Raw genomic sequence first — 57,671 nt, 5'->3', positions numbered from 1 at the left:
GGTCCGCTCACAGGGCCGTGGCGAGCAGGGCCTCGTCGGACGCGGCGCCGCGGCGGGCCAGCAGGTCGGTCACGATGTCCTTGGAGCGCATGGCGAGCACGCTCAGCAGGGAGTCGGCGATGCCGTGCGTGGCCTCGTTGACGCCCTGGAGGTAGCAGTTGGCGGTGAACGACTCCGGCAGCCGCATCCGGTAGTTGCGGTCGACGGTGGCCTCGCCGGCGCCAGCCGCCGCGGCCAGCTCCCGCACCATCGCGGGCATGTCCCGCACGAAGCCGGTGCCGAGCAGGACGAGGTCGCAGCGCAGCTCCGCGCGGTCGCCGGACTTGCGGTCGACGGTCTCCAGGACGACCTCGTCGCCGTCCATGCGGGCGCCCGCCACGTCGGTCAGGGTGAGCATCCGCATGCGCTCGGTGCCGCGCAGCCGCTCCTGGTACATCTCGCGGTAGAGCGTCTCCAGCATGGCCGGAGCGAGCCCGGCGTAGTTGGTGACGTGCATCTCGCGCAGCACCTGGCGGCGGGTCTCGGACCGGGTCGCGTAGAAGTCGTCGATGAAGGACGGGTAGAACAGCTCGTTGGTGAACTTGCTGGTCTGGTAGGCGTTCAGCCCGATCGAGCGCATCAGCATCGTGCACTGCGCCTCGGGGAAGCGCTGGTAGGCGGCCCACAGCAGCTCGGCGGCGCTCTGCGCGCCCCCGATCACCACGATCCTGCGCACCTCGCCCGGGTCGACCTGCTCGATCCGCTCGGAGTAGCGGGTGCTGTGGATGACGCGGTGCTCCGGCAGCCCGGTGAGCTCGGCGGGCACGTACGCGTCCCGGCCCGCGCCGATCACCAGGTTCCGGCTGGTGATGACCGAGCCGTCGGCGGTCCGCGCCAGCCAGTGGGAGACCTCGCCGCCTTGGACCGGACCGGGCTCGATCGACACGCACCGGCGGCCGTACTCGACCTGCACCTCGCGCAGCGAGGAGGCCACCCACTGCAGGTATCCGGAGATCTCCGAGCGGTACGGCGTGAACGTGCCGAGGTTGATGAACTCGTCGAGCCGGCCGATCGAGTACAGGTAGTTGACGAAGGAGAACTCACTGCGCGGGTTGCGCAGCGTCACCAGGTCCTTGAGGAAGGAGACCTGGCTCTGGGTCCAGGGCAGCATCATGCCGCGCTGCCAGACCGTGTCGTCGTGCTGCTCGATGATCAGGGTGCCGGCGGCCAGCTCCTTGGGCGCCAGCTCCTCCAGCGCGATGCCGAGCGCGAGATTCGCCGGACCGGCGCCTATGGCGAGGACTTCGACTTCTTGGTGCCGCAATTGGTACCTCCCGGAGTTCCTGGTGGAGTTCCTTGCTGCGAATGGGGGCGTCGTCTCACGGACGGGACGACTCACCGGCCCGGACCTTCTCGATCAGCGCGACCATCTCGGTGACGGTGTAAGCGGCGTGGAAGGACCGCAGGTCGAGGCTGACGGCGCACTCCTTTTCCAGGCGCACCAGGGCTTCCATCGAATTCATGCTGTCCCACCCGAGTGCCGCGAGTGCCGCGTCGGCGGGGATGTCCGCGGGGTCGGCGCCCAGCACGTCGGCGATGATTTCGGTCACCGACTCCTCGATCGAATCCGATTCACTCATGCGGGGATCCATTCCTTTCGTTCAGTGCGATCCATTCGGGTGCGATCCCCGCCGCGGTGGCCGCGTCGAGGGTGAAGACCTGGGCGTCGGCGGCGGCCGTCTCCTCCGCGGAAGCGGCCGGGGCGAATCCGGCGCCGGTCCAGAAGTCCGCGGCCACGCCGTTGCGGTCGGAGCGCCGGAAGTGGCCCTCGACCGTGCGGGCACCGGCCTTCGCGGCCTCGCCGGCGAGCCAGCCGACGGCGGCCCGTTCCACGCCCCGGCTCAGCACCCGGCAGCTCAGGACGAGGTTGAGGACCCGCCACACGTCCGGGGTGCGCTCCACCCACAGGGCGCCGACGATGCCCTCGTCGCCGAAGCGGTCGGTGACCGACACGGACAGCACCAGGTGGCCGTCGTCCTCGCTCATCCGCCGGGTGGCCGCCTCGTCGTAGCGGATCCCGGTCAGGTTGAACTGGTTGGTGCGGGCGGCGAGCTGGGAGATCCGGCTGATCGTGTACTCCGTGGCGGGCGCCACCTCGACACCGAGGTCCAGCGCCTTGAGGAAGTCCTCCGAGGAGTCGAACCCGGACGAGAAGTCCCCGCGCAGCGCACGGTTGCGGTACAGCTCGGGGCGCTTGCGGTCGGTGTCGGTGAGTGCCACGACGTCGAACCAGCCGTCCCGCAGCAGCGAGTCCACCAGGTACGCGGGGTCGCCGGCCGCGGAGACCACCGCGACCTCCGGCAGTTCGTCGCCGACCTGCGCGCGCTCGAAGTCGGAGTCGTCCATGAAGACGAACGACTCCGTCGACAGGGACAGCGACTCGGCCGCCCGGCGCAGATTGCCCGCCTTGGCCGACCAGTCGACCATCCGCACGGAGAACGTGTCGGGCCGCAGCACCACGTCCGGGTGCTCGGCGAGGACCCGGTCCACCTGGTCCTGGTCGTTCTTGCTGGCCAGGACGAGGATGACGCCCTGCTCACGGAGCCGTGCCACGGTGCGCTGCAGCTCGGTGTAGCAGTTGCCCGGGTACAGGCCGCCCAGCTGGACGCCCTGGGCACCGACCTCCCCGAGCACGCCGCCCCACAGGGTGTTGTCCAGGTCGAGGGCCAGCACCTTGCGGGACAGTCCCGCCCGGGCCTGGGCGACCCGGCGCACGAGCCGGGCCAGCAGCAGCAGGGCGTCGTCGCCGTAGGGCAGGTCGCCGTACCGGTACAGCCGTACGTCGCCCGCCTGGACCGGTGTCTCGGCCAGTTCGCCGACGAGGTCGACGGCGACCACCTGGGCGTGCTCCTCGCCGAGGGCGAGCAGGGCCGCGTTGAGCTGGTACCAGGCGCGGACCACCTGGGACCGGGCGCGCACGCTGATGATGCCGTGGCGCACCTGCGCGGGCAGCGGGACGGTGTGCACGACGACGGTGGCGGCGGTGTGCTGCAGGGCGCCGGCCAGCAGGGTGCGGAACTCCTCCAGCCGCCCCTCGACGTGCTTCTCCAGCACGTCCGGCTCGGCGGCGCTCCAGTCCCCCGGCAGGAAGTATCCGGCGTCCAGCAGCACCGGGACCAGCCCGGGGTCGCCGTCGCGGGTGAACGACCCGGTGGCCAGGGACATGTCGAAGGTGCCGTAGTCCGCGGCGCGCACGGTGGGCAGCAGTCCGGCGCCCACCAGCTGGGCGCGCAGCAGGGGTTCGAACGGTCCGATGGTGCAGGTGGCCAGCACGGCCACCTCGACCTCGCGGGGCCGGTCCCCGTCCACGGTCAGGTTCTTCAGGATCCGGCCGGCCTGCCGGGCCAGGGTTGGATCGTCGCTCTGGAGCAGTGCCCGGCGGGTGCGGGGGCCGGGCATGCGCCGTTCCCGTACGGCCGCGCGCAGGGCGCCCGCCGGGTTCTCGCTCTCGCTCTCGCTCACGATGACGGTGCCTTCCTGTCGGCCGCGGGTCAGACCCGGACGAGGGAGCAGTACCAGCGCATCCCGATGGAGATCCCGGTCAGCGCGACCAGGTCGCCGGGGGCCACCACGCCCTGCTCGATCAGCTCGCCGAGCGCGGTGAGCTGGTCGGCGGAGCCCATGTGCCCGTGCGCCTTGGCCAGTTCGGAGCTGGTGCGCTCCAGGGGGAGGCCGAGCGGCTCGGCGATGTCGGCGATGCCGTCCGGGTCGTTGATGTAGATCAGGTGCGTCACCTCGTCGCGGCCGACCCCGGCCCGCTTGCACGCCCCGTCGATGACGTCGAGGGTGCGGGTGATGGCCGCCTGGCCGAAGGCGCGGAGCCCCGCGGGGTCGCGCCGGAAGTGCTCCTGCACGCGCACGTGACCGGCCGGCGCCGTCTTGCTCGACCAGCCCTCCGGGGGCAGGGGCGCCACCGCGCCGCCGTAGTCGGTACGGAACCAGTCGCACAGCTCCGGGACGGTGAACTGCTCGGTGGACAGCCAGGTGTTGCGCTCGTGCCCGCGCCGCAGGACCGCGGCCACGGCGCCGTCGCTGTGCACCGCGTTGTTGACCGTCATGCGGTTGCGGTGGAACTCGCTGACGCGGTTCACCGCGACGAACAGCACGGTGTTGATCTCCGGCTGCACGGCGAGGACGCCGGCCACGATGCCCAGTCCGGTGACACCCGAGGCACAGCCCTCGTTCAGCAGCAGGGTCTGCCGGCTCTCCATCTTCAGGGCCCGGCCCAGCGCCGCCGACCCGTCCCAGTGGGGGTATTCGGGGTGCTCGGAGGTGGCCAGCACCAGGAGGTCCACGTCGTCGGCGTCGAGCCCGGTGCGGGCGAGGGCGTCGCGCGCGGCCTCGGCGGCCAGGTCGGTCGTGGTGACGTCGTCGGGGGCCCGGTGGAAGGTGTGGTAACCCCACCGGAGAATGCGTTCCGGATCGGGGACATAGGTTGCCGCTACTTCTTCGACATTCTGGTCCTCGCCGAACGAGTAACCGAAACCGGTAATTCCGAAGCCATGCGAAAGCTGTGCCATAGATATCTCTCTCTCGCTGCGGTTCCTGGGGCCGCATGGAATCTTCGCCGGTCTCCAAGACCGAATCAACAGTCGGGCGCGGGGCCCGAGTTGAACGGAAACCCCAAGTTGAACGCGCATAGAACGGCCAGGTTGAACACGTGCGAAAAAACAAGTGCGGGCCGGGAGATATCCCGGCCCGCACTCATTGCGAACGTCTGCCGAATGGCGTACGGCGGTCAGCCCAATAGGGCGGCGGCCGCCTTCCTGCTCGCGGAGACCACGGTCTTGGCGGCGCCTCCGCTGCCGCCGGTGAAGGTGTGCAGTCCCGGTCCCAGGGACCGCAGTTCCAGACCTGCCGGATCGTGGTAGCAGTCGCTGGAGGCGACCGTCCGGCCCACGGTGACGTCGACGCCGAAGACCCGCCGGGCGCTCTCCGCCAGCCGGGCCGCCAGCGCCGTGTCGGCCGTGACCGCGCCGGGATCGACGTCCCACCGGTCGGTCGGGACACCCAGCAGGAAGGAGCCGTCCTCGTAGGGCCGGCCGTAGAGCCCGGAGTTCTCGTCGACGAACGGTCCGAGTCCCCGCAGCGGTGCCGTACACAGGCTGTACTGGATCTGCTTGGTGCGCAGCCCCGCCACCGGCAGCCCGCTGCGGGCCAGCAGCCCGGGTGTCCAGGCGCCCGCCGCGACGACGACCCGGTCGTAGCGCCGGGTGCGGCCGTCCGCCGTCCGCACGGCCGGGTCCCGGGTCACCGCGTCGACCGCCGTCCCGTGGACGGTGGCCCCCGCCTCCGCCGCCGCCCCCAGGGCCGCGGTGCGCAGCCGGTGCGGCGAGATGTGCCCGGCGTACCGCTCCACCACGGCGACGGCGCCGGCCGGCAGGTCCCGGAAGGGGAAGTCACCCACCACCCGGTCCCGGCCGACCACCTCGGCCGAGCCCGGCAGACAGGACTGGAGGACGTCGGCCGGCTCCCGTGCGTCGGCACCGGCGGGCAGGACGTACAGCGCCCCGGTCTCCCGGTACCCGGACCATTCGCGCAGGACGTCGCTGCCCCTGATCTCGGCGAGGCTCTCCGCCGCCGGCACCGCCGCCGCCACGGTGGGTTCGAAGCCCCGGACCAGCCCGCCGGAGACCCTGGAGGCGTCCACCGGCCCCCCGGCGCCCTCGGTGAACAGGTCCACCGAGGCCCCGCCCGGCGCCCGGACGGTCCGCCAGGCGAGCAGGGCGCCCGCGACCCCGCCCCCGACGATCGCGACCCGCGGGGAGCGCCCGGCCGGCCGCGTCACTCCTGCTCCGCCCACGCCGCCCGGGCCGCGACCACCCGGCGCAGATCATGCGTGTGGTCCGCCGCCCGGCGGCGCAGGGTCACCGGAAGCCCGTCGATGGCGAGCATCCGCTTTGCCGCCGCGAGCGTCGCGGGGGTGGCGGCGTAACGCGGGTAGAGGAAGCGCAGCAGCAGATCCAGCACCAGGTCGCCGCGCTTGCGGGCGGCGGCGGGTATGTCCTTGAAGAACCGTTCGACGTACGGCTCCGTCAGCGCCGTCTGCTCGGGCTGCCAGAACCCCTCGGCCAGGGACCACAGTTCGTAGTTGGACAGGTCCGAGCCGTGCATGATCGCGTTCCACGCCGCCTCCTTGGCCCCCGCCTCGGGCAGTGCCGCCCGGCACTTCGTCGCGAACTGCTCGGCGACGGCGCCCGGTCCGGCCTCCAGGGCCACGGCGATGTCGGCGGTGTCCATCCCGCCGAGCACGGCGAGCCGGTAGCGGATGCGCCAGCTCACGTCGGTGTCGAGGACCAGCCCCGGGGGCAGCCCGTCACCGGCCAGCCAGCCGGACAGCTCCATGGTGTCGGCAGTGAAGTCGACCAGGCCCCGGAAGAGCGTGATCATCCGCTCGTCCCGGGCGTCGGTGCGGGCGAGCCTGCCGCGCAGCGCCTCGGCGATCCGGGCCATCGCCGCGGGCCGCTCCTCCGGCGCGAGGAACCGGTCGGCGACGTCGTTGCGGGCCTGTTCGAGGACCTCGGCCAGGATCGACAGCTCGGTCTCCTCCCGCACCATCCCGCTCACCAGGGCCAGGTGCGAGGCGGCCGGGAACGTCCCGTCCTGGACGCCCAGCAGCAGGGCGCACCAGACCATCGCCCGGTTCAGCGGGGAGAGCCTCGGGAGCATGTCCGGCAGCGCGGCCAGCGAACCGGGGTCGAACCCGATCTTGGCGTAGGTGAGGTCCCCGTCGTTCAGGAGGAGGAACGCGGGCGCCGGACGGCCCACGAGCTCGGGCAGTTCGGTGCGCTCGCCGTCGATCCGGACCCGGACGGTGGTGCTGTCGTCCGGGTAGTAGAGGCCCACGTCCATGGTGTGCGGGCGCAGCACCGGATGGCTGTCGGGGGCGCCCTGCCGGACGGCGGCGGCGGTGATGCGCCCGTCGGCGACGGTGAACTCGGGGGTGAGCGTGTTCACGTTGGCCGAGTGCAGCCACTTGTCGGCCCAGTCGGTCAGGTCGGTGCCGGCCGCCTCGCTCATCGCGGCGAGGAAGTCCGCGAAGGTCGCCGCGGAGTAGGCGTGCCGGTCGAAGTAGGTGCGCAGTCCGGCGCGCAGCGCGTCGTCGCCCACGTGCGCGGCGAGCTGGCGCAGCGCCGAGTGGCCCTTGAAGTACGAGATCCGGTCCAGCTCCAGCTGCACCGTGCGCACGTCCGGGCCCTCGATGCTGACCGGGTGGGTGGAGGGCCGCTGGTCGGGCACGTACGCCTGGCCCTTGCGGCGGGCGGCGAACGTCGTGGGCGGTCCGGGGAACCGGGTCGCCTCGCTGGTGACGCGGTGTGCCATGTAGTCGGCGAGCGACTGGCCCAGCCACAGGTCGTTCCACCAGGTGTTGGTCACCAGTCCGGCCAGCCACAGCAGGGAGATGCCGTGGGCGAGGACGACGGCCCGGGTCTCGCGCTCGCTGTCGGTGGCGGCCGAGCTGAAGAGGTACTGCTCGCGCAGCAGCACGCAGCCGGGGTGGTCGAGCGAGAGCACGCTGAACTCGGGCACGAAGACCTGGTCGAGCTTGGCGAACGGGTGCCCCACACCGAAGAGTTCGGTGTAGGCGTCCAGACACTGGGCGGTGATCTCGAAGATCTCCTCCACGTCGGTCTTCAGGGAGTCCGCGAGCGAGGCCCGGCAGTGCAGCCCGAGGGGTGTGCCGTGGTGCTCGGACCGGAAGGAGGCGTACGGCCCGGCGACCAGCGCGGTCAGATAGGTGGCCAGGGCCGGCGACTCGGTGAGCCTCCAGCGGCCGGGCCCGGTGCGCACGGCCTCGCTGTTGCCGAGCACCTGCCAGGTCTCGGGCACCGTCAGGTCGAACTCGTACGGGGCCTTCAGGTCGGGCTGGTCGAAACAGGCGAAGACGCGGGGCGCATTGTCGACGTAGACGAAGGAATACACATAAGTCTCGCCGTCGGCGGGGTCGACATAGCGGTGGAGTCCTTCGCACTCGTGCGAGTAACCCATGTCGGCCACGACGACGACTTCGTTCTCGGTGGCGAGTCCGGTGAGCGGGAACCGGCCGTCCCGCAATTCACCGGCATCCAGCTCCCGGCCGTTCAGCGTGATCGAGCGGAGTTCCTTCGGCTGGATGTCCAGGAAGGTTTCCGCCCCGGACTCACGGGCGTCGAACCGGATTTTCGTCGTCGAGCGGAAAGTGTCCGATCCGGTGGTCAGATCGAGGTCGACACAATAGGAGCGGACCAGAAGCAGGGCACCGCGTTCCCCTGCTTCCTCACGGGTCAGACTTGGCATACGAACTTCCTTTCGCGAGAGGCCAAAGAATCGTCGTACGACTCGGTTTGAGCGTCAAGGAGAGCATAGGAATGCCGGTGACCGGGAACCTATTCGGTCCCGGCCACCGGCATTGCCCCCGTATGCGGTCAGACCTCTTGCCGTTGACCTTCGAGCTCTCTCGCGATATTCAGCCAGGTTTCCCCGCAGGAACGCGCCACGGCCGCGATCTCCTTGATCCAGTGCGGCGGCACCCCGTCGACCCCCGCCGTCACGTCCTGCGTGCTGATCGTGTGCGTGTCGTACCAGCGGAACAGGGTCCGGCCCGACTCCGAGTACCGCAGCAGCGGGTCCTGGAGGAGCTTGGCGCGCAGGGCCGACCAGTCGGCGGCCTCGCAGGGAGCCGGCCGCGGGCGGACGGACGGCTGCTCACCGGCCGCCCGGTCGGCGGGCGGGTCCGGCGTCTCCTCCCTGTTCGGACCGGCGTCCTGCCCGGCCAGGCGCAGTTTCGGCGGCAGGGGGTCGACCCCCCGCTGGATCCGCTGCCGGACATCTCGCGCCGTAGCGACCGAAACCCCCGCTTGACGTGCCACTTCGCGCAGCGGCATCTCCGGGTAGGCCGTCACCACCTCGCTGGCGCGCAGCCGCCCCTGGCTGTAGTTGACCGGCCGGTACCGGCCGTCCCTGCCCAAACGCACGTTCAACTGCGTCGGGTCCGCAGTCGAACACTCCGTGATGGTCCTGCGGAGAGCGGCCACGGTCCGCGCCGAGAGCCCGGTCACCGCGGCCACGGCCCGGTCCGACCAGAGGGGCTGCGCCGCCAGCACCCGGCGCGCCGCCGCCTCGCGGTCCGCCCGGGTGAGCGGCAGGCCATGCGTGACGTTCTCCTGGACCGCGATGAGGAAGGTCAGCTGCTCGGGACCGTCGAAGAACCGGACATCAATGGTTTCCTGCCCTTTTATCGACGCCGCCATGAGCCGGTGCGATCCATCGATCACCCGCATCGAACGGCGGTGCACGATGATCGGCGGCAACGGGTGTTCGACATTCGCCAGGATCTGGGCATGCGAATGATCCTCCCCATCGAGACGAGGAGAGTCGCCAGGCATTATCGACGAGACCGGAACAGACTCGACCGGGCTCAACTCCGCTATTAATCCGTGGTGCACCCCGAGCTGCTCACCGGAAATCTCGTCACCAATCTCCCGTACCACTCCGGCGGCAAGCACATCCCCCGTGTAATCCACCCACAATCCTTTCCCGAGAATTCACCAACGCTCCCACCTGCGCTGTTCCTAGGAATACGGATCCCACTCGCTGCGCCGTTTCCCATTTCCGTGAAAGCAACGCATCAAGAATTCCGCTGGACTGTTCAGGAGGTTACTACCTCGTCTGCTTGCTGTCACGTGTGGTGTCATTGATTTGTTCGGGTGACGGGGACATGCCGCATGTGATAAAGGGAACGGCCGTTCGCGGATGCAGCAGTAGGGGGCGGATCCACCTATCCCGGCCGAGCGCCGATTCGCTCGGGGAAGCGTGAGACGCGGGGCCGCAATGAGGGGCGAACGCCACCGGATGCACTTTGCAGGTGCGAGCACTCGGAGCGGTCCTGGGACCGCACGGCGCCCCCGGTGGCAGCGGGCGTGCCGCCGTGCCTGTCCAGGAGCGGCGGCATACGCTGATGCCGGGGGTGCGTTCGGGTGAACCGCACACCGGAAGGGGCGCCCCGATGGACGGCTACCCACTCATCGAGAACCACGGGCTGATCGGCGACCTGCAGACCGCGGCGCTGGTGACCACGGAGGGGACGGTTGACTGGTTCTGCTCCCCGCGGTTCGACTCGCCGAGTGTGTTCGGGGCGCTCCTGGACAAGGAGAACGGCGGGCACTGCACGATCCGGCCCGCGCACCCGACCCATGCGACCAAGCAGCTGTACCTGCCCGACACCGCGATCCTGGTGACCCGGTTCATGACGGAGGCCGGCGCCGGTGAGGTGCTCGACTTCATGCCCGTGACCGGTACGACGGCCACGCCCCGTCACCGGCTGGTCCGCCTGGTCCGCTGTGTGCGCGGCAGCATGACGTTCGATGTGGAGATCGCCCCGCGGTTCGACTACGGGCGCAGCGAGCACCAGTTGCACATCACCCCGCACGGTGCGGTCTTCGCGGCGGAGGACGGCACGCGGCTCACCGTGCATCCCGTCCGGGAACCGGACGACGAGCGGCTCACGGAGGTGCTCGCCGACCGGGGCGCCGACCTCCAGCTCTCGCTGACCCTGGAGGCCGGCCAGCAGCGCGGGCTGGTGCTGGAGACGGGCGCCGACGGACCGCCCAGGGAGATCCGCCGCGACGAACACGAGCGGCTCTTCGCCGAGGCGACGGGGTTCTGGCGCTGCTGGCTGGCCCAGTCGCGCTACACCGGACGCTGGCGGGAGGTGGTGGAGCGGTCCGCGATCACGCTGAAGCTCATGACCTTCGCCCCCAGCGGCGCCGTGGTGGCCGCCCCTACGGCGGCCCTCCCGGAGCAACTGGGCGGTGAGCGCAACTGGGACTACCGCTTCACCTGGATCCGGGACGCCTCCTTCTCCGTGTACGCCCTGCTGGGGCTGGGTTTCACGGAGGAGGCCAGGGCGTTCATCCTCTGGCTGAGCGACCGGGTCAAGGAGCGGGCCGGCGGCGCCGGGAGCACGGGCCCGCTCAACATCATGTACACGGTCGACGGCGCCTCGGACCTGAGCGAGCAGATCCTCGGCCACTGGGAGGGCTACGCGGGATCCGCCCCGGTCCGGATCGGCAACGGCGCCGCCACCCAGCTCCAACTGGACATCTACGGCGAGGCGCTGGACAGCATCTACTTCGCGCACCAGCACGGGTTCCAGGTGGGGCACGGGGGCTGGACCTCGCTGCGGACCGATCTGGAATGGCTGGCCGACCACTGGGACCAGGCGGAGGAGGGCATCTGGGAGACCCGTGGCGGCCGTCAGGACTTCACGTACGGCCGGGTGATGTCGTGGGTGGCGTTCGACCGCGCCCTGCGACTGGCCGAGGCGAACGGGTGGCCGTCCGCGGCCGACCGCTGGCGGGCCGAGCGGGACGCCGTCTACGAGCAGGTCATGGCCAAGGGGTGGAGCGAGAACCGGCGGGCCTTCGTCCAGCACTACGGCAGTGAGGTCCTGGACTCCTCGCTGCTGCGCATGGCGACGGTCGGGTTCCTCACCGCCGGGGATCCGCTGTGGACGGCGACCCTGGACGCCATGGAGCAGGAACTGGTCAGCGACAGCCTGGTCTACCGGTACGACCCCGATGCCTCGCCCGACGGTCTGCGCGGCTCGGAGGGCACGTTCTCCCTGTGCACGTTCATGTACGTCGACGCCCTGGCGCGCGCGGGACGGACCGACCGGGCCCGGCTCGTGTTCGAGAAGATGATGGGGTACGCCAACCACCTGGGCCTGTACTCCGAGGAGATCGATCCGACGGGCCGTCAGCTCGGCAACTTCCCGCAGGCGTTCACCCACCTCGCCCTCATCGACTCGGCCATCACCCTGAACGCAGCCCTCGACCGGCGGTAGTGCGGCCGCACCGGCCGGCCCCGGCCACCGGCCGCCGCCGCGCCGACGGCCGGGTGAGGGGGGTCAGCCGCCGGTGGCGAACCCCGGGAAGAGCGTCATCCCGCCGTCGACGTACAGGGTGGTGCCCACGACGTAGTCCATGAGGTCGGAGGCGAGACCGACGACCGCGTGGCCGATGTCCTCGGGGTCGCCGATGCGGTCGTAGGGGATCAGCCGCAGCAGGTCCTCCCGGGCCTGGGGCGTCTCCCAGGCGCCGCGGTTGATGGGGGTCTTGATGGCCCCGGGGGCGATCGCGTTCACACGGATCTTCTTCGGGGCGAGCTCCTGGGCCAGTGTCTCCATCATCATCTGCACCCCGCCCTTGGAGGAGGCGTAGTTGACGTGCCCGGCCCACGGGATGATCTGGTGCACCGAGCTCATGCAGATGATCTTGCCGGCCGCGCGGGAGACCTCGGGGACCACTCCGCGGCGCAGGAACTCCTTCGTCGCCTCCCGGGCGCACAGGAACTGCCCGGTGAGATTGACGTCCAGGACCTTCTGCCACTGGGCCAGGGACATCTCGATGAACGGGGCGTCCCGCTGGAGCCCCGCGTTCGCGACCAGGATGTCGATCGTGCCGAACTCCTGGACCATCCGGTCCATCATGGCGACGACCTGCTGCTCGTCGGAGACGTCCGCCTCGTAGGCGGCCGCCCGGACCCCGAAGCCGGTGATCTCCTCGACCACCTTCTCGGCCTCCTCGCCGCCGGCCACGTAGTTGACGACGACGTCGGCCCCCGCCCGGCCGAGGGCGACGGCCGTCGCCCGGCCGATGCCGGAGTTCGCGCCGGTCACCAGCGCCTTCTGCCCGCGCAGCAGATGGGCGGGGATCAGGCCCTGGGATGTCCCCTCGGTGGAACTCACGATGTCCTGCTCCTCCACTGCGTGCCCGCTCCCGCCGGGCCCGTCGCCCGGAGGTCCGGGCATCAGACAAACACCGGGGTGGGACGCCCGCACACCCCGGCGGAGCGCGTTGCGCTGCCCGGCGGAGGAACTTCGCCCGGTCGGCCCCGGACGGTCCGGCGCCGTCGCACCGTCCGTGGTCACGGCGCCCGCCGGGACGCCGCCGTACGGCTCGGACCGCTCGCGGGCGGCCGACCGGCCGCCCGCGGCGCATGGGCCGTTCGGCTGCGAGGTGGTGTACGGAGCGCGGGCATCCGGAACGCTGTACGGCTGGCCGCCGGCGAAGCCGGCCGCGTGCAGGGGCGGTCGGGCGCGCCGTGCTCAGACGGGTTCGGCGCGCACCACCGCGGCATACGAGCCGAGGCCCATCAGGCGGGTGCCGGCGATCTCGCCGAGGGCCGTGTAGAGCGTGAGGACGCGGCCGGAGACGGGGTCGAAGGCGACGTCCCTGACCGTTCCGTGCTCGACGCCGTGCTCGGTCAGGACCCGGCTCCCGAGTACCCGGTGATGGGCCGGGAGACGGTCCTGCCCCTGCTCTGCCGTGACACGCGAGCGGACGATCACCGCGTCCGGGCCCACGCTCTCCACGGCGCTCCATGCCAGCGCCTCGGCGCGGCCGGCCGCCCCGGACAACCGCACCGCGGCCACCGTGGCGTCCTGGGCGTCGACGGTCAGGTCGGCCACCTTGCCCATGCTGGTCGCGTCGTCGGCGGTGATCACCGGCAGGCCGAAGGCCTGGGAGAAGAGCATCGCGGGTCCTCCTTCGTCGGCGGGGCGGCGCCGGATCAGCGGTGCCGCATGTGGGTGAGGAAGGCTTCGACCTGGGGGGCGAAGCTGGGCAGGTCGTCGGCGACGAAGCGCTGGGCCTGCGCGGGCACGACCAGGGCCTGGCCGGAGACGGCCAGCGACTGGCCGCGCGGCACGAACACCTTGCGGTGCTGCGCGTCGAGGTTGTCGTTGGCGGCGACCTCGAAGCCGACCACCTGGCCGCTCGCCCCCGTCTCGATCACCACGTCCGCCACGGTGCCGATGTCGGTGCCCTCCTCGGTGAGGACCGGGGCACCCAGGACCCGGCCACGACCGGCTTCGCCGCGCCCGACGACCGCGTCCCGGTCCTCGAAGAGGGCCTGGCTGACGATCATCACCGCCGACGGCCCGACCGCGTGCACATGGGAGAAGCGGAGACTCTGCTTGAGCGGCCCGGCCAGCAGGCCGCGCCCGCTCAGGGTGAAACCCGTGATCCGGCCCGCCGGCCCGTCGAAGACGACGTCCTTGATCTGCGCCACCGCCTCCCCGCCGAGGGTCACCACCACGCGTCCGGACAGTTCGGAGGCGAGTACGAGGGAATTCACCGTCGGCCTCCCCGGCCGGCGCGCCCGCGGTCGACCGCGATCACCGTGCCCGATCGGCGCCGTGCCTGAACGAGGACCACCGCCCCGGCGACCACTGCCACCGCCGCGACGAGGGCGACCAGCCAGACCCACCACATCGTCATCCACCTCCCTGCCGTCGGTCACCCGTCGTGACCGGAGATGCGCCCAACGACTTCTCCGTGGCTTCCGGTTGCCCCCTGTACCGGCGCACACGCCTGCCGTACGGCACCGGTGCCGGCGCGGCGGCGGCCGGCGGTCAGCCGTACGGCTGAGCGGGCTCCCGCCGTGCCGTCACCACTGGACGGCGTCGTCCATCGACTGCTGCCAGTAGGTGACCTTGAGCGAGTCGTCGACGTAGACGCCCTTCGCGGGCAGCGCGGGGTGCGCGCCCGTGCCGACGCTCTCGTTGCCGGAGCGGCCGTGGAAGTAGACGGTCAGAGAGTTCACGGTGTGGCCGTGCGAGCCGCTGCCGTCCGTGGCGGACAGGTTCACGGAGGCGTAGCCGGACTCGCCGGGCGCCAGCGTGACGACCGCTTGCGGCTGCGAGTCCTCGATGACCGGGGGCACCGACTGGGCCTCGCCGAAGCGGACGGCCGGGTAGCCGTACAGGTAGCAGGTCGCGCGGCCGGTGTTGGTCACCGTGAGCAGCATGTGGTTCACCGGGCGGTTCAGCGGGGCCGCGACCGTCCTGGTGTTGCCGCCCTCGCAGGTGACCGGCCTGTCCGGCCTGCCGGAGGGGACACGCGCCGTCGAGGCGGAGGCGGGCGTGGACGTGCCCGCGGCGGGCCGTGCCGTGCCGGTGGCGGCCCCGGCCCGCGGGGCGGAGGAGCCGGTGCCGGCGGAAGACGTGTCCGGGGAGGGAGCGGCGGGAGCGGAGTGCGCGGTGGTGGTGGCCGCCGCCGGGGTGCCCGCGACATGGACACCGGTGCCGTCCTGGCAGGCGGTCAGGGAGAGCGTGGCGAGAACGGCGGTCGCGGCGGCGCCGGCGAGACGGGTGCGGGAGGTGCGGAGGCTGGACATGCGGCTTGCCCCTTCGGTGTTCGGGTGGGGGTGGTGATTGGATGACCGAAGCTTGTGAGGTGATCCGTCCCAGCCGCCACGCACGGCGGGCAGTTGGGGACGCGGGAACGCCGAAACGTACGCTGACCAGGGGAAATACAGGGGCCCTGGAACGCTCGGCTGGAACACGAGGGGACGGGGAACGGGTGTCGGGGACGACGGAGGCCGGCGGGACGGAGGCGTTCGCCCGGCTGCTGCGGGAGCTCAAGGACCGCTCGGGACTCAGCTACGGGACGCTCGCCAAGCGGCTGCACATGAGCACGTCGACGCTGCACCGCTACTGCAACGGCACGGCGGTGCCCGTCGAGTACGCACCGGTGGAGCGCCTCGCCAGGGTCTGCCGGGCGACGCCGGAGGAGCTGGTGGAGCTGCACCGGCGCTGGATCCTGGCCGACGCGGCACGCGGGAGCCGGGCGGAGCGGGCCGCGGCGACGGCTCCGGCTCCGGAGGCCGGCGGTGCTGCCGGCCCCGGCGGGACGAGTGCGGCGGACGGCGGCGCCGGCCCGGCGGCATCACCCGGGCGGGAGCAGGGCGAGCGCGGCGAGCCGGTCGTCGTCGACGTACCGCGCGCACCCGCGCCGCCTGCTGGACCCCGCCCCCGTCCCTCCCGTCGCCGTACCGTGCTGATCGCCTGCGCCGCCGCGGCCGTCGTGCTGGGAGCCGTGGTGCTCACCGTGCGCCCGCACGGCGGCGGGTCCGGCACGGGGGACCGGCGGGCGGCCGGGGCCACCGCCGCGACCACCGGTGGTGCGGACACCGGGAAGCCGTCCGCCCGGCCGTCCCCGAGCACGAAGGGGCACGAGCCGTCCGCGTCGGCCTCCGTCTCCCCCACCGGGTCCGCAGCGTCCGGACCGGCGGCCGGACCGGAGGCGTCCGGTTCCGGCGCGTCCCGGGGCGGCAAGCAGGGCGGGGCGCAGCACACCGACGGCGGCGCCACCGGCGCCGTACCGCTCACCGTCGGCGTCCGTCCCTACGTGTACGAAGACCCGTGCAGCCAGCACTTCCTCGTCGACAGCGAACCCGGGCAGGTCGGCCCGCCGGCCAACGAGGAGACCGCCCCGCGCTGGGCGGCCGCGTACGGGGCGGTGTCCTCGGGCGAACAGCGGGTCGCCCTCACCGTCCAGGGGACCGGCGAGGACACCGTGGTGCTGGAGGCGCTGCACGTCCGTGTCCTCTCCAGGGGCGCGCCGCTCGCCTGGAACGACTACTCGATGGGCGTCGGCTGCGGCGGCGGTGTCGGGACGAAGTCGTTCGACGTCGACCTCGACAACGGCAGTCCCACGGTGACCGCCAAGAACGGCCAGCGCGGTTTCCCGTACAAGGTCAGCGAGTCCGACCCGGAGGTCTTCTACGTCACCGCCCACACCGGGGCGCACGACGTGCGGTGGGACCTCACCCTGGACTGGTCCGCCGGCGGCCGGCGCGGCACCCTCCACGTCGACGGCGACGGCAGGCCGTTCCGCACCAGCGCGGACGCGGACCGCCCGGGCTACGACTACCCGCTGGGCGGCAACGAGTGGATCAGGCGGGACGGCTGACGGGATCCGGGCCTCGGTGCCGCGCACCGCCGGCGAGCCGGCGAGTCGTCAGGAGACGCCGAGGAAGCGGAGGACGGCGAGGACGCGGCGGTGGTCCGCGTCGGCCCTCGGCAGGTCCAGCTTGGTGAGGATGCTGTTGATGTGCTTGGCCACCGCACTCTCGCTGACCACGAGCCGGGCGGCTATGCCGGCGTTGGAACGGCCGCCCGCCATCAGTTCCAGGACCTCGCGCTCCCGGGGGGTGAGCCGGTCCAGGGGGTCGCTGTGGCGGCGCACCAGAAGCTGGGAGACCACTTGCGGGTCCAGGACGGTGCCGCCGGCCGCCACCCGGCGCAGTGCGTCGATGAACTCCTCGACGTCGGCGACCCGTTGCTTGAGGAGGTAACCGATGCCCGAGGTGTGGGCGGACAGCAGATCGGCCGCGTACCGCTCCTCCACGTACTGCGACAGGAGCAGGACCGCCGTCCGCGGCGACTGCCGTTTGATGACGAGTGCCGCCCGTACGCCCTCGTCGGTGAAACCGGGCGGCATGCGGACGTCCACGACCGCGATGTCCGGCCGGTGCTCCTCGACCGCCGACAGGAGCGCCTCGGCGTCACCGGTCTCGGCGACCACCTCGAACCCGGCCGTCTCCAGGACCTTGACCACACCGATCCGGAGCAGCACGGAATCCTCGGCGATCACGGCACGCACGGCAGCTCCACGGTCATCACGGTCGGCCCCCCGACGGGGCTGTCGACCGACAGCGTGCCATCCACCGCGGCGACCCGTTTGGCCAGCCCCGCCAGCCCGGTGCCGCCGGCGGGATCGGCGCCGCCCACACCGTCGTCGCTGACGACGACCAGCAGCGTCGGCCCGAAACGCTCCACGATGACCTCGGCCCCGGACGCCTCGGCGTGCTTGACCACGTTCGTCAGCGCCTCGGAGACGACGAAGTAGGCGACGGCCTCGATCGTGGGCGACGGCCGCGCCGGCAGGTCGACCCTCACCCGTACCGGGAGAGGGGCCCTGGCCGCGACGCCCGAGATCGCGGCGTCGAGGCCGCGGTCCTCCAGCACGGCCGGGTGCAGCCCGCGCACCAGACCGCTCAGCTCCTCGATCGCCTCCTTCGCCTCCCGGTGCGCCTCGTCGATCACGCGACGGGCGTCCTCGGGCAGGTCGCCGAGCGTCGCCCGGGCCAGTCCCAGGTTGACCGCCAGGGAGACCAGCCGCTGCTGGGCGCCGTCGTGCAGGTCCCGCTCGATGCGCCGCCGTTCGGCGTCCACGGCGTCCACCAGGCCCGCCCTGCTCTCGGTCAGGTCGTCGACCCGGCGCGCCAGCTGCTCCTCGCGGCTCGGCCCGAGCAGGACGGTCCCGACGCGGGTGTCGAGCCGGGACAGGGCACCGGACAGCCACGCCGCCAGGTACAGCAGGCCCGCGCCGCCCGCGGTGACGTAGGCCGCCCAGGTGCTGTACCCGGGGTGGCCGGCGCGCCAGTCCAGGGGAACCAGCCACAGCCACGCGTACACCGAGACGGCCGCGCCGGCGGCGGTCCACATCAGCAGCACGAAGGCCGCAGCGAGGGCCAGGAGCGGCCCGTCCAGCAGGTGGTACATCAGCTGCCGCCGCCCCGCCGGGCCGCGGAACCACTCGGGCAGCCCGGGCCGCAGTCCCGCGTACGGCGAGGGGATGTCCACGCCCAGCCGGGTACGGAAACGGCCGTGCTGCGCCGCGGTCAGCAGCGGCCCGGCCAGCGCGACGGCGGCCGTCGGGGCCAGGACCGCGAGGAGGACGGCCCACATCGCGACCGGTACGAAGAGCATCCAGGGCAGTGCCAGGACGAGCAGGACACCGAGCTGGATCAGGACCCCGGTGGCGAGGAACGCGACCGGGCGTCCGACTCCTCGGAACGGCCGCGTGAGCGCGCGCCGCGGGCGGGCAGTCGTATGCATGGGAAGACGGTATGCGCCGCGGCCGGCGGTGATCCATGGCGCAGGTGCCCGCCCCGGGGGTGCAACTGGTACCACCCCGGAACGGGCATCGGCGTTACTGACGGTGATCGCCGCGTGGCGGAGGCTGGAGGCCGTGAGGAAGAGCCGGGAACGCGAGGGGACCGATCCGATGAGCGCGCCGAGTATCCGCCGACCGCACGCCACCGCGCCCCGGCCGGCCGGCGGCAGGACCCGCCACCGGTGCCGCGTGGAACACGTCCTGGTCGGCTGCGGCCTGGCACTGCTGCCCTGGCTGGTCGTCCTGGCCGCCGGCCTGCCCCAGGCGGCGGGCACCGGGCACGGGCGGACCGTCTGGATCGGCCTGGACGCCCTGGAGTCCCTCGGTCTGATCGGCACGGGGCTGCTGGCCGGGCGCGGTCACCGCCTGCACCCGCTCACGGCGACCGCCACCGCGACGCTGCTGGTGGCCGACGCCTGGTTCGACACCATGACGGCGGCCCCGGGCACGGACCTGGTCTCCGCGGTGGCGATGGCGTTCGGTGCGGAGCTGCCGCTGGCGGTGCTGTGCGCCGTCCTTGCGGTGCGGGGCGCACGCATACCCCGGGTGGCCGGCCCGGACGGCCGCCCCGTGGCCCTCGTGTCCCCCGCGGGGTCCGGCACCCGGCGGCAGTACTGCACCGCCGGGAGCCGATGACCGGCCGCCCGGAGCGCCGTCAGTGGTCGAAGTAGCTGAGATCGCCTACGGTCCAGGCGCTGATGTCCTTGATCGCGACCCGGTACATGCCACCCGTCTCCGGGATGCCGAGGCTGCCCTGCAGGATGCGGGCGAGATGGAAGTGCAGATGCGTGGGCGGCTCGCCGCGGCCCGCCCCGCCGCCTCGTGGGCCGCCGGCGAAGATCTCGGAGAACGGGCCGAGGCGGTCCGAGTCCTTCAGGACCTCCGCCACCCGCTCCCGCCACACCGCCTCGGGAGCGAGCCGGCCGGTGATGACGGCACCGCCGACGACCACGGTCAGCGACATCTGATTGCTCCGCTCGGACTCCACAGCGGCGGAGATGGCGACGAGCAGCTCATCAGGGTTCGACATGACAGCAGAGCTTATGCGGCCCGGCCGCGAGGTGACATGGCACCCGGCGATCCGCCGATCTCCGGGCGCGTTCGTCTACAGTTCGGTAGACCGTCTACTTCGGTGTAGTCACTCGCCCCCCGGGTGCTCGCCTCCAGCCGAACAGCAGGGAAGGCCCCCATGACCAGTCCGCCGTACGTGGCCGCGCAGCTGGCTGTCAACGTGCTCGACGCCCACTCGCTGCTGGCCGCCTTCGGCGTGCTGGGGGTCGGAGTGGTGCTGTTCGCCGAGACGGGGCTGCTGATCGGGTTCTTCCTGCCCGGCGACTCCCTGCTGTTCACGGCGGGGCTGCTGTGCACGGGTACGGCGGACCGGGCCGTACGGCTCTCCCTGGCGCCGCTGCTGGTCGCGGCGGCCGTCGGCGCGCTCGCGGGGGCGCAGTGCGGGTACCTGATCGGCCGCAAGGCGGGCGGTGCGCTGATCGGCCGCAGCCGGTCCCGGCGGCTGCACGAGGGCGTGCGGCGCGCCGAGGAGCTGCTGGAGCGGTACGGCCACGCCAAGGCCGTCGTCCTGGCCCGGTTCATCCCGGTGGTGCGGACGGTGCTGAACCCGATGGCGGGCGCGCTGGAGGTGCCGGTGCGGACCTTCACGCTGTGGCAGGTGGCCGGCGGACTCGTCTGGAGCGTCGGCCTCACCCTCGCGGGGTACGCGCTGGGGTCCTCGGTCCCGGACGTCGACCGCTATCTGCTGCCGCTGGTCGCGCTGATCGTCGTCGTGTCGCTGCTCCCCCTGCTCGCCGAAGTGCTGCGCGCCCGCCGGGGTGCCGGTGCGAAGGGAGGCAGCAGGTGAGCGCCGCTTCCGGCGGGCCCCCCTCCGTGGACGGCTCCGCCTGGGCGGACGTCATACGCCTCGCGCGGCACTCGCCCGGCCGGCTGGACGACAGGGCCCCGGCCTGGTCGTCGTACGGGCTCGCGGTATTCGCGTGCCGGCCGTCGCCGGCGCCCTGGTGGCCGGTGCGGTGACGACCGCGGTACGACGGCGCTCGGCGCCCCTGGCCCGCCGGCGCACCGCCGGGCTGCGCGGGAGCCCTGCTGCCGGCCGGGGCCGGGTCAGGCCGTGGTCGTAGGCGAAGATCACCGCCTGGACGCGGTCGCGTCTTCTCCCCGTATCTCTTGCTGAGTTGTCGCCTCGATCACGCGCGTCCTCTCCCTCGGACCCCGGCGCCCGCCACGCCCGGCGCCTCCCGGTCCACGCTAGGCCCGTGACCTCGGCGATCCGGGTGGCACCAGGGGCCTGAACCCGGTCTCGCGGGTGGTACCGCGGTACTACGGCGGGGAGCCCGGCGCGGCGGGTTCAGGGCGTCCCGAGGAGGGCGTCCACGGTGCGGCGGACCTTGGCGACGGCGTCCTCGTCCCCCAGGCGGAGCGCCGTGTTGGCCGCGCAGAGCACGGCGTCGAGCTGGAAGAGGGCGAGGTCGACGTCGAGTGCGGCGATCTGGTGGGAGGCGACGGCGTGCCGCAGTTCCCCGCCGAGGGTGTCGAGCCATTCCCGCTGGTCGCGCAGGAGGGCGTCGCGGACCGGTCCCGGCCTGCTGTCGAAGCGGGCGATGTTGGCGACGCGGAAGCAACCGCCTTCGAACAGCGGGGCCTCGGCGTAGTCGATCCAGTGCTCGACCAGGGAGCGCAGCCGGTCGGCTCCGGGAGCCGCTTCCCGCGCCGGGCGGACGACCGCGTCGACGAACATGCCGCGCGCGAAGTCGACGGTCGCGAGCTGGAGCAGCTCCTTGGACCGGAACAGGGTCTGGATGCCCGCCTTGCTCATGCCCGTGTCGGTGGCGAGGCGGCCGAAGCTGACGTCGTCCAGTCCGTCGAGGGAGGCGATGTCGACTGCGCGCCGCAGTGCGGTCTCGCGCGTGCGCGCCCCCTTGAGCAGGCGCTTGTCGGTGATCGACACCGTGTCCGCCCCCGTGGCGGCCGTGCGCGCCCCCGTGTCCATACGGTCGATCGTACCCGTGGTGAACGCGGGGCGGCCGGCGCCGGATCTCAGGGCGTGCGGCGGGCCAGGGCGGCGGCCAGTGCCCTGGTCATCTCGCTCGCCATGACGGCCTGGCCCGACGTGGCGAAGTGGATGCGGTCCGCGCTCAGCAGGTCCTGCCGGGAGTTGACGGGGTGGTCCCACATGTCGACGACCACGGCGCCGTAGGCGTCGGCGAGGGTGCGCGTGAGGCCGTTCAGGGTACGCACGCGGTCCGTCCAGTCGGGGAAGACCGGCACGGTGTAGGCGCGCCCCAGGGTGAACGTCGTGAGCTGCGCGCCCGTGCCGGCCGCCACCTCGTACAGCGTGCGCAGGTTCCGCTCGATCTCCCCGAAGTCCGGTGAGCGGCGCAGCAGGTCGTTGGCCCCGCACGGCAGGTGCAGCAGGTCCGGGGCGAAGTCCCGCATCGCGGCGGTCTGGTGGGCGAGGGTGTCGAGCGTCGTGGCGCCGTCCACCGCCGTGTTCAGGTAGGCCAGGCCGGGCCTCACCCACCGCAGGACGTCCGCGAACCGGTCGGACCAGCCCTGCTCGCCGTACCCGGGGCTGGTGTCCCCCGTCCCTGCGGAGAGGCTGTCGCCGATGACGGCGTAGCGCTGCCAGGGGGCGTGGGACAGGAGCGCCGCGGCGTCGGCCGCGGGGAGGCAGAAAGGGTCGGTCTCCTCGGTGAGAGTCGTCATGGATCAGAGTGTGCGGTCGACCGTATGTATTGTCAACGCTGGGATGGGCGCCCGTCCGCCCCCGACCCGGTGCGACAACCGCACGTTGTCGGCCGTGCCGCGTCGTTGTTGGCCGGGGCGCCGCGCCACGCGGTCGGATGGCCGTACGCCGCACCGCCGGAGACGCCCGGAGGGCGGCCCGACGACGCCGGGGAGCCGGCCGAATGGACCTCCCGGGCCCAGACCGTGCACGGCGGCACCTACGACAACCGCTGCGGCGGCGTCTTCACGGTGCGCGACGGCAGGATCGTCTCCGTCGTCGAGTACACCGACACCCGGCACGTCGCGGCGACGCTCTTCCCGAGGGCGTAGTCGCCCGTCCGGAGGACGCCGGGATGCGGCGCGGAGCCGGGTCCGTACGGTCGGTTACAGGCCGGGACGTGCCCGGCCGCACGTCAGGAGGGTCCATGCGCCGCATCGGCTCGACACTCGCCACCCTCGGCGCCGCCGGGGTGCTGGCGCTCGCCGTCCCCTCGTCGGCGCTCGCCGCGAACGGGTTCCTGGTGATCGACGGAGTGCGTCACGACAGCCCGAAGGGCTGCTTCGAGATACCGCACCTCTCGGTCGTCTTCAACGTCACGGACATACCCGCCCTGGTGCACGACGTCCCGGGCTGCGCCGGCACCTTCGTCCACGTCATCCCTCCCGGACTGGCGGAGCAGGTGCCCGGGACGCACAGCGTCTTCATGGGCGAACCGGCGGCGGACCTGCTGCCTCCCGCGTGACGGGCCGGCCGCCCGGCCACGGCACGCGGGCCGGTGCCGCTCAGCCGGTGAAGTACCGCCTGTCGCGGGCGATCGTCAGCAGCTCGTCCATGCCCAGCGCCGGCCGCGGACGGGTCACCGGGGCGCTCTCGGCGTAGGAGTTGACCTCCCGCGCCGTGACCCGGCGGCCGTCCGGGTACAGGATGTCGGCCAGCCACACGACGGCCGGACCGCCCTTCTCCGAGGGGCCCTTGACCTTCTTGACCTTGGTGCCGTCGGCCAGGGTCGTGGCCTCGCAGTCGCCTTCGACGCCGGCGCAGCCCATGTGCCCGGCCAGGGCGGCGGTCATGTCGTACTGCGCGTCGACCTCCACCATGTTCCTGCCCCGGCCGTCGTCGTACACCAGCTGGACCAGACCGTCGCCGGCGTTGAGGTCGGAGACGGTCCCGCCGTGCGGCAGGTGGGACCGCAGCACCTCGGCCACCCGGGCGCCCGGCACCCGGTGCCCCGCCGTCGAAGGGGCCGGGGACGAGGACTTCTCGCAGGCGGTCCGCAGCAGCGGCCCGCTGCGGGCGGCTGCGAACTCCGGGTAGTCCGCGGGTGCTTCCCCCACCGTGTGTCCCTTCGTGGTCGGACGTCACCTCTTACACGCGGTGGGGGTGCCGCCGCGTTACACCCCTGCCGGGATCCGCGGCACGAAGCCGGCCCGGGGGGTGGCTCACCGCGGAGCGCGTCGATCCGGGTGAGCGCCGGTGCGGGGGTGACACAGGAGGCGGTCCCGCCGGAAATCTGTCACGGCGGGACCAGATCTGTGCGCCCGGCGGCGATAGGGTTGCGGGAGGAGGCAGAGGGTGCCCGGTCCGCCGGGCGCAGGTGCCCCGCACGCCTGGGCCTCCCGCCGCGTCCCCCGAAACGAAGGTGCCATGCCCGCCGAGAACGCCCCTGCCGCCGGCAACCTCGACGACGACGACTACCCCGCCTACACCATGGGCCGGGCCGCGGACGCTCTCGGCATCACCCCCGCATTCCTGCGGGCCGTCGGCCAGGCGGGACTGATCACGCCCCTGCGCTCGGACGGCGGCCACCGCCGCTACTCCCGGCGCCAGCTGCGGGTGGCCGCCCGCGCCCGGGAACTGGTCGACCAGGGCACGCCCGTCGAGGCCGCGTGCCGCATCGTCTCCCTGGAGGACCAGCTGGAGGACGCCCTGCGCCAGAACCGGGACATGCGTCGGCGGCTGGGCGAGCGCGACGCGAATACCTAGTCCCGCCGGTACAGAATTTCAGCCTACGACGGCACGAGAATTGCCGGACGCCTCGCATAACATCCGGGCGATGCCAACCGACGTGTGTTAGCGTGATAGCAGTTGCAGTTTTGGTTGCCAGAGATTTTTTTCTTTGCAGAGCTTTCCGGATCTTTCCGGAGGGGTGATCATGGCGGCGACTCGGCTCCGCAAAGTGCGGAGTCCGCACTGCCCTCCGAGGGAGATTCAATATGGCATCTGGCACCGTGAAGTGGTTCAACGCGGAAAAGGGCTTCGGCTTCATCGAGCAGGACGGCGGCGGCGCCGACGTGTTCGCGCACTACTCGAACATCGCCACCTCCGGCTTCCGCGAGCTTCAGGAAGGCCAGAAGGTGACCTTCGACGTCACGCAGGGCCAGAAGGGCCCGCAGGCCGAGAACATCGTTCCCGCCTGACGCTGACGCGAAATCGTCGCGAACCAGTGGTTCGCGCATCATGTGGCTGGGGCCCGCGCTCTCGGGGTGCGGGCCCCCGGTCATGTCTGAGCCCCTTTCCGGATTCCCGGACCACGGAGGCCTCCGGTCACCGCACCGAGAGCTCCGTTCTTCACTTTTTCTTCGGCTCATTCTTGCGAATCCTCGTGCGGTCGTCACCGCTGGACGGAATTCCTCGATACGCCGCATCGAGGAAGGGTTCCCTGATGAACCGCACCCCCCGTCGCTCCGGCGGCACGTCCGGCGGCTTCCGCGCGGACCGCAGGTCCGCGCGCTCGGCAGGAGCCGCGCGCGGCGGCCGCGTCCGCGCCCAGGAGTCCGGCCGCCAGGGCCCCCGTACGGGCTCCGCACGCAAGGGCGGCCCGGCGGCGCACTCCGCCCCGCGCCCGCAGGAGTTCGCCCTGCCGGTCACCCTCACCGAACCGCTGCCGGCGGTCGCGACGTTCGCCGAACTGGACATGCCCGCACGGCTGCTGGCCGCACTGGGCACCGAGGGCGTCACCGCGCCCTTCCCGATCCAGGCGGCCACCCTGCCGAACGCACTGGCCGGCCGGGACGTCCTGGGCCGGGGCCGTACCGGCTCGGGCAAGACCCTCGCCTTCGGCCTGCCGCTGCTGGCCCGGCTGGACGGACAGCGGGCCCAGCCCGGGCAGCCGCTGGCCCTCGTCCTCGTCCCCACCCGGGAACTGGCCCAGCAGGTCACCGACGCGCTCACGCCCTACGCCCGCGCGCTGCGGCTCAGGCTCGCCACCGTGGTCGGCGGCATGTCGGTCGGCCGGCAGGCGAGCGCGCTGCGCGCCGGTGCCGAGGTCGTCGTCGCGACCCCCGGCCGCCTGAAGGACCTCATCGAGCGGCGCGACTGCCGGCTCGACCAGGTCTGCGTCACCGTCCTGGACGAAGCCGACCAGATGGCCGACATGGGATTCATGCCCCAGGTGACCGCGCTGCTCGACCAAGTGCCCGCGAGCGGCCAGCGGTTGCTGTTCTCGGCCACCCTGGACCGCAACATCGACCTGCTGGTGCGCCGCTACCTGCACGACCCCGTGGTGCACTCGGTCGACCCGTCCGCGGGTGCCGTCACCACCATGGACCACCACCTGCTGCACGTGCACGACGACGACAAGCAGGGCGCCGCGACGGAGATCGCCGCGCGCGACGGACGCGTGATCATGTTCCTGGACACCAAGCACGCGGTGGACCGGCTCACCAAGCACCTGCTGTCCGTCGGGGTGCGCGCCTCGGCCCTGCACGGCGGCAAGTCCCAGTCCCAGCGCAACCGGACGCTCGCCCAGTTCAAGGACGGCCACGTCACGGCACTGGTGGCCACCAACGTCGCCGCCCGCGGCATCCACGTCGACGGCCTCGACCTCGTCGTGAACGTCGACCCGCCCGGCGACCACAAGGACTACCTGCACCGCGGCGGCCGTACCGCACGCGCCGGTGAGTCCGGCACCGTCGTCACCCTCGTCCTGCCGCACCAGCGGCGCGCGGTGGACCGCCTCATGAACGACGCCGGTATCGCCGCGAGCACCGCCCGGGTCCGCCCGGGCGAGGCCGAGCTGCAGCGGATCACCGGCGCCCGCACCCCCTCCGGCGTGCCCGTCGTGCTCACCGCACCGGCCGAGAACCGCCCCGAGGGCAAGGCATCGTCCGGCGGCCGGCGCCGCAGGGGCGGCGCGGGGCGCGGCAGGGGCGCGGGGACCGGCCGCGGGGAGAGCGGCCAGGGCACCGGCCGGGGCGGTCAGCCCCGGGGCCGGCGGTCCGCTCCGCGCGACAACGCGTAGGCGCGGACCGGCGAGGACGCCCGCAGGGGACGCCGGGCGGCGCCGCGGTCGCCTCCGCGCAGGCATGCGCACGGCACCCGGACAGCCTCTTTTCATTCCTCACCGCTCCGTGACCCGGGCCGCGATCGCGCACGCGGTGTGCGGCCCCGGCGACGGCGGATCCGCCGTCGCCGGCGCGGCTCAGCCGGTGTGCACGCCGAGGGTGGCGTCGATGAGGGCGGCCACCTCGGTGAGCCGCTCCTCCAGGTAGAAGTGGCCGCCGCGGAACGCGGTCACCTCGGCGCCGGCGACGGAGTACGCCGACCAGCCGGCCGCGGCGTCGGCCGTGGCCACCGGGTCGCTGTCGCCCACCAGCGCGCTGATCCGGCAGCGCAGCGGGGGCCCCGGGGTCCAGGTGTAGCCGCGCAGCGCCCGGTAGTCGGCGCGGACGGCCGGGAGCACGAGGGCCATCAGGTCGGGGTCGTCGAGGACGACCGCCGCGGTGCCGCCGAGCGCGCGCAGTTCCGCGACGATCTCGGCGTCGTCGGCGGCGGTGCCGTAGTCGCCGCGCCGCTCGCGGGGCGGCACCTGCCCGGACACGAACAGCCGGGACGGTTCCGGGAGCCGCCACCGCTCCAGGCGGCGCACGGTCTCATAGGCGAGCAGCCCGCCCATGCTGTGGCCGAAGACCGCGTAGGGGCCGTCGGTGAGCGGGCGCAGGGCCGCGGCGATGTGGTCCGCCAGCCGGCCGATGTCCTCGACCGGCGGCTCGTCGAACCGCTCCTGGCGGCCGGGGTACTGGACGGCGACGACGTCGACGTCCGGTGCGAGTTCCCGGGCCAGCGGCAGGAAGCTGCTGGCGGCTCCGCCGGCGTGCGGGAAGCACACCAGACGCGGCCCGCGGGCCGTGGTGGTGTCGAACCGCTTCACCCACTTGCTGTGCACCGTCGTTCCCGCCTTCCCCCATCGCGCTGTGCGTCCTTCCGCGGCGCCGGTGCCGCCGTCAGGCGTCCAGCGGTACGTCCAGCAGTTCGGGTCCGTACGACCGGGCCAGCCACTCCTGGTCGTAGACGGTCTCCAGGTAGCTCGCGCCCAGGTCGGGGGCGACGGCGACCGCGGTGAGTCCGTCGCCGCCCCGGGTGGTCAGCCAGTCGAGCGCGCCGCTGACGACGGTGCCCGTCGAGCCGCCGAAGAGAAAGCCCCGGCCGGCCAGCCGGTGGCACATGCGGACCGTGTCCGGCTCGGAGACGTGCACCACGTCGTCGACCAGCGCCGGGTCGAGGATCTGCGGGCGCACCCCGGTGCCCAGGCCCGGGATCAGCCGGCGCCCGGCCGGTCCGCCGAAGGTCACCGAACCCGTCGTGTCGACCGCCACGACCCGGACCGAGGGCGCGTTCTCCCGGAACCAGGTGGCGCAGCCCATGAGCGTGCCGGTGGTGCCCGCGCCGATGAACAGCACGTCGAGCCCGGGGAACGCCTCGGCGATCGCCGGGGCGGTGGTGCGGTAGTGGCTCGTCCAGTTGCCGGGGTTGGCGTACTGGTTCAGCCACAGGTACTCGGGGTTCTTCTCCAGCAGCCGCTGGACCAGGGCCAGGCGGGCGCCGAGGAAGCCGCCCTCGGGGTCGGGCTCGGTGACGACGTGGACCTCGGTGCCGAAGGTCTCCATGAGCCGGCGTGCGGTGCCGGTGCAGCGGGCGTCGGTCACGCAGACGAAGCGGTAACCGCGGCTCGCGGCGACGAGGGCGAGGGCGACGCCCATGTTTCCCGAGGACGACTCGATCAATGTGTCACCCGGGCCGATCCCGCCGGCCCGCTCTTTCGCCCGGACCATTTCGGTGGCTGCTTTTATCTTGACGGAGCCGGAGAAATTGAACCCCTCGCACTTGAGGAAGAGCCGCCGCCCGAGACTGGGCGTCAGGTCGACATAAAGATCCTCTACATTGAAATCGACGGGGTTCGAGATGACAGTCGCCATGTGGTGCAGCCCAATCTCGTCCAGGAGGGGCGGCCACACACCATCGGACACCCCAAGCGGAGACTCTCCTCCGACCGCCCGCCGATCATCTCCGTGGCTTCGATATTTGGCCTATACCGAGCCTATGCACAGACCCTTCACAGAGGGCCGGTGCGGGTCGGGCGGGCGCCGCCCGGGGCCCTCGGCCGGATCGTGTGCGCCGTTGCCGAGCGACGGTGGAGCGGGCGTCTCCGGCCGTCGCCGAGCGACCGGAGTCCGGCGTGCGTCAGCGAGAATTACACCTGCCAAAGATTGTTTGCAGGCTCCGGGAAGCGGAAGTTCCGAGTGGCGGGCGACCTGCGGATGTCCGCTCTTCCGGACCTCGCAACCCGCCGCAAGCCAGACATAGCCGAAGATCCACATATAGCGTCAGCAGGACGTCATCTCTTCCTTCATTCGCAATCCAGCCACCCTTTCGATCCGGCCTCCGGCGCAGGCAGAAGCCGCTTTTTCGACCCCTTGACGCACGTTCGCAGGCGTGATTACGCTCACGGAGTCGGCAAAATTTGACCGCATCCGACCAGGTCGAAAGCCGACGACGAAACGGGGGCTTGACCATGTCTTTCTTTCGCGACCCCGCGAGGTCGCGCATTCCTTCCATCGAGCTGAACGCTCTGGGAAATCCTCTTTAACGGCGCCAAGCAGCCAACAAAACGTCCTGTCGCGACACCTGGCGTGTCCGCATGCGCCATGTGCCCGCTGCGCGATCAGCACGGCCGATAAGGAGCACAGAACGTGATGCAATTCAGAATCCTGGGCCCGGTCGGAATATGGTCCGGCGCCGCGGAGGTCCCGCTCAGCGGAACCAAGCAGCGCACCATGCTCGCCGCCCTCCTGCTGGCCGGCGGGCGGGTCATCCCGGACTACCGGCTCAGCCAGGCCTTATGGGGGAGCGAGCCGCCCTCCACCCATCAGGCGCAGCTCTACACCTACGCCTCCCGGCTGCGCCAGCACCTGGAGGAGCACGCGGAGATCGTCCGCAAGGGATCCGGCTACCTGATGCGCATCACCGCCGGGCGGTTCGACTACGGGGACTTCACCGTGCTGTGCCGGGCGGGCCGCGACGCGCTGTCCTCCCGCCGGTACGACGACGCGGCCGACAACCTGCGCGCCGCCCTGTCCCTGTGGCGGGGGCCGACCCTCACCGACGTGACCGACCACCTGGGCGAGACCGAGCGGCCGATCATCGAGGAGTCCTACATGGAGGCGCTGGAGGGCCGCATCCTCGCGGACCTCGCGCTCGGCCGGCACGACCAGCTGGCCTCCGAACTCATCGGCCTGGTCCAGGCCCACCCGCTGCGCGAGACGCTGCGCGCCCAGCTCATGGTGGTGCTGTACGCGTCCAACCGGCAGGCCGAGGCCTTCGCCGTGTACCACGAGGGCCGCCGCAGGCTGGAGGAGGAGCTCGGGGTCGACCCGGGCTCGGCGCTGCGCCGCACCTACGAGGCGATCCTCGCCGGGGGCATCGACCAGAGCTGGTACGCCCAGCTCATCGGCGTGCCCGCGCAGCGAGCGGAGCGACGGGGCGGTGCCCCGCTCACCGCGATGGCCATCCGCACCCCGATCATGACGCCGTCGGCGGCCGGCCCGTTCGCCCACCCGTGGCACGAGGAGTCCCCCGCCGACCGCGGTCCCCTCAGCCGCAACGTCATCGTGCGCTGAGGAAGCGGCACGCCCTCGCGGCCGGCCTCCCTCGCGGCCGGCCTCCCTCGCGGCCGGCCGGGACCGGCCCGCGCCGGCCCGGCTCCCCGGGCTGCCCGGCGGTCAGTCCGACATGGCCACCAGGACCCGGCGCGGGCCCGTGAAGGGCCGGCGGCCGTGGGCCACGAGGACGTTGTCGACGAGCAGCAGGTCGCCGGCCTGCCAGTCGACGTCGACGGCGGCGTCCAGGCCGCGGTCGCGGACCTGGGTGACGTAGGCGGACGGGATCGGGGAGCCGTCCGCGAAGGACACGGACTGCGGCAGGTCCTGCTCCGGCATGATCCGGCCGAGCGCCGCCGCCGTCTCGTCGCCGAGCCCGGCGGCGTGCCACTGGTCGGCCTGGTTGAACCAGACCTCCGTACCGGTGACGGGATGGCGCACGGTCGCCGGCCGCACCTGCGTCACCCGCAGACCGCCGTCCGGCTTCCACTCGTACCGCGCCTCGGCGCTCCGCAGGAACTTCTCGACGTCGTCCCGGGAATCGGTCTCGAAGGTCTCCTGCCAGCTCTTGCCGAAGCCGCGCCCGCCGTGCAGGTTCTGCGTGTAGCGCACCCCACGCGCGAAGTCCTCCCGGACCTCCGGGTCCAGCGACCGCAGCCAGCGCGCGCCGTCCACCACCGGGGTGGCACCGCCCGTCTCGGGGGCCCGCTCGCAGAAGAACAGCAGCCGGGCGGGCCACTGGTGGGCGTAGCTCATCTCGTTGTGCATCGAGATGGTGTACTGCGGCGGGTACTCGGTCGAGGTGTAGACGTTCTGGCCCACCTTGGTGCGCGGCGAGTTGCCGTGGACGTAGGCCAGCCGCCGGGGCAGCAGCGGTGCCATCACCGCGTCCAGCTCGGCCGGGTCGATCCCGAAGCCGCGGAAGACCACCGCCTTGTGCCGGGCCAGCAGCCCGGTCAGGTCGCCGAGCCCTTCCAGCAGGCCGAGCAGTCCCCGCGCGCCGGCGGGGGTGCCCGCGTCCGGCCTCACGACATGCGGTGCCCATGCGTCGTCGCGGTCTTCCTCCACGGCTTCTCCTTTCGGCGTCAGCTCGCTGAAGAGCCTGCGGACGGCTTCTATATTTCTTCGCTATTCGGTCGATAGCCGGGGCCGTATAGATCGGCTATAGCAGCTGTCCCCATGGTGGCCGGGATAGGCGAGCAATGGAGTCGAGAATGGGAGACCGGGACGCGATGCGACTGCCTTTGTCCGCCGGCCAGCAGGGAATCTGGTTCGCCCATCGGCTGGATCCCTCGGGGCAGCGGTTCACCTGCGCCGAGTACGTCCTCATCGACGGCGCCGCCGACCTCGGCCGGCTCCGTGCCGCCTGGGCGCTGCTGCGGGCGGAGGCCGAGGTGGTGCGCGTCCGCGCCGTGGTCGAGGACGCCGGCCTGTGGCAGGTGATCGACCCGGAGCACGCGGCCGACCTGCCGCTGATCGACTTCTCGGGGTCGGACGCGGCGCTTCAGGACGCGCTGCGCTGGATGCACGAGGACGTGCGCCGGCCCATCGACCTGGCCACCGGACCGCTGTCCGCGTTCGCCCTGCTGCGGCTTTCCGAGGCCCGTACGATCTTCTACTACCGAATACACCACATCGCCGTCGACGGATACGGAGTCCATCTCCTCGGCCGACGCCTGGCGGAAATCTATTCGGCGCTGGAGCGGAACCCCGAGGCCCCCGGTGAAGAGGCAGCGGCCGGCGCCTTCGGAACGCTCGCCGACCTGTATGCGGAAGAACGGGACTACCGCGACTCCGCCGATTTCGCGACCGACCGCTCCTATTGGCTCGACCGGTTTTCCGACCGGCCCGAACCGGCCCGCGTCCCCGCCCCGGCCGGTCCCCTCGCCCCGCTCCCCGGGGACCGGCTGCGCCCGCGTCTGACCCGGTTGTTCCAGCCCTCCGACGTCGGCCTGCTGGAGAAGGCGGCCGCGGCCACCGGCACCACCTGGCAGGTGGTGTTCGCCACCGCGGTCGCCGCCTACGTGTCCCGCCTGTCCGGCCGCTCCGACGTGGTGCTCGGCCTTCCGGTCACGGCCCGGCGCAGCGTGGCGGCCCGGCGCACTCCCGGCATGGTGACCAACACCGTGCCCCTGCGGCTGGACGCCGCGCCCGGCAGCACCCTGGCGGGGCTCGTGCCGCGGATGACCCGCGAGATGCACCGGGCGCTGCGGCACGAGCGGTTCCGGCTGGAGGACCTGCACCGCGAACTCGGCGCGGACGGCGACATGAGCGCGCTGCTGGGGCCGATCGTCAACTTCATGCCCTACGGCGGTGCGCTGCGCTTCGGGCCGCACCCGGCCACCTCGCACAACCTGGCCTCGGGCCCGGTGCCCGACCTCTTCGTCACCGTGCGCCCGGACCCGACGGGCGAGACCACGATGCTGGTCCTGGAGGGCAACCCCGACCGGTACGACCTGCCCGCCCTGGAGGAGCACCTGGCCCGGCTGACCGGGTTCGTGCGGACCCTCGCCGAGCAGCCGCACGCCGTGCTCGGCACGGTCGACGTGCTGCTGCCCGCGGAACGCGCACGGCTGTTCGCCGCGGGCGAGGGCGCGCCAGGTCCCGCGGACGGCGCCACCGTGGTGGACCTGTTCCGGCAGCGGGCGGCGGACGCACCCGGCGCCGTCGCGGTCACGGACGGCGCCGCCGAGCTGTCGTACCGCGAACTCGACGCGCTGTCCGAGCAGTTGGCCGAGCGGCTGGCCGAACGCGGGGTCGGGCCCGGGGACCTGGTCGGCATCGCGCTGGACCGCTCCGCCGGTCTGGTGGCTGCCCTGCTGGCGGTGCTGAAGGCCGGGGCCGCGTTCGTGCCGCTCGACCTGGCGCACCCGGCCGAGCGGATCGCCGCCATCCTCGACGACACCGCGCCGGCCCTCGTGATCAGCGTGGCGGGCAGCCGCTCCCGGCTGCCCGCCACGACACCCTGCCTGCTGATGGAGGAACGGCAGGACGGCCGGGACGGCCGGGACGGCCGGGACGCCGCCGGCGGGAGCGCGGGGAGCGCGGTCCGGCCCGGCCCCGACCCGGAGCTGCCGGCGTACGTGATCCACACCTCCGGCTCGACCGGCCGCCCCAAGGGTGTCGTCGTGCCGCACCGGGCGCTGTGCACCCTGGTCGCGGACCACGTCGACCGCTACGGCCTCGGCGCCGGCGACCGGGTGCTGCAACTGGTCTCGCCCGGCTTCGACGTGGCGATGGCCGACATCTGGCCCGCGCTCGCGGCGGGCGCCCGGCTGGTGCTGGCCCCGCCCGGCCGCACCACCAGCGGCGAGGCGCTGGCCCGGCTGCTGCGCGCCCACCGGGTCACCCATGCCGCGATCCCGCCGGCCTTCCTGACCCGGCTGCCCGCCGACGACCTGCCCGCCCTGCGCGTGCTGATCACCGGTGGCGAGCCCCCGGCCCCCGAGGTGCTGCGCCGCTGGACCGGCGGCGGCCGGCGCGTCTTCAACGAGTACGGCGTCACCGAGGCGACCGTGACCAGCACGGTGAGCCGCCCGCTGGACGACGGGCAGGACGTGCCGGTCGGCACCCCGGTCGCGGGCTGCCGGGTGTACGTGCTGGACGAGGCCCTGCTGCCCGTCGTACCGGGCGCGGCCGGCGAGCTGTACGTGGCCGGTGAGGGGGTGGCCCACGGCTACCTGGGGCGCCCCGCGCTGACCGGCGAACGGTTCCTGCCCTGCCCGTACGGTCCGCCGGGCGGCCGGATGTACCGCACCGGCGACCTCGTGCGGTGGCGGCCGGACGGCCAGCTGGCGTACCTGGGCCGGGCCGACGACCAGATCAAGATCCGGGGGTTCCGGGTGGAGCCCGGCGAGATCCGGGCCGTCCTCGCCGCCCACCCGGCGGTGGACGCCGCGGTGGTGACGGTGCGCGAGGACCGGGCGGGCCACCGGCAGCTGGTGGCCTACGTCGTCCCCCGCCCGGACACCGGTGCCGACCCGGCGGCGCTGCGCCGGTTCGCGGCCCGCTCGCTGCCCTCCCACATGGTCCCCGCGGCCGTGGTCCCGCTGGCCGAGCTGCCGCTGTCGCCCAACGGCAAGGTGGACGAACGGGCGCTGCCCGCACCGGACTTCGGCGCGGACGCCGGGGAGTTCCGGGAGCCGCGCACCGCCCGGGAGAAGGAGCTGTGCGCCGTGTTCGCGCACGTCCTCGGGGTGGACCGGATCGGTGCCGGCGACTCGTTCTTCGACCGGGGAGGCGACAGCATCGGCGCGCTGAAGCTGGTGACCCGGGCCCGTGAACGGGGCCTCGCCGTGGAGCTGGCCGACGTCTTCGCACACCCCACGCCCGCCGGACTCGCACCGCTGGCCCGGCAGGTCACGGGCGCCGGACCGGCCGGGCCGGACCCCGCCGGCCTCGTCGGCCTGGCACCGGACGAGCGGGAGGCGCTGGCCGCGCTCCACCCCGGCCTGACCGAGGTGCTCCCGCTGGCCCCGCTGCAGGAGGGGCTGCTCTTCCACAGCATCCTGGCCGAGGGCGGCGTCGACGCCTACGCCGCCCAGCTCCGGCTGGACGTCGAGGGACCGCTGGACCGGGGACTGCTGCGGGCGGCGGCCACCGCGCTGCTGGACCGGCACACCGGGCTGCGGGTGGCGTTCCGGCACGCGGGGCTGTCCCGGCCGGTGCAGGTGGTCTGCGCGGACGTCCGGCCGCCGTGGACGGAGGAGGACCTGACCGGCCTGCCGGAGCGGGACCGGACGGAGCGGGCCGGGCTGCTGGCCGCGCGGGAACGGGAGCGGCCCTTCGACATGACGGAGCCGCCGCTGCTGCGGTTCCTGGTGCTGCGGCTCGCCGACGACCGGCACCGGATCGTGCTGACCGGCCACCACATCCTGTGGGACGGCTGGTCCACGGCGATCCTGGTACGGGAGCTGTTCGCGCTGTACCGCGGGGGTGCGGACGCCGGCGCACTGCCCCCGGCCCCCGCGCACCGCGAGCACCTGCGCTGGCTGGCCCGGCAGGACCGCGGGGCCGCCCGGCGGGCCTGGGCCGAGGCGCTCGCCGGGCTGCCCGGACCGACGTACGTCGCGCCGGACGTGTCCGGGCCGGCGCCCGAACGGCAGCGGCACCGCGAGCGCGCCCTCGACGAGGGGACGACCGCGGCGCTCACCGCCGGCGTGCGGGCCCACGGGCTCACCCTGAACACGGCCGTGCAGGCCGCGTGGGGGCTGCTGCTGGCGCGGCTCACCGGCAGCGACGACGTCGTCTTCGGCACCTCGGTGTCGGGCCGGCCGCCGGAGCTGCCCCAGGTCGCGGACCTGGTGGGGCTGCTCACCAACACCGTGCCGGTCCGCCTGCGGCTGCGCCCCGACGAGCCGCTGCCCCGCCTGCTGGGCCGCCTCCAGCAGGAACAGACCCGGCTGCTGCCGCACCACCACCTGCCCCTCACCGACATCCAGCGCCAGGCACCCGTCACCGGCCACCACGACGGCACGCTGTTCGACACCGCGACCACCTTCGTCACGTACGCCTTCGACGCGGACGCCACGGACGGTGCCGGAGGCGTCCGCGTCGTCGATGTCGACGTGCGGGACGGGACGCACTTCGCGCTGCGGCTGGTCGCACTGCCCGGGGCGCGGCTGCGGCTGCGGCTCGGGCACCGGACCGACGCGTTCTCCCGGGCCGAGGCCGACGCGCTGCTGGACCAGCTGGTGCACGAGCTGACCGACGCGGCCGCCCGGCTCTGACCGGCGCCCCCGCACCACCCGACGCCACACGACCGAGGAGGCGAGGCGGCCTTGCGCACGCCCGACGTATTCATCAAGGGACTCGGGGTCCACCTCCCGGGCACCACGAGCATCGACGAGGCCGTCGCCCAGGGGCTCTACCCCGAGTTCGAGGCCGAGCTGCACGAGCTGGCCGGCGCGGCGGTGGCCGGGGACACCCCGGCCCCCGAGATGGCGCTGCGGGCCGCGGAGGAGGCGTGCAAGCGGGCCGGGCACCGCCCCGACGACACCGACCTGCTGTTGTACGCGGACTCCTGGCACCAGGGCCCCGACGGCTGGCAGCCGCAGTACTACCTGCAACGGCACCTGGTCGGCGACCAGGCCCTGGCGGTCGAGGTACGGCAGGGCTGCAACGGCATGTTCGCCGCCCTGGAGCTCGGCTCCTGGTACCTGCGCGGCCGGCCGGCACCGCAGGACGGGGACCGGGCGCCGACCGCGCTGCTCGTGGCCTCCGACAACTTCGGCACGCCGATGATGGACCGCTGGCGGATGGGTCCCGGCTATGTCGCGGGCGACGCCGCCAGCGCCGTACTGCTCACCACCCAGCCCTCGTTCGCGCAGCTCCTCGCGGTGCAGTCGGTCACCGTCTCGGAGGCCGAGCAGATGCACCGCGGCACCGAACCGCTGTTCCCGCCCGGGCCGACGACCGGCCGGGCCCTGGACTTCCAGGCGCGCAACGCCGAGTACAAGCAGGCCGCGCTGGCCTCCGGCACCGGCACCGCCGCCCTGGTGAAGGTGCACGCCCGGACCCTGGAACTGGTCGACCGGGTCCTCGACGCCTCCGGGATCGCCCTGTCCGACGTCACCCGCGTCGCCTACATGAACTACTCGCGGGAGATCGTCGAGCAGCGCTGCATGGCCGCCCTCGGCCTGCCGATGGAGCGGTCGACCTGGGAGTTCGGCCGGACCGTCGGCCACCTCGGCGCCAGCGACCAGATCGTGTCCCTCGACCACCTGCTGCGCACCGGCGGGCTCGGTCCGGGCGACCACCTGCTGATGCTCGGCGTGGGCCCGGGCGTGACCCTCTCGTGCGCCGTCGTACGGATCCTGCACCCCGCTCCGTGGTGCGGGTGACCAGGCGATGCCAAGGCAAGGAGACGAAGTAGTGGCTGCTGATGAACCCATTGCCGTGATCGGGGCCGGCTGCCGGCTCGCCGGTGACGCCGACTCGCCCGCCGCTTTCTGGGACATGCTGCTCTCCGGCCGGGACGGCATCGGCCCGGTGCCGGACGGCCGCTGGGACGACTACCGCGAGCAGGGCCCGAGCCACGGCGCGGCGGTGCGCCGCGCCGACGTCCCCGGCGGATTCCTCAAGGACATCGAGGGGTTCGACTCCGCCTTCTTCGGGCTCAGCCCCCGTGAGGCGGAGCTGATGGACCCCCAGCAGCGGCTGCTGCTCGAAGTGGTGTGGGAGGCGCTGGAGGACGCGGGCATCCCACCGCTCGGCCTGGCCGGCGGCGACACCGGGGTGTTCGTCGGCATCGGCTCCGACGACTACGGCCGCCGGCTGCTGGAGGACCTGCCGAGCATCGAGGCGTGGACGGGCATCGGCAGCGCGCTGTGCGCCGCCGCCAACCGCATCTCCTACGCCCTGGACCTGCACGGCCCGAGCATGGCGGTGGACACCGCCTGCTCCGCCTCCCTGGTCGCCACCCATCTGGCCTGCCAGAGCCTGCGCGCCGGGGAGAGCGGCATCGCCCTGGTCGGCGGGGTCAACCTGATCGTCGGGCCGGGCCTGTCGCTCACCCTGGAAGCCGCCGGCGCCACCGCGCCCGACGGGCGGTGCAAGCCGTTCGACGCCGCGGCCGACGGCTACGGGCGCGGCGAGGGCGGCGCCGTCCTCGTGCTCAAGCGGCTGTCCGACGCCCGGCGCGACGGCGACCGGGTCCTCGCGGTGGTCCGGGGCAGCCACGTCGCCCAGGACGGCCGCACCAACGGCATCATGGCCCCCAACGGCGAGGCGCAGCAGCGGCTGCTGGCGGAGACCCTGCGCCGCACCGGCGTCGACGCCGGCAGCGTGGACTACGTCGAGGCGCACGGCACCGGCACCCGGCTCGGCGACCCGCTGGAGGCCGGCGCGCTGTCCGCGGTGTACGCCGCGGGACGGCCGGCCGGGCAGCCGCTGCTGATCGGCTCGGTCAAGCCGAACATCGGCCACCTGGAGGCCGGTGCGGGCGCGGCCGGGCTGCTCAAGGCCGTCCTCGCGCTGGCGCACGGGGAGATCCCGCCCACGCTGAACCACACCCGGGGCAACCCGGCGATCGACTGGGACGGCAACGGACTGCGGGTGGTCACCGAGCGCACGCCCTGGCCGGAGCACGAGGGGCCGCGCCGCGCCGCGGTCTCCGGGTTCGGCTACGGCGGCACCATCGCCCACGTGCTGCTCGAACAGGCACCCGAGCCGGCCGTCACCGATGCGCGGCCGGCCGACGAGCCGGGCGAGGCGCGGCTGTTCCCGCTGTCGGCCCGGTCCCGGGAGGGCCTGCGGGCCGCCGCCCGGAACCTCGCGGAGTGGCTGACCGGCACCGGGAAGCAGACCGCGCTCGACTCGGTGGGCCACACCCTGGCGCTGCGCCGCTCGCACCTGGAGCACCGGGCCGCGGTCGTCGCCGCCGACCACGGCGGACTCGCCGCCGGACTGCGGCTGATCGCCGACGGCGAGGAGTCCCGGCAGGCGGTCACCGGCACCGCCCCGGCCGACCCGGGGGCGGGCCTGGTCTGGGTGTTCTCCGGGCACGGCTCGCAGTGGGCCGGCATGGGCCGCGAACTGCTCGGCTCCGAGCCGGAGTTCGCGGCTGCCATCGACGAACTGGAGCCCGTCTTCCTGGCGGAGATCGGCTTCTCGCCGCGGCAGCTGCTGCTCGACGGCGACTTCGAGACCGTGGACCGCATCCAGACGATGATCTTCGCGGTGCAGATCGGGCTGGCCGCCGTATGGCGTGCGCACGGCGTACGGCCGGACGCCGTCATCGGGCACTCGGTCGGTGAGATCGCCGCGGCCGTGACCGCCGGCGCGCTGTCCGTGACGGACGGCGCCCGGCTGATCTGCCGCCGCTCGCTGCTGCTGCGGCGGGTGGCCGGCAAGGGCGCGATGGCCATGGCCGCGCTGTCCCTCGCCGAGACCGAGGCCCGGCTCGGCGACCGTACCGACGTGGTCGCGGGCATCGCCTCCTCGCCGGGCTCCACCGTGATCACCGGTGCGCGGGCCGCGGTCGAGGAGCTGGTCGAGGCCTGGCAGGCGGACGGCGTGCAGGTGCGCCGGGTCGCCTCCGACGTCGCCTTCCACAGCCCGCAGATGGACGAGCTGGTCGCGGACCTCGCCGCCGCGGCCCACGACCTGACCCCGCGCACGCCCCGCATCCGCATGTACAGCACCGCGCTGACCGACCCGCGGACCACGCCGGCCGCCGACGGCGCCTACTGGGCGGCCAACCTGCGCAACACCGTCCGGCTCGCCGCGGCCGTCGAGGCCGCCGCCGAGGACGGTCACCGCCGCTTCCTGGAGCTGTCGGCCCATCCGGTGGTGGCCCACTCGGTCCGCGAGACCCTCTCCGAACGGGAGCCGGCCGAGGGCGTGTTCGTGGGCTCCACGCTGCGCCGCGACCAGTCCGACCGGCTCTCGCTGCTGGCCGCGCTCGCCGCCGCGCACACCGCGGGCATCGCGGTGGACTGGCGCCGGCTGCACCCGCACGGCGCCCTGGCCACGCTGCCGGCCGCCGCCTGGCAGCGGCTTCCGCACTGGCGGCGGACGTCCCCGTCCGGTGCCGCGGGCAGCCTCGAACACGACGCCGACAGCCACGCGCTGCTCGGCTCGCCCACCAGCGTGGGCGGCCGGCCGCTGACCCTGTGGCGCACCCACCTGGAGGAGGGGAACCGGCCCTACCCGGGCAGCCACACCATCGACGGGGTCGAGATCGTCCCTGCCGCCGTCCTGCTGAACACCTTCCTGGCCGCCACCGGCGGGCCCGGCGCGCACACCCTGCGCGACGTGGCGCTGCGGGTGCCGCTGACCGCCGCCGAGCGGCGCGAGGTCCAGGTGCTCCGCGAGGACGACACCGTGCGGATCGCGTCCCGGCCCGCCGAGGGCGACGGCGACTGGCTCGTCCACACCACCGCGGTGAGCGCCGGCCCCGAGGCGCCGTCCGGCACCCTGGCGGAACTCCCGGCCGACGCGGCGGACGCCGACCCGGCGGGGATCCTGCGGCACCTGGCCTCGGTGGGCGTGCCCACCATGGGCTTCGAGTGGACGGTGGAGGCGCTGCGCCGCGCCGAGGGCCTGCTGCACGCGCGGGTGCTGGCCCGCCAGCCGGAGCGGGCGCCCGCCACCTGGGCCCCGGTCCTGGACGCCGCCCTGTCCGTCGCCCCGTCCGCCTACCCGGGGCCGGCGGCGCTGCGCATGGTCGCGGGCGTCGCCGAGGTGCGCGTCGCCCCGGAGCCCCCGGCGGACGGCACGGCCGTCGACGTCCGGGTACGGCACGACGCCGCCACCGGCACCGTCGACGTCCTGGTCGCCGCGGCCGACGGCCGGGTGCTCGCCGCGCTGCGCGGGGTGCGGTACGCCGACGTCGGGAACGGCGCCGCGGGCGCCACCCCGGCACGCCGGCTGGTGCACGAGATCCAGTGGCGCCCGGCCGGCCTCGGCGGACCCCGCGAGGGACGCGGCGTCGAGGACGTCGTGCTGGTCGGTGCCGTCGGCTCCGCGACCGCGGCGGCCCTCGGCGAGCGGCTGGCCGCCGGCGGGGCGCGGGTGCGGCTGCTGAAGAGCGCCGCCGAACTGGACGGCCTGCCCGGCCTGGCGCAGGCCACGGACGTCGTCGTGCTGCCGGACCCGGCCGTCCCGGACGACACCGACGCCGACAGCGCGCCGGCCTGGCTGCTGCTGGACACCACCCGGCGGCTGGCCGCGCTGGACACCACCGTCTTCCCGCGGCTGTGGGCCCTGACCACGGGCGTGCTGGAGAGCCGGGAGGCCACCGCGCCGGCCCAGGGCGCCCTGTGGGGCCTGGGCCGGGTGATCGGCGGCGAGCACGGCGAGCTGTGGGGCGGGGTCGTCGACCTGCCGGCCGGTGATCCGGCCGGCGCGGTGGACGCACTGCTGGACGTGCTGCGCGCGGCGCCCGGCGAGGACGTCGTCGCCGTCCGGGACGGTGCCGTCACGGCCGCCCGCCTGGCCCGCCCGGACCGGGAGCCGGCCGCCCAGCCGTTCGGGTGCCGGCCCGACGGGACGTACCTGGTCACCGGCGGGCTCGGCGTGCTCGGCCTGCGCGTCGCCCGGTTCCTCGCCGAGCGGGGCGCCCGCCGCCTGGTGCTGGCCGGACGGACCGGGCTGCCGCCGCGCGCCGAGTGGGAGACGGTGACCGACGCCGCCACAGCCGAACGGATCGCGGTGGTACGGGAGCTGGAGGCGACGGGCGTCACCGTGCGGGTGCTCGCCCTGGACGTCGCCGACGCGGCGGAGGCCGCCCGCGCCCTCGCCCCGGACGCCCTCGGCCTGCCGCCGGTGCGGGGCGTGGTGCACGCGGCGGGCGTGCTGGACAACCGGCTGGTCCCGCACACCGACGAGGAGTCGCTGCGCGGGGTGCTGCGGCCCAAGGCGGCCGGCGCCCGGGTGCTGCACGAGCTGTTCCCGGCCGGCACCCTGGACTTCTTCGTGCTGTTCTCCTCCTGCGGCCAGCTGCTCGGCCTGCCCGGCCAGGCCGCCTACGGCTCGGCGAACGCCTTCCTGGACGCGCTGGCCGCGCACCGCAACGCGGCCGCTGCCGCGGCCGGCCTGCCCGCGGACGCCACCAGCCTCGCCTGGACCTCCTGGCGCGGCCAGGGCATGGCCGTCAACGAGGTGGTCGACCTGGAGCTGAAGGAGCGCGGCGTCACCGACATCACGGCCGACGAGGCGTTCGCCGCCTGGGAGTACGCGGCCCGCCGCGGCCCCGGCCACTACCCCGTCCTCGGGCTCGTGCCGGTGCCGGACGGCCGGCCGCTGCCGGTGCTGAGCGAGGCCGTCGACGCCGGCGCCCCGCAGGCCGGGGCGGCCCCGGCGGGCGGCTCGTCGTACGCCGGGCTGAGCACGGACGAGCTGCGCGCCCGGCTGCTGGACGACGTCGCCGAGGAGGTCGCCGGGGAGATGCGGCTGCCGCGGGCGTCCCTGGACGTGCGCCGCTCGCTGGTGGAGCAGGGGCTGGACTCGGTGATGACCATGGTCGTCCGCCGGCGCCTGGAGAAGCGCTTCGGCCACAAGCTGCCGGCCTCGCTGCTGTGGCAGCAGCCGACGGTCGCCGCGATCGGCGAACACCTCGTGGAACTGCTGTCCGCCCGGCCGTAGCGGCCCCGCGGACCACATCGCGCGTTTTCCCGAACGTCACCGGATTGGGGACACACATGACCGACAAAGTCGTGATCGTCGGCGGCGGCACAGCCGGCTGGATGACCGCCTCCTACCTCAAGGCCGCCTTCGGCGACCGCATCGACATCACACTCGTGGAGTCGGGCAAGGTCGGCACCATCGGCGTCGGCGAGGCCACCTTCAGCGACATCCGGCACTTCTTCGAGTTCCTCGGGCTCAAGGAGTCCGACTGGATGCCGGCCTGCAACGCCACCTACAAGCTGGCCGTCCGCTTCGAGAACTGGCGGGAGAAGGGCCACTACTTCTACCACCCGTTCGAGCAGGTGCGGTCGGTCAACGGGTTCCCGCTGACCGACTGGTGGCTCCAGCAGGGCCCCACCGAGCGGTTCGACAAGGACTGCTTCGTGATGGCGTCGGTGATCGACGCCGGGCTGAGCCCGCGCCGGCTCGACGGCAGCCTGCTCGACTCCCCCTTCGACGAGAACGCGGAGGAGATGCGGGGGCTGACGATGTCCGAGCACCAGGGCAAGACGCAGTTCCCGTACGCGTACCACTTCGAGGCGGCCCTGCTCGCCAAGTACCTCACCGCGTACGCGGTGGAGCGCGGTGTCCGGCACGTCGTGGACGACGTCACCGACGTCGGCCTGGACGAACGCGGGTGGATCAAGGGCGTCATGACCGCCGGGCACGGCGAGCTGACCGGCGACCTGTTCGTGGACTGCACCGGCTTCCGCGGCCTGCTGCTGAACAAGGCGCTGGAGGAGCCGTTCATCTCCTACCAGGACACGCTGCCCAACGACAGCGCGGTCGCCCTCCAGGTGCCGATGGACATGGAGCGGCGCGGTATCCGCCCCTGCACCACCGCGACCGCCCAGGACGCCGGCTGGATCTGGACGATCCCGCTGATGGGCCGGGTCGGCACCGGGTACGTCTACGCCCGCGACTACCTCTCCCCGGAGGAGGCCGAGCGCACCCTGCGCGAGTTCGTCGGCCCCGCGGCGGCCGACGTCGAGGCCAACCACATCCGGATGCGGATCGGCCGCAGCCGCAACTCCTGGGTGCGCAACTGTGTCGCCGTCGGTCTGGCCAGCGGCTTCGTGGAGCCCCTGGAGTCCACAGGCATCTTCTTCATCCACCACGCCATCGAGCAGCTGGTGAAGAACTTCCCCGGCCCGGACTGGGACCCGGTCGTGCGCGACCGCTACAACGACGGCGTCGCCCACGTCATGGACGGCGTACGGGAGTTCCTGGCGCTGCACTACCAGGCCGCCAAGCGCTCCGACACCCAGTACTGGCGGGACACCAAGACCCGCGCGCTGCCGGACGGCCTGGCCGAGCGCATCGAGAAGTGGCGCGCCCAGCTGCCGGACAGCGAGTCGATCTTCCCGTACTACCACGGGCTGCCGCCGTACTCGTACATGTGCATCCTGCTCGGCATGGGCGGCATCGACGTCAAGCCGTCGGCGGCGCTGGCCCTGTCGGACTTCTCCGCCGCTCAGCAGGAGTTCGACGCGATCCGGGACAAGGCCCGGCAGCTGGTGAAGACCCTGCCGGAGGCGTACACCTACTTCTCGCGGATGCACCAGCCGTGAGCGGCACCCTTCGTCCTCCGGCGGCGGTCGCGTCGCCGGAGGACTTCCGCACTCTCATGAGCGCTTTCCCCAGCGGAGTCGCCGTCGTCACCGCCCGGGACGACGACGGCACCCCCCGCGGCATGACGTGCTCCTCGCTGTGCGGGGTCTCGCTGGAGCCGCCGGTGCTGGTGGTGTGCCTGCGGGCGGGCAGCCCGACGCTGGCGGCGGTGGCCGGCTCGGCGGGCTTCGCGGTGAACCTGCTGCACTCCGGCGCCCGGGAGACCGCGCAGCTGTTCGCCTCGGGCGACCCGCAGCGGTTCGACCGGGTGTCCTGGTCGGCCGGCCCGCACACCGGCGGACCGCACCTGCCGGCCGACGCGCACCGCGTCGCCGACTGCGCGGTGCTGCACGCCCAGCCGATGGGCGACCACGTGGCGGTGTTCGGGCAGATCCGCCGGGTCACCCGGCACGACGAGCGGGCGCCGCTGCTGTACGGCCTGCGGCGGTTCGCGGCCTGGCCGGCGGGCTGACCGGCTCTCGCACGGCGCGCGGCGGCAGCGGAAGGGCCGCCCACCGGAGGAGTTCCGGTGGGCGGCCCTTCCGCCGTGCGTCCGGCGGGTCAGAACGCGGGCGCCGAGGCGGGCGCCCGGAGCGTGCCCAGGTACGGGTGCCAGAGGTGCTTGGGGTTGTTCTCCACCTCCCGGACGACCTCCCGCATCGCGGTCAGCGCCTTGGGCTCCTCGCCGTCGTACACATCGCCCTGGAGCATCTTCAGCACGTCGACGCGGTAACGCGGGTCCTGCACGAAGGCCGTGAACAGCACGTTCAGCCGGTAGTAGATCGAGATGAACTCGTACCAGTACTGCACGGCGCGGCGCAGCTTGCTCTCGTACGTCTCGAACCGCTTGCGGGTGTAGTCGCCGGCCGCGTGGGCGGCGATGATGTCCTGGGCGGCGATGCGGGCGCTGTTGAGGGCGACGCTGACCCCGCTGGAGAAGATCGGGTCGACGAACCGGGCGGCGTCCCCGATGAGCACGAACCGGTCGCCGCAGATCTGCTTCATGGCGTAGCTGTAGTCGCCCTCGGCCTTGAAGTCGCGGACCCGGCGGGCGCCGCGCAGCGCGTCGTGCAGCTCGGGCCGGCTGCCGACGAACTCCCAGAAGAAGTCCTCCCGGTCGGTGCCGGCGGCGGCGAAGCGCTTCTTCTGGGTCACCACGCCGATGCTGGTGATGGTGTCGGTGATCGGGATCTGCCACACCCAGGTGTCCTGGATGGGCAGGAAGTGCACGAAGATGTGGTCGACCTGGGCGGCGTCACGGGCGATCGCGGCGCGGTCCAGGCCCTCGAACCAGGTGTGCACCGCGTACTGGTCGAAGACCGGGTCGGCGACCTTCACCTTCAGCTGGCGGCCCAGCAGGGTCTGCCGGCCGGACGCGTCGACCACCATCCCGGCGGTGTACCGCGTCTCCTTGCCGGCCGTGCGCACGGTCAGCTCGACGGCCTCGGGGTCGTCGAAGGCGACGTCCAGCACCCGGCCCCCGTTGACCACCGTCGCGCCCTGCTCGGCCGCGTGGCGCAGCAGGATGGCGTCGAAGCGGCCGCGGTCGACGTGGTAGGTGTAGTCGCGGTCGACGCCGGGCTGGTTGCGTTCGACGAAGGCGATGTCGGCGGTCCAGCCGTGGGTGAGCCCCTTGTAGTCCAGTACGGGGATGTCCCGGGACTCGGCCGACGTCCAGGACGCCCCGTACTTGCGCGGGAAGCCCGCCTCGTCGATCTTCTCCAGGGCGCCGATCTCGTGCAGCACGGGCGTGGTGGCCGGCACCAGCGACTCGCCGACGTGCGGCCGGGGGAAGGTGTCGCCCTCGAACACGGCCACCGACAGTCCGGCCCGGGCGAGGTAGGACGCCATCGTGGAACCGGCGGGTCCGCCGCCGACGACCGCGACATCGAAGTCCGTGCTCATGCCCTTGCCTCCTTCTGCCCGGCAGCCGACAGCTCGTGCAGCATGCGGGCGATGGTCCGTACGTCCTTGAAGTGGTCGGTGTCCATCAGCGCGGGCGACACGTGCACGTGCAGCTCGTCCCGGATGTGGGTGAGCAGCAGCGCGACCCGCAGCGAGTCCAGCACCCCGGACTCCATCAGCGGGAAGGTGTCGGTGAACCCGGCCGCCTGGTCCGCCGGGAGGATCTCCTCCCGGACGAAGGCCATCAGCCTGGAGACGTACTCTTCCTCGGTCATCCCATCTCGCTTTCTGTGCGACGCGGGGGCGTCCCGGTCCGCTGCGGTCACCGGTCCGGTTCCTGTTCGTCCAGCTGCCGGGCCCGTTCGATCAGTTCGGCCGGCGCCATCCGCTCGATCTCGGCCCGCACCTCCGCCTCGACGGCCGCCGCCAGTTCGGCGACGGTGGCGCCCTCGAACACGGCCCGGGCGGGGAAGTCGATCTCGAAGGCGTCCTGGATCTGCGCGATCAGCCGGATCGCCAGGATCGAGTTGCCGCCGGCCCGGAAGAAGTGGGTGTGCCGGCCGGCCCGGCCGCCGAGCAGCTCGGTGAAGATCTCCGCCAGCCGTTCCTCGACGACGCCGTCCGGCTCCTCGTCGCCGGCGGGCGCCTCGGTGCGCGGCCGGGGCAGGGCGGCCCGGTCCAGCTTGCCGTTGGCGTTCAGCGGGACGGAGCCGATCGCCGTGAGGCTGCCCGGCACCATGTAGTCGGGGAGCAGTCCGGCGCAGTGCGCGGTGAGTTCCCCGTGCAGCCGTTCGGCCGCCTCGCCGGCTCCGGCGGGCACCCAGTAGGCGGCCAGGGCGTGGCTGCCGGCGCCGTCCTCGACCGCGACGACCACGGCCTCGCGCACCGCCGGGTGCCGCTCCAGCACGGCCCGCACCTCGCCGGTCTCCACCCGGTGGCCGCGGATCTTCACCTGGCCGTCGCGCCGGCCCACGAAGTCCACCGTGCCGTCCGGGAGCAGCCGGGCCAGGTCGCCGGTGCGGTAGAGGCGGGCGCCCGCGGGGCCGTAGGGGTCGGGGACGAACGCGGCGGCGGTCGCCCGCGGCCGGGCGCCGTAGCCGCGGGCCAGGCCGAGGCCGCCCACGTACAGCTCGCCCACGACACCGGCCGGCACGGGACGCATCAGGTCGTCCAGGACGTGCATCGTGACCCCGGGCAGCGGGCGCCCGATGGGCACCGTGGTGCCGGTGACCGGCGCCGTCACGGGGTGGGTGCAGGTGCCGACGGACGCCTCGGTGGGGCCGTACTCGTTGACCAGCCGGCCCGGGCCTAGGGCGCGGGCCCAGGCGTCCGCGCGGGCCGCCGGCAGGGCCTCGCCCGCGGCGACGACGACGGAGGCGAGCTTGGCGAGGCGTTCGGGGTCGAGCTGCTGCGCCAGGATCTCCAGGTGACCGGGGGTCAGCTTGAGGAAGGACAGCGGGCCGGCCGCCGCCAGCCGGCGTCCCAGCTCGGACAGGTCCAGGTCGTGCGGCAGCAGGTGCAGGGGCCGGCCGGCGAGCAGCGGTGCCCACAGGTTCGGTACGACGAGGTCGAACGCGACCGAGGAGAACAGGGCGGCGCCGCCGCTGCCGCGCCCGGCCAGCTCCTCGACGGCCCAGCGCAGGTGGTTGGCGAGGCCCCGGTGGGTGATCTGCACGCCCTTGGGCGAACCGGTGGAGCCGGAGGTGTAGATGACGTAGGCCAGCAGGTCCAGGTCGCGTCCCTGCCGGGGGTCGAGGTGCCCGGGGTGGTCCAGGGGGCCGTCGGGCCGGGCGGCGATCTCGGCCGCGTCGGTGTCGACGGCGACGACCTCGCCGGTGAATCCGGGCGGGAGCAGGCCCCGGTGCGCCGACTGCGTGAGCACGGTCCGGACGCCGGCGTCGGCCAGGACCCGGCCCAGCCGGTCGGCGGGGGTCGCCGGGTCCAGCGGCAGGTAGGCGCCGCCGGCCCGCCACACCGCGAGCAGCGCGGCCGGCAGGTCGGTGCCCCGGTCCAGCAGGACCGCGGTGACCGTCTCGGGTCCCACGCCCCGCGACCGCAGCTGCCGGGCCAGCCGGTTGGCCCGGCGCTCCAGTTCCGCGAAGGTGACCTCGGCGCCGTCCGCGATCAGCGCCGGCCGGTCGGCGGCCGTCCGCGCGGCCTGTTCCAGCAGGGCGGGCACAGACCGGTCCGGTGCGGGGGCGACGGTGTCGTTGAGCCGGGCCAGCGCGGCGCGTTCGGCGGCGGGCAGCAGGTCGAGGGCGTCCAGGCGGCGCCGGGGCGTGCGGGCCGCGTCGGACAGCAGCTGCCCGAGGTGTGCCGCCATCCGCTCCACGGTGGCCGGCTCGAAGAGGGAGCTCGCGTACTCCAGCGCGCCGAGCAGGGTGCCGTCGGGCTGCCGGCGCATGTACAGCGTGAGATCGGTCTTCGCCACCGACGACACCTCGACGACGGCGTCCAGTTCGCCGGCGTCGGCGGCGGAGCCGGTCATCGCCTCGTCGTGGTAGTCGAACGCCACCTGGTAGAGCGGGGTGCGCGAGGGGTCCCGCTCGGGGGCCAGTTCGGCCACCAGCTCCTCGAACGGCAGCTCCTGGTGGCCGAAGGCCTCCTTGCACACGTCCCGGACCCGGTCCAGGGCCTCGGCGAAGGTGAGCGATCCGTCCAGCGGGCAGCGCAGCACCAGGCTGTTGAGGAAGAACCCGACGACGCCCTCGACCTCCGGCCGCTCCCGGCCCGCCACGGGGGCGCCGACCACCACGTCCCAGCGGGCCGTGTACCGGGCCAGCAGCGTCGAGAACGCCGTGAGCAGCACCATGAACGGGGTGGCGTCGGCGCGCCGGCCCAGCTCGGCGAGCGCGTCGGTGACGTCCGCGGGGACGGTGAAGGTGACGACCGCGCCGCGCGCGTCGCGCACCGGGGGCCGGGGCCGGTCGGTGCGCAGCGCGAGCGGTTCGGCGCCGGCCAGCACCCGTTTCCAGTGCTCCAGTTCGCGGGCGACGACGTCCTCGGTCAGCCGGCCGCGCTGCCACACGGCGTAGTCGGCGTACTGCACGGGCAGTTCGGGCAGTTCCGGGTCGCGGCCCTCGCGCAGGGCGCGCAGCACCGTGTGGAACTCCTCGCGCAGCACGGTCGCCGACCAGCCGTCGGCGACGATGTGGTGCATCAGCAGGACGAGCGTCCGCTCGCCGGTGCCGTCCGGGGTGCCGATCAGCAGGGCGCGGACGACCGGGCCCTTCTCGAGGTCGAAGCCCTGCCGGGCGCTGTCCTCGACGACCTCGCCGACGCGGTCCCGGGGCACCGCCACGCGGTGCAGCTCCATCGGCGCGGGCGGGTCGACCAGCTGTGCCGGCTCGCCGCCGGCGTCCGTGACGAACCGGGTGCGCAGCCCCTCGTGCCGGGCCCTGAGCAGGTCCAGGGCGGCCTGCACGCGTGCGTCCGGTTCGCCGGCCGGCACCCGCAGGAACACACCGGTCACCCACTCGCGGCCGCGCGGGTCGATCCGGTCCAGCAGCCACAGCCGCCGTTGACCGGGCGAGAGCGGCAGCGCACCGGTGCGGGGCACGGGCCGTACGGCGGGCACCGGGTCGGCGTCCCGGGTGACGAGCCGGGCCTGTGCCGCGACCGTGGTGGCCGCGAGCAGCCGGGACAGCTCCACCGGGCGGCCGGTCGCGGCCCGCAGCCGGTTGGCGAGGACGGTGAGTTGCAGGGAGGAGCCGCCGAGCCGGAAGAAGTCGTCGTGCGGGCCGACGGCGGGCACGCCGAGCACGTCCCGCCACACGGCGGCGACCAGCTCCTCCGCCTCGGTCGAGGGTGCCTCGACCGGGCCGTCGTGCGCGGCGGGTGCGGGCAGGGCGCGCCGGTCCAGCTTTCCGCTGGCGGTGCGCGGGAAGGAGTCGGCGGGCAGGCACACGGCGGGCAGGTGGCTGTGCGGGAGCCGGCCGGCGAGGAAGCCGCGCAGCTCCGGCCAGTCCGGGCCGCCGCCGTCGGCGAAGCGCACGTGGGCGGCGAGCCGGGTGGCCCCGCCGGGCGTCCGGTAGGAGGTGACGGCGGCCTCCCGGACCCGGGGGTGGGCCTCCAGCGCGGCCTCCACCTCGCCCGGTTCGATCCGCACGCCGTTGATCTTGACCTGGTCGTCGGCCCGGCCCGTGTACACCAGGGCGCCGTCGGCCCGGGCGCGCACCAGGTCGCCGGTGCGGTACAGGCGGGCGCCGGCCGGCCCGGACGGGTCGGGTACGAAGCGTTCCGCGGTGAGGTCCGGGCGGCCCAGGTAGCCCTGGGCGAGGCCGATGCCGCCGACGTACAGCTCGCCCTGCCCACCGGCCGGAACCGGGTGCCCGTCCGGGTCCAGGACCAGCAGGCGCAGGCCGTCCACGGCCGTGCCCACGGGCACCGGGCCGGTGCGCTGGAGCGGGTCGTGGCGGTGGCCGGCGACCTCGTTGGAGCACTCGGTGGGGCCGTAGGTGTTCCACACCTCGGGCGGTACGGCGTCCTCGGGCAGCCGGGACAGGAAGCGCCGGACCAGCTCGGCGTGCAGCTGTTCGCCGCCGCAGGACAGCAGCCGCAGGGTGGTGCAGCGCGACCAGCCGGGGTCGTCGGCGAGGAGGCGCAGCAGCGAGGGCACGACCTGGAGCACGGTGACCCGGTGGCCGGTCACCGTGTCGAGCAGCAGGGCGGGATCGCGTTCGGCGCCCGCGGGAGCCATCACGACGGTGCCGCCGGAGGCGAGCGGGGCGAAGATCTCCCAGCCGGCGGCGTCGAAGGTGACGGGGGTCTTGTGCAGCACCCGGTCGGCGGGGCCGAGGCCGTGGGTGCGCACCCGCCAGGCGACCTGGTTGGCGAGGCCCTCGTGCGGGACGACGACGCCCTTGGGCCGGCCCGTCGACCCGGACGTGTACAGCACGTAGGCCGGCTGCGGGCCGGCGATGTCGAGACCGGGTGCGGTGTCGGGCAGGCCGTCCAGGGCGGTGAGGGCGGGATCGACGGTGACGGCGCGGATCCCGCCGGTGACCCGGTGGGCGTGCTCCGGGCCGGTGACGACGTACCGGGCGCCGGTGTCGGCGAGGATGTCCTCGGTGCGGGCGGCGGGGTGCTCGGGGTCCAGTGGGACGTAGGCGGCGCCGGTCTTCCACACCGCCAGCAGGGCGACGGCGAGCCGGGCGTCACGGTGCAGCAGCACGCCGACCGGGGTGCGGGCGTCGGCGCCGGCGCGCAGCAGCGACCACGCCAGCTGGTTGGCCCGCCGGTCCAGTTCGCCGTAGGTCAGCTCGCGCTCGCCGTCGACGACCGCGACGGACCCGGCGGTGGCGGCGGCCTGGAGCGCGATGCGGGCGGGCAGCGGCCCCGGCGCGGACAGGTCTGGCGACGCGTTCATAGCTTCTCCCCATGGATCGGCGGTGCTCTGGCCGCCCCGGCGGGCGGGCCAGGGCACGAGGGGTCCCTCGGCCCGCCTCCGGCTGATGCTGGTCAGTGCGCCGATAGCGGGCCGATAGCGGACCTATACCGAGGTGGTCAGTGGGTGTCGGACGGACCGGACGGACCGGGCGGACCGGACGGGGCCGGTGGCGCGGACGGCGCGGCCCCGGGGCGGCGCGCGGTGCGCACCGACGGGATCAGCGCGGCGGCGAGCGTGGTCGCCGCCATGACCGCCCCGACGCCGATCAGGGTGCCGGTCGGGCCGGTCCGCTCCAGCGCGTAGCCGCCCGCCAGCGAGCCCAGCGAACTCGCCCCGGAGCTGAGCAGTCCGGCGACGCCGCCGACCCGGCCCTGGAGTTCGTCCGGGGTGGCCTGCACCTGGTAGACGCCGGCCATCACGTTCAGCACCGCCCCGGCGAACGAGGTCCCGGCGAACAGGGCGCCGAGCAGCACCACGTCGGCGGTCAGCGCGACCAGCGGCATCAGCAGCGTCCAGACGGCGAAGACGCAGATCATCACGGTGCCGGGGCGCAGCCGCCGGACGACGTGCGAGCCGGTGAGGGCGCCCGCGATGCCGCCGAGGCCCGAGACCACCCCGATGATCCCGATCTCGGCCGGTGAGCCGCCGCCCTCCTTGATGACCAGGACCAGGGCCAGAGTGAGCGCCTGGAACAGGATGTTGGTCACCGCGACCAGGGAAATCGCCGCCCGCAGGAACCGCTGCCCCAGCAACCAGGCGAACCCCTCGGCGAGTTCGGCGCGCGGCCGCCACGGGGCGGGGTCGCGCGGGCGCTGGAACTTCCTGCGGATCAGCAGCAGGCCCGACAGGGCGAGCAGGTGGCCGAGCGCGGCGGCCACGAACGGCGACCAGCGGGCCGCGCCGTACAGCGCGCTGCCCAGCGGCTGCCCGAGCAGGCCGGCGGCGCGCGCCCGGGCCTCGTTCTGGGACAGCGCGGTGGACACCTGCCCGGTGCCGACGACGTGGGGCACGGCGGCCCGTTCCGCGAGCCGGTAGAAGATGGAGGCGGTGCCCTCCACGAACGCCACCGCCATGATGTGCGCCAGCCACAGCGTGCCGTGCAGCAGCGCCACGGCCAGACTGACCATGGCCACCAGCCCGGCGAGGTCGCAGACGACCATCGTGGTCCGGCGGTCCAGCCGGTCGACCAGCACCCCGGCCGGCAGCTGGAACAGCAGCATCGGCAGCAGCCCGGCGAACCCCACCAGGCCGGCCTGGCCGGGCGAGCCGCTGTACCAGATCATCAGCAGCGGGAAGGCCACGGTGGCGGCGCGGTCGCCGAGCACCGACAGGCCCGCGCCGAGCCACAGCAGCAGGAAGTCCCGGTTGCGGCGCAGCGGCGGGGGCGGCGGCTGCGGGCCGGCGGTGACGGCCGGCCCGCCGACCGCGCTCACCGCGACCGGTCCGCGGGCCGGGCGTCCAGCAGCGGCACACAGCGTCTGGCGACCTCGGCACCGGCGTCGCCGTTGGTGAGGACCACGAACCCGCTGCCCTGCCCGATGCGGCACATGGCCAGGGCGTGGTAGCCGTCGCCCGCGCCGCCGTGCCCGAACTGCACGTCGGTGCCGAGGTCGTCGACGACCGCGCCCAGCCCGTAGCCGCTGTGCGGGTGCTGCGGGGTCAGCAGCTGTTCGGCGGTGCCGGGACGGAGCAGCGCCAGGGGCCGGCCGAGCCGGGAGCGGCGGATCTCCAGCAGCAGTTTGGCCAGGTCGGCGGCGGTCGTCCACAGGCCGGCGGCCGCCGTGTCGGGCCACTGCCGCCAGCCGCCGTCGACCGGCCGCCCGTCGGCGTCGTGCCCGCGCGCCACCGGGTGGGCGCCGCGCTCCGGGCAGGCCTGGTCGAAGCTGCTGCCGGTCATCGCGAGCGGCTCGAACACCAGGCGCCGCATGAGCGCCTCCAGGCTCTCGCCGGTGACGTCCGCGAGCACCTGCTGGATCACGGAGTAGTGCACGTTGGCCTTGCGGAAGACGGTGCCGGGCGGCAGTTCCGTACGGACCGGCGCCAGCAGCTCGGGCAGCGGTACGAGGGCTTCTCCGCGCCGCTGGCCGGTGCTCGGGGTGGGCGTCAGCCCGGCCAGGTGCGCGAGCAGCCGGCGCAGTGTGACCCCGGTGCCGTCGGGGAGCCGCCAGCCGGTGAGGTAGGCGTCGACGTCCCGGTCGAGGTCGAGCACGCCCTCGTCCACCAGCCGCAGGGTGCCCAGCGCGGTGACGAGCTTGCTCACGGAGCCCGCCTGGAACGGCGTGTGCGCCGTGACCTCGCCGCCGCCGTCGGCGGACAGCACGCCCTCCGCCCGGACGTCCACCAGCTCGCCGTCGGCGATGACGGCGAGGCTGACGCCGGGCACGTGCGCGGCGAGCAGCGACTCCGGTGAGCCGGGGCCGGCCGTGCCGGCCGCGGCGGTCCCGGCCCGGGACGCCGGTTCCCGTTCGTCCGGTGCGGCGGCCCGGGCCGTGTCGACGGCCGCGGCCACGGCCCGCAGGCTGTCGTCGCGGTAGAGCGTCAGCAGGGACAGCGGGTACCCGGCGCGGCGGGCCGCCGCCAGGACCTTGAAGACCAGCAGGGAGTGGCCGCCGAGGGCGAAGAACCGGTCGGTGCGGCCCACCCGTTCGACGTCGAGGACCTCGGCCCACACGCCGGCCAGCCACTGCTCGGTCGGGGTGTGCGGGGCCTCGGTGCCGCGCCGTCCGTAGGCGGTGTCGTCGGGGGCGGGCAGGCGGTGCCGGTCGAGTTTGCCGTTCGCGGTGAGCGGCAGCGCGTCGAGCGTCACGAACGCCGAGGGGACCATGTACGCGGGCAGCTGCCGGGACAGCAGCTCGCGCAGCTCGTCCGCCGCCGGGGGCGCGCCCTGCCCGTCGGCGACCAGGTAGGCCACCAGCCGGGCGTCGGACGGGCCGTCGCCCCAGCGCACCACCCGGGCGTCGGCGACCCCGGGGTGCCGGACGAGCACGGCCTCGACCTCGCCGGGTTCGATCCGGTAGCCGCGGATCTTGACCTGGCCGTCGCCGCGGCCCAGGAAGTCCACGGAGCCGTCCGGCAGCACCCGGGCGAGGTCGCCGGTGCGGTACAGCCGGGCGCCCGGCGAGCCGTAGGGGTCGGGGACGAACCGCTCGGCGGTCGGCGCCGGCCGGCCGGCGTAGCCGCGGGCCACGCCGGCACCGCCGATGTACAGCTCGCCGGTCACGCCCAGGGGTACGGGGTTCAGCCACGCGTCGAGGACGTGCGCGGTGACGCCCGGCAGCGGCCCGCCGACGGGTACGGACTCACCCGGGAACGGGTCGGGGACGACGAACTCGTTGCTCACCACCGACGCCTCGGTGGGGCCGTACGAGTTGACCACCCGGCCGCCGGCGTCCAGCAGCGGGCGGGCCTGCGCCACGCTCCGGGCGGTCACCGTCTCCCCGCCGACCACCAGCGCCCGGGCGATCGGGCTCGCGGTCTCGCCGCCCGACTGGGCGGAGATCAGCTCCAGGTGGCCGGGGGTCAGCTCGACGAAGTCGAACGGGCCGCTCTTGGCCAGCCAGGCACCCAGCTCGTCCAGCTGCCGGTGGTGCGGGAAGAGGTGGACGGTCCGTCCGGCCATCAGCGGGGCCAGCAGGCCGGCCACCGCCATGTCGAAGGCCACGGAGGAGAACACGGGCGCCCCGTGCGTGCCGTCGGCGAGATAGGTGTCCGCCATGTAGCGCAGGAAGTTGGCGAGCCCGCGGTGGGTGATCTGCACGCCCTTGGGCCGGCCGGTGGAGCCGGAGGTGTAGATGACGTACGCGATGCCGTCGGGGTCGTCGGCGCGTTCCGGCGCGGTGTCCGGCCGGGCCTCGATCCGCTCCCGGTCCCGGTCGAGCAGCACGAGGGGCCCGTCGAAGAACGGTGCGCCGTCCGCCGTGTGCGCGGACTCGGTGACCAGGGCGGCGGCGCCCGAGTCGGTGAGCAGCCGGCCCAGCCGCTCCGGCGGGAAGGACGCGTCGAGCGGCAGGTAGGCCGCGCCGGCCTTCCACACTCCGAGCAGGGCCGCCGGCAGGTCGCGTCCGCGGCCCAGCAGCAGGCCCACGGTCGCCCCGGCACCGACGCCCAGCGCGAGCAGCTCGTGCGCGATCCGGTTGGCGGCGGCGTCGAGTTCGCCGTACGGCACCGCCTCGTCGTCCACGACGACGGCGGTCGCGCCGGGGGTGCGGCGGGCCCACTCCTCGAAGCGGCCGGGCGGGAGCCAGGCGGGCGGCTCGGCGGGGCGGGCGGACCAGCGGGCGAGCAGCTCCCGTTCGCCGTCCGGCAGCACCGCCGTACGGGCGTCGCCGTCCGGGTCGGCGGCCATCGCCTCCAGCACCGTCCGGTACAGGGAGACCAGACGGGCCCCGTGCGCGCGGCCGATCACGCGGCCGTCGACGTCGAGGACGATCTCCTCCCCGCCCGCGGTGACGGCCAGCGGGAACTCGTCGTGGCTGGAGCCCATGGCCCCGCCGTCGCCGTCGCGGGCCGGCGCGGTGTCCGGGACGCCGAAGTCCTCGTAGCTGAAGTACACCTGGACCAGTCGTGCCCCGTCGCCGTACCGGTGCTGGACGGCCGGCATCGGGAAGTGCCGGTGCCGCCACACCTCCAGCTCCCGGTCGAAGACCTGGCGCACCCACTCCCGCCAGCGGGCGGGCAGCGGGCCGGCCGGGAACGGCAGCGTGTTGAGGTGGGTGCCGTAGACGCGGTCGGCGCCCGGCGCCTCCGGCCGGCAGTGGGTGACGACGCCGGAGGAGAAGCGGGTCTCCGGGGTGAGTCCGGCGAGCACCTTCAGGTGGGCCGCGAGCAGCACGCTCTTGACGGGCACGCCGGCGGCCGCCGCGAGAGCACGCAGGCCGTCGGTGAGGTCGCCCGCCGGGACGCGCAGCTGGTAGCCGTCCCGCGCGCCGCCCGGACCCTCGCCCCAGCCCTGCGGCAGGGCGAACGGGACGTGCCCGGTGACGGCCTCGCGCCAGTAGGCGTCGTCCTCCTCGGAGGCCAGGGCGGTCAGCTCGGCGGCCACGGTGTCGGCGAACCGCACAGCGGGCGGCTCGTACGGCGGCACCGGGTCGCCGTCGCGGAACGCCCGGTACAGGGCGAGGAGTTCGCCGCGCAGGGTGGCGAAGGTCCAGCCGTCGACGATCAGGTGGGACTGGGTGACCGTCAGCTGCCAGGCGCCGGCGCCGAGCCGGTGCACCAGCAGGCGCAGCAGCGGCGCGGTGTCGTGCGGCAGCGGGGTACGGCCCTCCTCGGCCAGCGTCTCCCGCAGCGCACGGTCCTGTCCGTCCGGGTCCAGGCCGGTCAGGTCGACCACGCGCAGCGGCACCGGGGCGGTGGCCCACACGAGTTGCAGGGGCGTGCCGAACGACTCCGCGTCCACCGTGGTGCGCAGCGCCTCGTGCCGGCGGACCAGCTCCTGGACGGCCCGGTGCAGGGGTTCGCGGGAGAAGGGCTCGTCGGCGCCCATCCGCACCGAGGACACCCGGTGGTAGGCGAGCGGCCCGCCGTCGGCGGAGAGCATCTCGGCGAGCATGCCGGTCTGCGTCTGGGTGAGCGGGTAGGCGTCGCTCAGGCCGTCCGGCAGGGCGGCCCGGTCCTCGGCGGACAGCAGCGCGAACGGCGCCACCGGCACCACGGTCGCCGCCGGGGCGCCCGAGGCGGCCGCGCGGGCGCACAGCGCCTCGACGGTCTGGTCCTCCAGCACGTCCCGCGCGGTGACGTCGTGGCCGTCCTCGCGCATCAGCCCGGCCACCGCGACCGCCTTCACCGAGTCGCCGCCCAGGTCGAAGAAGCCGTCCCGCACGCCGACCCGCTCGACACCGAGCACGTCCCGCCACACGGCGGCGGTCCGTTCCTCGGCCGGGGTGCGCGGGGCGAGGTAGGCGGCGCGGGCGTAGGCGGTGCGGTCGGGGGCGGGCAGGGCACGCCGGTCGAGCTTGCCGTTGGCGGTCAGCGGCAGCTTCCCGATGCGCTGGTAGGCGGCCGGGACCATGTAGCCGGGCAGGTCGCGCCCGAGCCGGTCCCGCAGCCGCGCGGGCTCCACCGGGTGGTCCCCGGCCGGTACGACGTAGCCGACGAGGGTGTCGTCACGGACGACGACGACCGCCTGGAGGACCTCGGGCTGGGCGACGAGGGCGCTCTCGATCTCGCCGAGTTCGATCCGGTAGCCGCGGATCTTGACCTGGTCGTCGGCCCGGCCCAGGAACTCCAGGCTGCCGTCGGGCCGGCGCCGGGCCAGG

At 73.8% G+C, this 57,671-nt stretch carries 42 protein-coding genes; 16 read left to right on the top strand and 26 right to left on the bottom strand.

Features of this window, described 5'->3' with window-relative positions:
• Positions 1-7: 7 nt before the first annotated feature.
• The 7 genes from IG05_RS0113370 to IG05_RS0113340 form a co-directional block, all read right to left on the bottom strand.
• Positions 8-1,303: a SidA/IucD/PvdA family monooxygenase gene (locus tag IG05_RS0113370; RefSeq protein ID WP_037813691.1), complete on the bottom strand. Its 1,296-nt coding sequence runs from the start codon at positions 1,301-1,303 to the stop codon at positions 8-10.
• Positions 1,304-1,358: 55 nt separating this feature from the next.
• The gene (locus IG05_RS0113365) at positions 1,359-1,619 is read right to left on the bottom strand and encodes an acyl carrier protein (protein ID WP_030342278.1); all 261 of its coding nucleotides are present in this window, start codon (positions 1,617-1,619) and stop codon (positions 1,359-1,361) included.
• Positions 1,612-3,501: an HAD-IIIC family phosphatase gene (locus IG05_RS0113360; RefSeq protein ID WP_107051344.1), complete on the bottom strand. Its 1,890-nt coding sequence runs from the start codon at positions 3,499-3,501 to the stop codon at positions 1,612-1,614. The genes IG05_RS0113365 and IG05_RS0113360 overlap by 8 nt, the downstream gene beginning before the upstream one ends.
• A gap of 29 nt (positions 3,502-3,530) precedes the next feature.
• Positions 3,531-4,559, bottom strand: a complete 1,029-nt coding sequence (locus tag IG05_RS0113355; RefSeq protein ID WP_030342275.1) for a 3-oxoacyl-[acyl-carrier-protein] synthase III C-terminal domain-containing protein — start codon at positions 4,557-4,559, stop codon at positions 3,531-3,533.
• A 218-nt stretch (positions 4,560-4,777) separates the two neighbouring features.
• Positions 4,778-5,827 (bottom strand): NAD(P)/FAD-dependent oxidoreductase, encoded by a 1,050-nt coding sequence (locus IG05_RS0113350; RefSeq protein ID WP_030342273.1) that lies wholly within the window; start codon positions 5,825-5,827, stop codon positions 4,778-4,780.
• Complete coding sequence (gene pepN / locus IG05_RS0113345) at positions 5,824-8,316, bottom strand: aminopeptidase N (RefSeq protein ID WP_030342272.1); 2,493 nt, start codon at positions 8,314-8,316, stop codon at positions 5,824-5,826. Before pepN ends, IG05_RS0113350 begins: the two co-directional genes overlap by 4 nt.
• 128 nt (positions 8,317-8,444) lie before the next feature.
• A complete protein-coding gene (locus IG05_RS0113340) occupies positions 8,445-9,542 on the bottom strand; it encodes a ParB/RepB/Spo0J family partition protein (RefSeq protein WP_051789762.1) in 1,098 nt (365 codons plus the stop codon).
• 482 nt (positions 9,543-10,024) lie between these two features.
• On the opposite strand from IG05_RS0113340, the gene IG05_RS0113335 reads away from it, so the two are divergent.
• The gene (locus IG05_RS0113335) at positions 10,025-11,863 is read left to right on the top strand and encodes a glycoside hydrolase family 15 protein (RefSeq protein ID WP_030342269.1); all 1,839 of its coding nucleotides are present in this window, start codon (positions 10,025-10,027) and stop codon (positions 11,861-11,863) included.
• 63 nt (positions 11,864-11,926) lie between these two features.
• On the opposite strand, the gene IG05_RS0113330 is transcribed toward IG05_RS0113335, so the two are convergent.
• From IG05_RS0113330 to IG05_RS0113310, 5 genes are all read right to left on the bottom strand, one after another.
• Positions 11,927-12,766 carry an SDR family oxidoreductase gene (locus tag IG05_RS0113330; RefSeq protein ID WP_030342267.1) on the bottom strand — a complete coding sequence of 280 codons (840 nt, stop codon included), beginning with the start codon at positions 12,764-12,766 and terminating at the stop codon, positions 11,927-11,929.
• Between the two features lie 360 nt (positions 12,767-13,126).
• Positions 13,127-13,555, bottom strand: a complete 429-nt coding sequence (locus IG05_RS0113325; RefSeq protein ID WP_030342265.1) for a PRC-barrel domain-containing protein — start codon at positions 13,553-13,555, stop codon at positions 13,127-13,129.
• A 35-nt stretch (positions 13,556-13,590) separates the two neighbouring features.
• Complete coding sequence (locus IG05_RS0113320) at positions 13,591-14,157, bottom strand: PRC-barrel domain-containing protein (RefSeq protein ID WP_030342264.1); 567 nt, start codon at positions 14,155-14,157, stop codon at positions 13,591-13,593.
• Positions 14,154-14,300 carry a hypothetical protein gene (locus IG05_RS47775; protein ID WP_158838866.1) on the bottom strand — a complete coding sequence of 49 codons (147 nt, stop codon included), beginning with the start codon at positions 14,298-14,300 and terminating at the stop codon, positions 14,154-14,156. The genes IG05_RS0113320 and IG05_RS47775 overlap by 4 nt, the downstream gene beginning before the upstream one ends.
• Before the next feature lie 169 nt (positions 14,301-14,469).
• Complete coding sequence (locus IG05_RS0113310) at positions 14,470-15,198, bottom strand: DUF4232 domain-containing protein (protein ID WP_030342262.1); 729 nt, start codon at positions 15,196-15,198, stop codon at positions 14,470-14,472.
• Positions 15,199-15,383: 185 nt separating this feature from the next.
• Here IG05_RS0113310 and IG05_RS0113305 point away from each other — a divergent pair, with 185 nt between their 5' ends.
• Entirely contained in the window at positions 15,384-16,775 is a 1,392-nt protein-coding gene (locus tag IG05_RS0113305) for a helix-turn-helix domain-containing protein (RefSeq protein ID WP_030342260.1), read from the top strand.
• Positions 16,776-16,823: 48 nt separating this feature from the next.
• On the opposite strand, the gene IG05_RS0113300 is transcribed toward IG05_RS0113305, so the two are convergent.
• Positions 16,824-17,468 (bottom strand): response regulator, encoded by a 645-nt coding sequence (locus IG05_RS0113300; protein WP_030342259.1) that lies wholly within the window; start codon positions 17,466-17,468, stop codon positions 16,824-16,826.
• The gene (locus IG05_RS0113295) at positions 17,456-18,706 is read right to left on the bottom strand and encodes a sensor histidine kinase (RefSeq protein ID WP_030342257.1); all 1,251 of its coding nucleotides are present in this window, start codon (positions 18,704-18,706) and stop codon (positions 17,456-17,458) included. The genes IG05_RS0113300 and IG05_RS0113295 overlap by 13 nt, the downstream gene beginning before the upstream one ends.
• 169 nt (positions 18,707-18,875) lie before the next feature.
• Here IG05_RS0113295 and IG05_RS44985 point away from each other — a divergent pair, with 169 nt between their 5' ends.
• A complete protein-coding gene (locus tag IG05_RS44985; RefSeq protein ID WP_199808308.1) occupies positions 18,876-19,400 on the top strand; it encodes a hypothetical protein in 525 nt (174 codons plus the stop codon).
• Positions 19,401-19,419: 19 nt separating this feature from the next.
• Here the strand turns inward: IG05_RS44985 and IG05_RS0113285 are convergent, their stop codons facing one another.
• On the bottom strand, positions 19,420-19,794 hold the full coding sequence (locus tag IG05_RS0113285; RefSeq protein ID WP_030342254.1) for a hypothetical protein: 375 nt from the start codon (positions 19,792-19,794) through the stop codon (positions 19,420-19,422).
• 159 nt (positions 19,795-19,953) lie between these two features.
• Here IG05_RS0113285 and IG05_RS0113280 point away from each other — a divergent pair, with 159 nt between their 5' ends.
• Together IG05_RS0113280 and IG05_RS47770 are read left to right on the top strand one after the other, a co-directional pair.
• Positions 19,954-20,622, top strand: coding sequence for a DedA family protein (locus IG05_RS0113280; protein WP_030342252.1), 669 nt, complete (start codon positions 19,954-19,956; stop codon positions 20,620-20,622).
• Entirely contained in the window at positions 20,619-20,795 is a 177-nt protein-coding gene (locus IG05_RS47770) for a hypothetical protein (protein WP_158838864.1), read from the top strand. Before IG05_RS0113280 ends, IG05_RS47770 begins: the two co-directional genes overlap by 4 nt.
• 331 nt (positions 20,796-21,126) lie before the next feature.
• Here IG05_RS47770 and IG05_RS0113270 read toward each other — a convergent pair whose 3' ends face one another.
• Entirely contained in the window at positions 21,127-21,768 is a 642-nt protein-coding gene (locus IG05_RS0113270) for a TetR/AcrR family transcriptional regulator (RefSeq protein WP_030342250.1), read from the bottom strand.
• 47 nt (positions 21,769-21,815) lie between these two features.
• Positions 21,816-22,484, bottom strand: a complete 669-nt coding sequence (locus tag IG05_RS0113265) for an SGNH/GDSL hydrolase family protein (RefSeq protein WP_030342248.1) — start codon at positions 22,482-22,484, stop codon at positions 21,816-21,818.
• Between the two features lie 108 nt (positions 22,485-22,592).
• Between IG05_RS0113265 and IG05_RS43650 the strand changes: the two genes are divergently transcribed.
• Both IG05_RS43650 and IG05_RS0113255 read left to right on the top strand, forming a co-directional pair.
• Positions 22,593-22,835, top strand: coding sequence for a nuclear transport factor 2 family protein (locus IG05_RS43650; RefSeq protein ID WP_158838862.1), 243 nt, complete (start codon positions 22,593-22,595; stop codon positions 22,833-22,835).
• A 95-nt stretch (positions 22,836-22,930) separates the two neighbouring features.
• Positions 22,931-23,248: a hypothetical protein gene (locus tag IG05_RS0113255; RefSeq protein ID WP_030342245.1), complete on the top strand. Its 318-nt coding sequence runs from the start codon at positions 22,931-22,933 to the stop codon at positions 23,246-23,248.
• A 40-nt stretch (positions 23,249-23,288) separates the two neighbouring features.
• Here the strand turns inward: IG05_RS0113255 and IG05_RS0113250 are convergent, their stop codons facing one another.
• A complete protein-coding gene (locus tag IG05_RS0113250) occupies positions 23,289-23,840 on the bottom strand; it encodes a hypothetical protein (protein WP_107051342.1) in 552 nt (183 codons plus the stop codon).
• 310 nt (positions 23,841-24,150) lie between these two features.
• On the opposite strand from IG05_RS0113250, the gene IG05_RS0113245 reads away from it, so the two are divergent.
• From IG05_RS0113245 to IG05_RS0113235, 3 genes are all read left to right on the top strand, one after another.
• Positions 24,151-24,489 (top strand): MerR family transcriptional regulator, encoded by a 339-nt coding sequence (locus tag IG05_RS0113245; RefSeq protein WP_030342242.1) that lies wholly within the window; start codon positions 24,151-24,153, stop codon positions 24,487-24,489.
• 230 nt (positions 24,490-24,719) lie between these two features.
• The gene (locus IG05_RS0113240; protein WP_007383480.1) at positions 24,720-24,923 is read left to right on the top strand and encodes a cold-shock protein; all 204 of its coding nucleotides are present in this window, start codon (positions 24,720-24,722) and stop codon (positions 24,921-24,923) included.
• Between the two features lie 245 nt (positions 24,924-25,168).
• Positions 25,169-26,746: a DEAD/DEAH box helicase gene (locus tag IG05_RS0113235; protein ID WP_030342240.1), complete on the top strand. Its 1,578-nt coding sequence runs from the start codon at positions 25,169-25,171 to the stop codon at positions 26,744-26,746.
• A gap of 180 nt (positions 26,747-26,926) precedes the next feature.
• On the opposite strand, the gene IG05_RS0113230 is transcribed toward IG05_RS0113235, so the two are convergent.
• Both IG05_RS0113230 and sbnA read right to left on the bottom strand, forming a co-directional pair.
• The gene (locus IG05_RS0113230) at positions 26,927-27,670 is read right to left on the bottom strand and encodes a thioesterase II family protein (protein WP_037813688.1); all 744 of its coding nucleotides are present in this window, start codon (positions 27,668-27,670) and stop codon (positions 26,927-26,929) included.
• 58 nt (positions 27,671-27,728) lie between these two features.
• Positions 27,729-28,700, bottom strand: coding sequence for a 2,3-diaminopropionate biosynthesis protein SbnA (sbnA, locus tag IG05_RS0113225; RefSeq protein WP_030342236.1), 972 nt, complete (start codon positions 28,698-28,700; stop codon positions 27,729-27,731).
• 777 nt (positions 28,701-29,477) lie between these two features.
• Here sbnA and IG05_RS0113220 point away from each other — a divergent pair.
• Positions 29,478-30,401 carry an AfsR/SARP family transcriptional regulator gene (locus IG05_RS0113220; protein ID WP_063760084.1) on the top strand — a complete coding sequence of 308 codons (924 nt, stop codon included), beginning with the start codon at positions 29,478-29,480 and terminating at the stop codon, positions 30,399-30,401.
• 102 nt (positions 30,402-30,503) lie between these two features.
• On the opposite strand, the gene IG05_RS0113215 is transcribed toward IG05_RS0113220, so the two are convergent.
• Positions 30,504-31,448 (bottom strand): TauD/TfdA family dioxygenase, encoded by a 945-nt coding sequence (locus IG05_RS0113215; protein ID WP_030342233.1) that lies wholly within the window; start codon positions 31,446-31,448, stop codon positions 30,504-30,506.
• A gap of 164 nt (positions 31,449-31,612) precedes the next feature.
• On the opposite strand from IG05_RS0113215, the gene IG05_RS0113210 reads away from it, so the two are divergent.
• From IG05_RS0113210 to IG05_RS0113190, 5 genes are read left to right on the top strand one after another with little or no spacing between them, the layout of a single operon-like run.
• The gene (locus tag IG05_RS0113210) at positions 31,613-36,109 is read left to right on the top strand and encodes a non-ribosomal peptide synthetase (RefSeq protein ID WP_158838860.1); all 4,497 of its coding nucleotides are present in this window, start codon (positions 31,613-31,615) and stop codon (positions 36,107-36,109) included.
• A 51-nt stretch (positions 36,110-36,160) separates the two neighbouring features.
• Complete coding sequence (locus IG05_RS0113205; protein WP_030342230.1) at positions 36,161-37,222, top strand: ketoacyl-ACP synthase III family protein; 1,062 nt, start codon at positions 36,161-36,163, stop codon at positions 37,220-37,222.
• A 31-nt stretch (positions 37,223-37,253) separates the two neighbouring features.
• Positions 37,254-42,467: a type I polyketide synthase gene (locus IG05_RS0113200; RefSeq protein WP_234335847.1), complete on the top strand. Its 5,214-nt coding sequence runs from the start codon at positions 37,254-37,256 to the stop codon at positions 42,465-42,467.
• A 56-nt stretch (positions 42,468-42,523) separates the two neighbouring features.
• Positions 42,524-44,080 (top strand): tryptophan halogenase family protein, encoded by a 1,557-nt coding sequence (locus tag IG05_RS0113195; RefSeq protein WP_030342226.1) that lies wholly within the window; start codon positions 42,524-42,526, stop codon positions 44,078-44,080.
• Between the two features lie 56 nt (positions 44,081-44,136).
• Positions 44,137-44,592 carry a flavin reductase family protein gene (locus IG05_RS0113190; RefSeq protein ID WP_037813686.1) on the top strand — a complete coding sequence of 152 codons (456 nt, stop codon included), beginning with the start codon at positions 44,137-44,139 and terminating at the stop codon, positions 44,590-44,592.
• A gap of 89 nt (positions 44,593-44,681) precedes the next feature.
• Here IG05_RS0113190 and IG05_RS0113185 read toward each other — a convergent pair whose 3' ends face one another.
• From IG05_RS0113185 to IG05_RS0113165, 5 genes are all read right to left on the bottom strand, one after another.
• Positions 44,682-46,025 (bottom strand): NAD(P)/FAD-dependent oxidoreductase, encoded by a 1,344-nt coding sequence (locus tag IG05_RS0113185; protein WP_030342223.1) that lies wholly within the window; start codon positions 46,023-46,025, stop codon positions 44,682-44,684.
• Positions 46,022-46,300, bottom strand: coding sequence for a hypothetical protein (locus tag IG05_RS0113180; protein WP_030342221.1), 279 nt, complete (start codon positions 46,298-46,300; stop codon positions 46,022-46,024). Before IG05_RS0113180 ends, IG05_RS0113185 begins: the two co-directional genes overlap by 4 nt.
• Before the next feature lie 47 nt (positions 46,301-46,347).
• Positions 46,348-51,393 (bottom strand): non-ribosomal peptide synthetase, encoded by a 5,046-nt coding sequence (locus IG05_RS0113175; protein ID WP_037813685.1) that lies wholly within the window; start codon positions 51,391-51,393, stop codon positions 46,348-46,350.
• A 137-nt stretch (positions 51,394-51,530) separates the two neighbouring features.
• Positions 51,531-52,847, bottom strand: a complete 1,317-nt coding sequence (locus IG05_RS0113170) for an MFS transporter (RefSeq protein ID WP_063760083.1) — start codon at positions 52,845-52,847, stop codon at positions 51,531-51,533.
• A partial coding sequence (locus IG05_RS0113165) for a non-ribosomal peptide synthetase (protein WP_158838858.1) occupies positions 52,844-57,671 on the bottom strand: 4,828 nt, incomplete at its 5' end. The genes IG05_RS0113165 and IG05_RS0113170, both read right to left, overlap by 4 nt.

Source organism: Streptomyces sp. NRRL S-1022 (assembly GCF_000720135.1).
Taxonomy (GTDB): Bacteria; Actinomycetota; Actinomycetes; order Streptomycetales; family Streptomycetaceae; genus Streptomyces.
Note: the sequence above shows the minus strand (reverse complement) of the source record. Positions and strands in the feature narration are given on the sequence as shown.

Excerpts from the sequence above, each read along its gene's own strand:
- IG05_RS0113175 (WP_037813685.1), bottom strand. The coding sequence starts at position 51,393 with ATGAACGCGTCGCCAGACCTGTCCGCGCCGGGGCCGCTGCCCGCCCGC.
- IG05_RS0113325 (WP_030342265.1), bottom strand. The coding sequence starts at position 13,555 with ATGCTCTTCTCCCAGGCCTTCGGCCTGCCGGTGATCACCGCCGACGAC.
- IG05_RS0113365 (WP_030342278.1), bottom strand. The coding sequence starts at position 1,619 with ATGAGTGAATCGGATTCGATCGAGGAGTCGGTGACCGAAATCATCGCC.
- IG05_RS0113185 (WP_030342223.1), bottom strand. The coding sequence starts at position 46,025 with ATGAGCACGGACTTCGATGTCGCGGTCGTCGGCGGCGGACCCGCCGGT.
- IG05_RS0113240 (WP_007383480.1), top strand. The coding sequence starts at position 24,720 with ATGGCATCTGGCACCGTGAAGTGGTTCAACGCGGAAAAGGGCTTCGGC.
- IG05_RS0113270 (WP_030342250.1), bottom strand. The coding sequence starts at position 21,768 with ATGGACACGGGGGCGCGCACGGCCGCCACGGGGGCGGACACGGTGTCG.
- IG05_RS44985 (WP_199808308.1), top strand. The coding sequence starts at position 18,876 with ATGAGCGCGCCGAGTATCCGCCGACCGCACGCCACCGCGCCCCGGCCG.
- IG05_RS0113195 (WP_030342226.1), top strand. The coding sequence starts at position 42,524 with ATGACCGACAAAGTCGTGATCGTCGGCGGCGGCACAGCCGGCTGGATG.
- IG05_RS0113355 (WP_030342275.1), bottom strand. The coding sequence starts at position 4,559 with ATGGCACAGCTTTCGCATGGCTTCGGAATTACCGGTTTCGGTTACTCG.
- IG05_RS0113310 (WP_030342262.1), bottom strand. The coding sequence starts at position 15,198 with ATGTCCAGCCTCCGCACCTCCCGCACCCGTCTCGCCGGCGCCGCCGCG.
- IG05_RS0113235 (WP_030342240.1), top strand. The coding sequence starts at position 25,169 with ATGAACCGCACCCCCCGTCGCTCCGGCGGCACGTCCGGCGGCTTCCGC.
- IG05_RS0113245 (WP_030342242.1), top strand. The coding sequence starts at position 24,151 with ATGCCCGCCGAGAACGCCCCTGCCGCCGGCAACCTCGACGACGACGAC.
- IG05_RS0113285 (WP_030342254.1), bottom strand. The coding sequence starts at position 19,794 with ATGTCGAACCCTGATGAGCTGCTCGTCGCCATCTCCGCCGCTGTGGAG.
- pepN (WP_030342272.1), bottom strand. The coding sequence starts at position 8,316 with ATGCCAAGTCTGACCCGTGAGGAAGCAGGGGAACGCGGTGCCCTGCTT.
- IG05_RS0113335 (WP_030342269.1), top strand. The coding sequence starts at position 10,025 with ATGGACGGCTACCCACTCATCGAGAACCACGGGCTGATCGGCGACCTG.
- IG05_RS0113210 (WP_158838860.1), top strand. The coding sequence starts at position 31,613 with ATGCGACTGCCTTTGTCCGCCGGCCAGCAGGGAATCTGGTTCGCCCAT.
- sbnA (WP_030342236.1), bottom strand. The coding sequence starts at position 28,700 with ATGGCGACTGTCATCTCGAACCCCGTCGATTTCAATGTAGAGGATCTT.
- IG05_RS0113220 (WP_063760084.1), top strand. The coding sequence starts at position 29,478 with ATGCAATTCAGAATCCTGGGCCCGGTCGGAATATGGTCCGGCGCCGCG.
- IG05_RS0113255 (WP_030342245.1), top strand. The coding sequence starts at position 22,931 with ATGCGCCGCATCGGCTCGACACTCGCCACCCTCGGCGCCGCCGGGGTG.
- IG05_RS0113280 (WP_030342252.1), top strand. The coding sequence starts at position 19,954 with ATGACCAGTCCGCCGTACGTGGCCGCGCAGCTGGCTGTCAACGTGCTC.
- IG05_RS0113180 (WP_030342221.1), bottom strand. The coding sequence starts at position 46,300 with ATGACCGAGGAAGAGTACGTCTCCAGGCTGATGGCCTTCGTCCGGGAG.
- IG05_RS0113190 (WP_037813686.1), top strand. The coding sequence starts at position 44,137 with ATGAGCGCTTTCCCCAGCGGAGTCGCCGTCGTCACCGCCCGGGACGAC.
- IG05_RS47775 (WP_158838866.1), bottom strand. The coding sequence starts at position 14,300 with ATGACGATGTGGTGGGTCTGGCTGGTCGCCCTCGTCGCGGCGGTGGCA.
- IG05_RS0113265 (WP_030342248.1), bottom strand. The coding sequence starts at position 22,484 with ATGACGACTCTCACCGAGGAGACCGACCCTTTCTGCCTCCCCGCGGCC.
- IG05_RS0113295 (WP_030342257.1), bottom strand. The coding sequence starts at position 18,706 with ATGCATACGACTGCCCGCCCGCGGCGCGCGCTCACGCGGCCGTTCCGA.